The organism is Cellulophaga baltica (assembly GCF_900102165.1).
Taxonomy (GTDB): Bacteria; Bacteroidota; Bacteroidia; order Flavobacteriales; family Flavobacteriaceae; genus Cellulophaga; species Cellulophaga baltica.
Genome location: NZ_FNBD01000001.1, coordinates 236,715 through 294,385, shown reverse-complemented (window position 1 = coordinate 294,385; position 57,671 = coordinate 236,715). Strand labels below are relative to the sequence as shown.

At 35.6% G+C, this 57,671-nt stretch carries 45 protein-coding genes and 2 tRNA genes (2 of these 47 cut by a window edge); 29 read left to right on the top strand and 18 right to left on the bottom strand.

Going from position 1 to position 57,671, the window contains the following annotated elements:
• A protein-coding gene (locus BLQ19_RS01295) for an alpha-ketoglutarate decarboxylase (protein WP_025615961.1) crosses the window boundary here: on the bottom strand, positions 1 to 33 show its start. 495 nt of this gene lie to the left of the window's left edge; 33 of the gene's 528 nt are visible here — the first part of the coding sequence; it begins with the start codon at positions 31 to 33; its stop codon lies beyond the left edge, outside the window.
• Between the two features lie 101 nt (positions 34 to 134).
• Between BLQ19_RS01295 and BLQ19_RS01290 the strand changes: the two genes are divergently transcribed.
• Complete coding sequence (locus BLQ19_RS01290) at positions 135 to 2,924, top strand: 2-oxoglutarate dehydrogenase E1 component (protein WP_025615960.1); 2,790 nt, start codon at positions 135 to 137, stop codon at positions 2,922 to 2,924.
• Between the two features lie 52 nt (positions 2,925 to 2,976).
• Positions 2,977 to 4,197, top strand: coding sequence for a 2-oxoglutarate dehydrogenase complex dihydrolipoyllysine-residue succinyltransferase (gene odhB, locus BLQ19_RS01285; RefSeq protein WP_024481901.1), 1,221 nt, complete (start codon positions 2,977 to 2,979; stop codon positions 4,195 to 4,197).
• Positions 4,198 to 4,274: 77 nt separating this feature from the next.
• On the opposite strand, the gene BLQ19_RS01280 is transcribed toward odhB, so the two are convergent.
• Entirely contained in the window at positions 4,275 to 5,627 is a 1,353-nt protein-coding gene (locus BLQ19_RS01280; RefSeq protein WP_074537360.1) for a cytochrome-c peroxidase, read from the bottom strand.
• A 95-nt stretch (positions 5,628 to 5,722) separates the two neighbouring features.
• Positions 5,723 to 6,166 carry a retropepsin-like aspartic protease family protein gene (locus BLQ19_RS01275; protein ID WP_029447154.1) on the bottom strand — a complete coding sequence of 148 codons (444 nt, stop codon included), beginning with the start codon at positions 6,164 to 6,166 and terminating at the stop codon, positions 5,723 to 5,725.
• A 36-nt stretch (positions 6,167 to 6,202) separates the two neighbouring features.
• Between BLQ19_RS01275 and BLQ19_RS01270 the strand changes: the two genes are divergently transcribed.
• From BLQ19_RS01270 to BLQ19_RS01235, 8 genes are all read left to right on the top strand, one after another.
• Positions 6,203 to 6,970, top strand: coding sequence for a TatD family hydrolase (locus BLQ19_RS01270; RefSeq protein ID WP_074537145.1), 768 nt, complete (start codon positions 6,203 to 6,205; stop codon positions 6,968 to 6,970).
• A gap of 7 nt (positions 6,971 to 6,977) precedes the next feature.
• Positions 6,978 to 8,009 carry an asparaginase gene (locus tag BLQ19_RS01265; RefSeq protein WP_074537359.1) on the top strand — a complete coding sequence of 344 codons (1,032 nt, stop codon included), beginning with the start codon at positions 6,978 to 6,980 and terminating at the stop codon, positions 8,007 to 8,009.
• A 69-nt stretch (positions 8,010 to 8,078) separates the two neighbouring features.
• Positions 8,079 to 8,166, top strand: a tRNA-Ser gene (locus BLQ19_RS01260).
• 78 nt (positions 8,167 to 8,244) lie between these two features.
• Positions 8,245 to 9,036 (top strand): MotA/TolQ/ExbB proton channel family protein, encoded by a 792-nt coding sequence (locus tag BLQ19_RS01255; protein WP_024481896.1) that lies wholly within the window; start codon positions 8,245 to 8,247, stop codon positions 9,034 to 9,036.
• A gap of 23 nt (positions 9,037 to 9,059) precedes the next feature.
• Positions 9,060 to 9,497 carry a hypothetical protein gene (locus tag BLQ19_RS01250; protein ID WP_024481895.1) on the top strand — a complete coding sequence of 146 codons (438 nt, stop codon included), beginning with the start codon at positions 9,060 to 9,062 and terminating at the stop codon, positions 9,495 to 9,497.
• Positions 9,498 to 9,509: 12 nt separating this feature from the next.
• The gene (locus tag BLQ19_RS01245) at positions 9,510 to 10,136 is read left to right on the top strand and encodes an ExbD/TolR family protein (RefSeq protein ID WP_024481894.1); all 627 of its coding nucleotides are present in this window, start codon (positions 9,510 to 9,512) and stop codon (positions 10,134 to 10,136) included.
• A gap of 19 nt (positions 10,137 to 10,155) precedes the next feature.
• On the top strand, positions 10,156 to 10,638 hold the full coding sequence (locus BLQ19_RS01240; protein WP_024481893.1) for an ExbD/TolR family protein: 483 nt from the start codon (positions 10,156 to 10,158) through the stop codon (positions 10,636 to 10,638).
• A 91-nt stretch (positions 10,639 to 10,729) separates the two neighbouring features.
• The gene (locus BLQ19_RS01235; RefSeq protein ID WP_024481892.1) at positions 10,730 to 11,419 is read left to right on the top strand and encodes a porin family protein; all 690 of its coding nucleotides are present in this window, start codon (positions 10,730 to 10,732) and stop codon (positions 11,417 to 11,419) included.
• On the opposite strand, the gene BLQ19_RS01230 is transcribed toward BLQ19_RS01235, so the two are convergent.
• From BLQ19_RS01230 to pyrH, 6 genes are all read right to left on the bottom strand, one after another.
• Positions 11,414 to 12,019 carry a hypothetical protein gene (locus tag BLQ19_RS01230; RefSeq protein ID WP_074537144.1) on the bottom strand — a complete coding sequence of 202 codons (606 nt, stop codon included), beginning with the start codon at positions 12,017 to 12,019 and terminating at the stop codon, positions 11,414 to 11,416. The two genes, BLQ19_RS01235 and BLQ19_RS01230, sit on opposite strands and share 6 nt — an antisense overlap.
• Positions 12,020 to 12,089: 70 nt before the next feature.
• A complete protein-coding gene (gene rpoN / locus BLQ19_RS01225; RefSeq protein WP_024481890.1) occupies positions 12,090 to 13,547 on the bottom strand; it encodes an RNA polymerase factor sigma-54 in 1,458 nt (485 codons plus the stop codon).
• Positions 13,548 to 13,588: 41 nt separating this feature from the next.
• Positions 13,589 to 15,022: an asparagine--tRNA ligase gene (gene asnS / locus BLQ19_RS01220; protein WP_074537143.1), complete on the bottom strand. Its 1,434-nt coding sequence runs from the start codon at positions 15,020 to 15,022 to the stop codon at positions 13,589 to 13,591.
• A gap of 168 nt (positions 15,023 to 15,190) precedes the next feature.
• Positions 15,191 to 17,590 carry an efflux RND transporter permease subunit gene (locus BLQ19_RS01215; RefSeq protein ID WP_025615952.1) on the bottom strand — a complete coding sequence of 800 codons (2,400 nt, stop codon included), beginning with the start codon at positions 17,588 to 17,590 and terminating at the stop codon, positions 15,191 to 15,193.
• A 169-nt stretch (positions 17,591 to 17,759) separates the two neighbouring features.
• The gene (gene frr, locus BLQ19_RS01210; RefSeq protein ID WP_024481887.1) at positions 17,760 to 18,317 is read right to left on the bottom strand and encodes a ribosome recycling factor; all 558 of its coding nucleotides are present in this window, start codon (positions 18,315 to 18,317) and stop codon (positions 17,760 to 17,762) included.
• A 44-nt stretch (positions 18,318 to 18,361) separates the two neighbouring features.
• Positions 18,362 to 19,069 (bottom strand): UMP kinase, encoded by a 708-nt coding sequence (pyrH, locus tag BLQ19_RS01205; RefSeq protein WP_025615951.1) that lies wholly within the window; start codon positions 19,067 to 19,069, stop codon positions 18,362 to 18,364.
• A 182-nt stretch (positions 19,070 to 19,251) separates the two neighbouring features.
• On the opposite strand from pyrH, the gene BLQ19_RS01200 reads away from it, so the two are divergent.
• Positions 19,252 to 21,117 carry a M61 family metallopeptidase gene (locus BLQ19_RS01200; RefSeq protein WP_074537142.1) on the top strand — a complete coding sequence of 622 codons (1,866 nt, stop codon included), beginning with the start codon at positions 19,252 to 19,254 and terminating at the stop codon, positions 21,115 to 21,117.
• Positions 21,118 to 21,839: 722 nt separating this feature from the next.
• Here the strand turns inward: BLQ19_RS01200 and tsf are convergent.
• The 6 genes from tsf to BLQ19_RS01170 form a co-directional block, all read right to left on the bottom strand.
• Positions 21,840 to 22,799: a translation elongation factor Ts gene (tsf, locus tag BLQ19_RS01195; protein ID WP_074537141.1), complete on the bottom strand. Its 960-nt coding sequence runs from the start codon at positions 22,797 to 22,799 to the stop codon at positions 21,840 to 21,842.
• 115 nt (positions 22,800 to 22,914) lie between these two features.
• Complete coding sequence (gene rpsB / locus BLQ19_RS01190; RefSeq protein WP_024481883.1) at positions 22,915 to 23,964, bottom strand: 30S ribosomal protein S2; 1,050 nt, start codon at positions 23,962 to 23,964, stop codon at positions 22,915 to 22,917.
• A gap of 222 nt (positions 23,965 to 24,186) precedes the next feature.
• Positions 24,187 to 24,573 (bottom strand): 30S ribosomal protein S9, encoded by a 387-nt coding sequence (gene rpsI, locus BLQ19_RS01185; RefSeq protein WP_024481882.1) that lies wholly within the window; start codon positions 24,571 to 24,573, stop codon positions 24,187 to 24,189.
• Positions 24,573 to 25,028, bottom strand: coding sequence for a 50S ribosomal protein L13 (gene rplM, locus BLQ19_RS01180; protein ID WP_024481881.1), 456 nt, complete (start codon positions 25,026 to 25,028; stop codon positions 24,573 to 24,575). The genes rpsI and rplM overlap by 1 nt, the downstream gene beginning before the upstream one ends.
• 180 nt (positions 25,029 to 25,208) lie before the next feature.
• On the bottom strand, positions 25,209 to 28,043 hold the full coding sequence (polA, locus tag BLQ19_RS01175) for a DNA polymerase I (protein ID WP_074537140.1): 2,835 nt from the start codon (positions 28,041 to 28,043) through the stop codon (positions 25,209 to 25,211).
• Between the two features lie 59 nt (positions 28,044 to 28,102).
• Positions 28,103 to 29,095 carry an isoaspartyl peptidase/L-asparaginase family protein gene (locus BLQ19_RS01170; protein ID WP_074537139.1) on the bottom strand — a complete coding sequence of 331 codons (993 nt, stop codon included), beginning with the start codon at positions 29,093 to 29,095 and terminating at the stop codon, positions 28,103 to 28,105.
• Positions 29,096 to 29,138: 43 nt separating this feature from the next.
• Here BLQ19_RS01170 and BLQ19_RS01165 point away from each other — a divergent pair, with 43 nt between their 5' ends.
• The 3 genes from BLQ19_RS01165 to BLQ19_RS01155 all read left to right on the top strand — a co-directional run bounded on the left by BLQ19_RS01165 (position 29,139) and on the right by BLQ19_RS01155 (position 31,539).
• Complete coding sequence (locus BLQ19_RS01165; RefSeq protein WP_074537138.1) at positions 29,139 to 29,861, top strand: copper homeostasis protein CutC; 723 nt, start codon at positions 29,139 to 29,141, stop codon at positions 29,859 to 29,861.
• A gap of 58 nt (positions 29,862 to 29,919) precedes the next feature.
• Positions 29,920 to 31,149: a metallophosphoesterase gene (locus BLQ19_RS01160; protein WP_074537137.1), complete on the top strand. Its 1,230-nt coding sequence runs from the start codon at positions 29,920 to 29,922 to the stop codon at positions 31,147 to 31,149.
• A gap of 93 nt (positions 31,150 to 31,242) precedes the next feature.
• Entirely contained in the window at positions 31,243 to 31,539 is a 297-nt protein-coding gene (locus BLQ19_RS01155) for a thioredoxin family protein (RefSeq protein WP_024481876.1), read from the top strand.
• A 59-nt stretch (positions 31,540 to 31,598) separates the two neighbouring features.
• Here BLQ19_RS01155 and BLQ19_RS01150 read toward each other — a convergent pair whose 3' ends face one another.
• Positions 31,599 to 34,973: a glycosyltransferase family 117 protein gene (locus tag BLQ19_RS01150; protein WP_074537136.1), complete on the bottom strand. Its 3,375-nt coding sequence runs from the start codon at positions 34,971 to 34,973 to the stop codon at positions 31,599 to 31,601.
• A 167-nt stretch (positions 34,974 to 35,140) separates the two neighbouring features.
• Between BLQ19_RS01150 and BLQ19_RS01145 the strand changes: the two genes are divergently transcribed.
• From BLQ19_RS01145 to infB, 4 genes are all read left to right on the top strand, one after another.
• Positions 35,141 to 35,212: transfer RNA gene (locus tag BLQ19_RS01145), tRNA-Gln, on the top strand.
• A gap of 189 nt (positions 35,213 to 35,401) precedes the next feature.
• Positions 35,402 to 35,863, top strand: a complete 462-nt coding sequence (rimP, locus tag BLQ19_RS01140) for a ribosome assembly cofactor RimP (protein WP_024481874.1) — start codon at positions 35,402 to 35,404, stop codon at positions 35,861 to 35,863.
• 12 nt (positions 35,864 to 35,875) lie between these two features.
• Complete coding sequence (nusA, locus tag BLQ19_RS01135; RefSeq protein ID WP_024481873.1) at positions 35,876 to 37,108, top strand: transcription termination factor NusA; 1,233 nt, start codon at positions 35,876 to 35,878, stop codon at positions 37,106 to 37,108.
• Positions 37,109 to 37,151: 43 nt separating this feature from the next.
• A complete protein-coding gene (gene infB / locus BLQ19_RS01130; RefSeq protein WP_025615943.1) occupies positions 37,152 to 40,004 on the top strand; it encodes a translation initiation factor IF-2 in 2,853 nt (950 codons plus the stop codon).
• A 79-nt stretch (positions 40,005 to 40,083) separates the two neighbouring features.
• On the opposite strand, the gene BLQ19_RS01125 is transcribed toward infB, so the two are convergent.
• Positions 40,084 to 40,443, bottom strand: a complete 360-nt coding sequence (locus BLQ19_RS01125; RefSeq protein WP_074537135.1) for a hypothetical protein — start codon at positions 40,441 to 40,443, stop codon at positions 40,084 to 40,086.
• A gap of 230 nt (positions 40,444 to 40,673) precedes the next feature.
• On the opposite strand from BLQ19_RS01125, the gene BLQ19_RS01120 reads away from it, so the two are divergent.
• The 9 genes from BLQ19_RS01120 (at position 40,674) to BLQ19_RS01080 (ending at position 53,384) form a co-directional block, all read left to right on the top strand.
• Positions 40,674 to 42,008: a c-type cytochrome gene (locus BLQ19_RS01120; RefSeq protein WP_024481870.1), complete on the top strand. Its 1,335-nt coding sequence runs from the start codon at positions 40,674 to 40,676 to the stop codon at positions 42,006 to 42,008.
• Positions 42,009 to 42,047: 39 nt separating this feature from the next.
• A complete protein-coding gene (locus BLQ19_RS01115) occupies positions 42,048 to 45,194 on the top strand; it encodes a TAT-variant-translocated molybdopterin oxidoreductase (protein ID WP_074537134.1) in 3,147 nt (1,048 codons plus the stop codon).
• 37 nt (positions 45,195 to 45,231) lie between these two features.
• Positions 45,232 to 46,959 (top strand): helix-hairpin-helix domain-containing protein, encoded by a 1,728-nt coding sequence (locus BLQ19_RS01110; protein WP_024481868.1) that lies wholly within the window; start codon positions 45,232 to 45,234, stop codon positions 46,957 to 46,959.
• Between the two features lie 2 nt (positions 46,960 to 46,961).
• Positions 46,962 to 47,483: a DUF3341 domain-containing protein gene (locus tag BLQ19_RS01105; RefSeq protein ID WP_074537133.1), complete on the top strand. Its 522-nt coding sequence runs from the start codon at positions 46,962 to 46,964 to the stop codon at positions 47,481 to 47,483.
• A 10-nt stretch (positions 47,484 to 47,493) separates the two neighbouring features.
• Entirely contained in the window at positions 47,494 to 48,054 is a 561-nt protein-coding gene (locus BLQ19_RS01100) for a c-type cytochrome (protein WP_024481866.1), read from the top strand.
• 16 nt (positions 48,055 to 48,070) lie between these two features.
• Entirely contained in the window at positions 48,071 to 49,408 is a 1,338-nt protein-coding gene (locus BLQ19_RS01095; protein WP_034664794.1) for a hypothetical protein, read from the top strand.
• A gap of 26 nt (positions 49,409 to 49,434) precedes the next feature.
• Positions 49,435 to 50,496, top strand: a complete 1,062-nt coding sequence (locus BLQ19_RS01090) for a cytochrome c oxidase subunit II (protein WP_024481864.1) — start codon at positions 49,435 to 49,437, stop codon at positions 50,494 to 50,496.
• 47 nt (positions 50,497 to 50,543) lie between these two features.
• Positions 50,544 to 52,370: a cytochrome c oxidase subunit I gene (locus BLQ19_RS01085; protein ID WP_074537132.1), complete on the top strand. Its 1,827-nt coding sequence runs from the start codon at positions 50,544 to 50,546 to the stop codon at positions 52,368 to 52,370.
• A gap of 189 nt (positions 52,371 to 52,559) precedes the next feature.
• Entirely contained in the window at positions 52,560 to 53,384 is an 825-nt protein-coding gene (locus BLQ19_RS01080; protein WP_074537131.1) for a GIN domain-containing protein, read from the top strand.
• A 1-nt stretch (position 53,385) separates the two neighbouring features.
• Here the strand turns inward: BLQ19_RS01080 and BLQ19_RS01075 are convergent, their stop codons facing one another.
• The gene (locus BLQ19_RS01075; protein ID WP_074537358.1) at positions 53,386 to 55,650 is read right to left on the bottom strand and encodes an acyl-CoA dehydrogenase family protein; all 2,265 of its coding nucleotides are present in this window, start codon (positions 55,648 to 55,650) and stop codon (positions 53,386 to 53,388) included.
• Positions 55,651 to 55,734: 84 nt separating this feature from the next.
• On the opposite strand from BLQ19_RS01075, the gene ruvB reads away from it, so the two are divergent.
• Together ruvB and BLQ19_RS01065 are read left to right on the top strand one after the other, a co-directional pair.
• A complete protein-coding gene (gene ruvB / locus BLQ19_RS01070) occupies positions 55,735 to 56,757 on the top strand; it encodes a Holliday junction branch migration DNA helicase RuvB (RefSeq protein ID WP_024481860.1) in 1,023 nt (340 codons plus the stop codon).
• Positions 56,757 to 57,671: the 5' portion of a cytochrome P450 gene (locus BLQ19_RS01065; protein ID WP_074537130.1), read on the top strand. Its footprint extends 414 nt past the window's final position; only the first 915 of its 1,329 coding nucleotides appear in the window; the start codon lies at positions 56,757 to 56,759; the stop codon falls past the right edge of the window. The genes ruvB and BLQ19_RS01065 overlap by 1 nt, the downstream gene beginning before the upstream one ends.

Below are 57,671 nucleotides of genomic sequence, written 5' to 3'. Positions count from 1 at the left end.
TTTTTTTAAGCGCAAATCAGTCAAAAAATTCATAATTGTTATTTTTCTTTAATATTACGATCTAATATAGGACTAGATTTTTGAAATGTTGTATTTTTGATTAAATTTTATTCACAGGGAAGAGAAAATTATTTATGGATAAATATTCCTTTTTAAACGCTGCGCATACTTCATTTTTTGCAGAGTTATATGACAAGTATTTGATTAATCCAGATAGTGTTGAGCCTAGTTGGCGCGCATTTTTTCAAGGATTTGATTTTGGCCAAGAGAGTCTTTTAGATGAACTTGACTTGCCAGTAACACCAAATAATGTTGCTGCACCATCTGGCACTTCGGAAATGCCACAATCACTACAAAAAGAATTTCAGGTTATTCGGTTAATCGATGGATATCGATCTCGTGGACATTTGTTTACAAAAACAAATCCGGTTCGAGAAAGAAGAAAATATGAGCCAACGCTTGCTATCGAAAATTTCGGGTTATCATCTGGAGATTTGAATACTGTTTTTACAGCAGGAGAAATTTTAGGAATAGGGCCAAGTACCTTAACTGAAATTATTTCGCACTTAACAAACATTTATTGTGATGCCATAGGTGTTGAATACATGTATATCAGAAATCCGGAACGTATTGAGTGGATTCAGAATTGGCTAAATGTCAATGATAACCACCCAAACTATGATAACGAACGTAAGAAAAATATTCTTAGAAAATTAAATCAAGCCATCTCTTTTGAGAGCTTTTTGCATACCAAATATGTAGGCCAGAAGCGATTTTCATTAGAGGGTAACGAGTCGCTTATTCCTGCATTGGACGCTATTGTTGAGCGTGCAGCAGAAATGGGAGTAGAGCAGTTTGTTATGGGTATGGCGCATAGAGGTAGACTCAATGTGCTTACTAATATTTTTGGTAAAGCTGCTAAAGATATCTTCAGTGAGTTTGATGGTAAAGATTACGAGCAAGTAATTTTTGATGGTGATGTTAAATATCACTTAGGTTGGACTTCAGATAGAATGTCTGATAATGGAAATAAAATAAAAATGAATATTGCTCCTAATCCATCTCACTTAGAGACTGTAGGGGCTGTTGTTGAGGGTATTACAAGAGCAAAACAAGATGCGCACTATAAAGATGATTTTTCTAAAGTGTTGCCTATTGTTGTACATGGAGATGCTGCCATTGCAGGTCAGGGTCTAGTGTATGAAGTAATTCAAATGGCTAGCTTAGACGGGTACAAAACTGGGGGTACTATCCATATGGTAGTAAATAACCAAATTGGTTTTACCACTAATTATCTGGATGCACGTAGTTCTACGTATTGTACAGATGTTGGTAAAGTAACCTTGAGTCCAGTATTGCATGTTAATGCAGATGATGCAGAAGCGGTAGTACATGCTTCTTTATTTGCTTTAGAATATAGAATGCGTTTTCAACGCGATGTGTTTCTTGATTTATTAGGATACCGTAAGTATGGTCATAATGAAGGTGATGAGCCTCGTTTTACACAACCAAAACTTTATAAGGCAATTGCTAAGCATGAAAATCCTAGAGATATTTATGCGGCAAAACTTATCGCAGAAGGTATTATAGATGAAAACTATATTAGTAAATTAGAACAAGAATATAAAGATTCTCTTGAAACAGAATTGGAAGATTCTCGTAAAGAAGATAAAACAGTCATCACACCTTTTATGGCAGATGAGTGGAAAGGTTTTGTAAGTGTTCAAGAAGATGAAATGGTAAAGCCAATTGATACTTCTTATCCAAAAGAAAAACTTACGCAAATAGCAAACTCTCTTACGAGCTTACCAAAGGGTAAAAAGTTTTTACGCAAAGTAGATAAGCTTGTAGAAGATCGTAGAAAAATGTTCTTCGAGAATGACAGCTTAGATTGGGCTATGGGAGAACTTTTAGCCTACGGATCTTTGCTTCAAGAAGGTTTTGGAGTTAGAATGTCTGGGCAGGATGTAGAAAGAGGTACTTTTTCACATCGTCATGCCGTTGTAAAAGTAGAGGATAGTGAAGAAGAGGTTGTTCCTTTAAACCTTGTAGAGGGGAAAAAAGGAGATTTTCATATCTTTAACTCACACCTTTCAGAGTATGGGGTGGTAGGTTTTGATTATGGATACGCTATGGCTAGTCCTAATACGCTTACGATTTGGGAAGCTCAGTTCGGTGATTTTAGCAACGGTGCTCAAATCATGATAGATCAGTATATTTCTGCTGCTGAAGATAAGTGGAAGTTGCAAAACGGATTGGTAATGTTATTGCCGCACGGTTATGAAGGTCAAGGTGCAGAACATTCTTCTGCGCGTATGGAGCGTTTCTTGCAACTTTGTGCTAGTGATAATATGTTTATAGCAGATGTTACTACGCCGGCTAACATGTTTCACTTGTTACGTAGACAAATGAAGGCTAACTTTAGAAAACCTTTGGTGGTGTTTACACCAAAAAGTTTATTACGTCATCCAAAAGCTGTTTCTTCTATAGAAGAATTTGCAACAGGTGGTTTTCAAGAGGTGATAGACGATGCTGCAGCCGATGTTAAAAAGGTAAAAACTTTGGTATTCTGTACTGGTAAATTCTATTATGATTTACTGGCTGCACGTGAAGAACATACTAGAGAAGATGTGGCCTTAGTTCGTGTAGAACAGTTATTTCCTTTGCCAGCACAGAAAATGAAGGCAATTATGAAAAAGTATGCTGAAGCAGATGATGTTGTTTGGGCACAAGAGGAGCCTAGAAACATGGGAGCTTGGAGTCATATTATGATGCACTTTAGTGAAGCAAGTACATTAAGAGTAGCTTCAAGACGTTTTTATGCATCACCAGCAGCCGGTAGTGCAGTGCGTTCTAAACGTCGTCATCAAGAAGTTATAGATTATGTTTTTGATAAGTCAAAAGATAACATGATCCGTAAGTAGGCTATTAAAGAAAGAAAAAAAGATACAGGTTAAAAATTAAAATTATACAATAATGATTTTAGAAATGAAAGTTCCTTCACCAGGGGAATCGATAACGGAAGTTGAAATTGCTGCTTGGTTAGTTCAAGACGGAGATTATGTAGAGAAAGATCAGGCAATAGCAGAAGTAGATTCAGATAAAGCAACCTTAGAATTGCCTGCTGAAGAAAGTGGTATTATCACTTTAAAAGCAGAAGAAGGTGATGCTGTTGCTGTTGGTGAAGTTGTTTGTTTAATTGATACAAGCGCTGAAAAACCTTCTGGAGGTTCAAAAGCAGCTGCTGTAAAAGAGGAAGTGAAAGAAGCTCCAAAAGAAGAGAAGAAAGCACCACAGCCTGTGCAAGCAAAAGAAACCTACGCATCTGGAGCAGCGTCTCCAGCGGCAAAGAAAATATTGGCAGAAAAAGGAATGGAAGCTAGTGCGGTTAAAGGTACTGGTAAAGATGGTAGAATAACCAAAGAAGACGCTGTTCAAGCAGTTCCTTCTATGGGAACACCAACAGGTGGTAAAAGAGGAGAGAGTAGATCTAAATTATCAATGCTACGTAGAAAAGTGGCAGAACGTTTAGTTTCCGTTAAGAATGAAACGGCAATGTTAACTACGTTCAATGAAGTAGATATGTCTCCGATTTTCGAATTGAGAAATCAATATAAAGAAGCTTTCAAAAGCAAGCATGGTGTTGGTTTAGGTTTTATGTCATTCTTTACATTAGCAGTAGTTAGAGCTTTAGATCTTTACCCATCCGTGAATTCTATGATTGATGGTAAAGAAATGATTACCTATGATTTCTGTGATATTAGTATTGCAGTTTCTGGTCCAAAAGGATTAATGGTTCCTGTGATTAGAAATGCAGAAAACTTAACCTTTAGAGGGGTAGAAGCAGAGGTAAAACGCTTAGCTATTCGTGCTAGAGAAGGTGAGATTACTGTTGATGAAATGACAGGGGGTACATTTACGATCACTAATGGTGGTGTATTTGGTTCTATGTTATCAACTCCAATTATTAATCCTCCTCAAAGTGCAATTTTAGGAATGCATAATATTGTAGAGCGTCCTATTGTTCGTAATGGGGAAATAGTTGCGGCACCAATAATGTATGTAGCATTATCTTATGATCACAGAATAATTGACGGTAAGGAATCTGTAGGTTTCTTAGTAGCAATTAAGGAAGCTTTAGAGAATCCAGTAGAATTGCTAATGGATGGTAATACAAATAAAGCTTTAGAATTATAATAGAATACAATTTTAAATTATAAAAAAAAGCCTCAAGATTATTGCAATCTTGAGGCTTTTTTATTGTGCTTGTGCTTTTAATTGCAATGCATGTCTTCTCTAGAGGTAGGGTCTGCATTAGGGAAACAAAGTCCTGTAGGTAATGTGCTTGGTACATACCTGTTAAGGTTTTTGTCAGATAAGCTTATTTCTATAAACACAGTTAAAAAATCTATTTCTTCTTCGGTTAAGTTTAGCGGAGTGAATTTTCCAGATAATTCTGACGCTGCTACTTCAGCATTTTCTTTTGAGGCTTCATTTTTATAGTTAATCACATCTCGCACAGACGTAAAGCTCCCTCCGTGTCCAAAGAAATGAACATCTGTTAGATTGTATAATTGCGGAACTTTAAATTTATAGTTATCAGAAGGGGTATTGGTAAAACCTCCACGCCCTTTTTTAGTAACATCATCTATGATACCATGTACGTTAGGGCCTTCTAAATCTTTCATTCCTAAAGCGTAAAATTCTTCAGAATTTAGTGCGGGTCCGTTATGACATTGGTAGCATTTTGCTTTTCCAAAGAATAGAATAGCTCCTTTTTTTTCATCGGAAGTCATAGCGTCTGCATCTCCTTTAATCCAATTTTGGAAGTTTGTGTCGGTAGATAAAATTGTCCTTTCGTACGCTGCAATTGCCAGACCGGCATATATCAAAGAATATCTTTCTGTGATAGCTACTTCTGGAAAAGCCTTGTCAAATAGGCTGCTATAGTGATTAGAGTCGCAAAAAGTCTTGTCTAAAGTCATTCTGTGAACAGAAAGTCCTGCAATCGCCTGCGTCTCAATTCCTTCAAAACCAAGAAGGTTTACTGCTTTTGGGGTGCCTTCGGTCCAATTGGCTTCAGTGCCTATGTTTTTGCTCGTGGCTCCAAACTGGCCGTTCCAGAGCATAAGTTTTTGGTAAGCAACATTTAAAACCGTTGGAGATTTTATCGGCTGAACATCAATCATGTCTTCTGTGTATAGTGGGTCTATGATTCTAGACTCTCCAAAGGTGCCAAAACCCATACCGCCATCTCCAATACCTTGCTGAATTCCACTTTGGAAGCCTGCTGCACTATGATGGCAGCTGGCACATGAGTAGGTTTCTTTATTGGTTTCTGTTTTTCCATCTAGACCAATTCCCGTTTCATGAAATAATAATTTCCCTAAGGCAACTTTTTCTTCTGTAATCGGGTTCTTAGGGTCGGCCGGTATTTTAGAATAATCTGTGCTATTCGGTAACTCGTAGTAATTTAAACTTCCTGAAAGCTTTATTAGAGTTGATTTTAATTCTTGATCTTCTGCTTCTGTGGTGATCTCCGTATAGTCATTTTCTGTTGCGCAACTTGCGAGAAGGCTAAAGGCTAAAAGAAAGCCGATTTTCTTTACAGGGGACAATATAAGCATAGTCATGGTGAGGTTAAATGTTTGGTATAAAAGTAGATAAGATTTTTTGTTTACAATATTGTTGTGGGGTATTCTGCTTAAAATTTAGGTAATCTTCATTTTTGCTTTAGGTAAAGTACTTTTTTGTCATAATCTATTACCGCTTTTCCTTTTTTTAATAAGTCGGCTCCAATAATTCCGTCAACAGGTTGGGCATTATGATTGGTTAAAGCCTCATTGACATGAACTAAATCAAAAAGTACAATTTTCAATTTTTTTAGTTTCCATTTCCCTACTTCAATACTGTTTTTAGTAGAAATTAAGGTTTCCATGTTCGTTGCGCCCGCACCAGCGGCTTTTATGCTAGATTCTTTAGAAGTTAAATTAAATAATTCTATTTTGTCAAAACCTACGCAGGTATTAGAAGCGCCAGTATCAAGAATAAAACGCCCTTCTATATTATTTATTTTGGCTTTGATCTCAAAATGGTTGGTACTGGTTAAAACTAGGGGTATTTTAAAGTATTTTTTTTCTTTTAAAAATTTTTTGAGACTCTTCACGGTTTTTTTTGTTAAAGATAAGGCTATTTTTGTACCATGATATTTACAGATACGCATACGCACTTATATAGTGAAGCATTTGATGAGGATAGAGATTTGGCTGTTAAAAATGCTATAGCAGCAGGAGTAGAACGTTTTTTTATTCCTGCGATTGATTCTACCTATACGCAATCTATGATTGCATTGGAGCAGGCTTTTCCAGACCATATGTTTTTGATGACGGGATTGCATCCAACGCATGTCAAAGAAAATTATTTAGAAGAAATAGCGCATATTGAGGATATGCTTAAGAAGCATACCTATTATGCAATAGGAGAGATTGGAATTGATTTGTTTTGGGATAAATCCTTTCTCAAGCAACAACAAGAGGCATTTAGGATGCAAATTAAAATAGCTAAAAGAGAAAAACTACCCATCGTAATTCATTGTAGAGATGCGTTTGATGAAGTATTTGAAATCTTGGAAGAAGAAAAGGCGGATGATTTATTCGGAATTTTTCATTGTTTTACGGGCTCTAAAGCGCAAGCGTTAAAAGCTATTGGCTATAATATGAAATTGGGAATTGGCGGTGTGGCTACTTTTAAAAATGGTAAGATTGATCAATTTTTAAAAGAAATAGACCTCAAGCATATTGTTTTAGAAACGGATGCGCCTTATTTGGCGCCAACACCCTATAGAGGAAAAAGAAATGAAAGTGCCTTCCTTGTGAATATAGCGGAAAAAATGGCTACTATATATGATAAGTCAATAGCAGATATTGCGGCAATAACAACAACCAATTCTAAAGAAGTATTTGGAATATAAATACGTTATAATGACTAAGAAAACTAAAATACTTTTAATCTATACGGGTGGTACTATAGGGATGATTAAAGATTACAAAACGGGAGCTTTAAGGGCTTTTGATTTTGGTAAGCTAAAGAAAAATATTCCAGAATTAATGCAATTAGATTGTGAGATCTCAAGTCATTCTTTTGAAACGCCTATAGATTCTTCTAATATTAATACGAGTCATTGGGTATCCATTTCAGAAACTATTGAAGATAATTACGCTCAATATGATGGTTTTGTAGTGCTTCATGGAAGTGATACCATGAGTTATTCTGCTTCTGCATTGAGCTATATGCTAGAAAATTTAACCAAACCTGTGATATTTACAGGCTCACAATTGCCTATTGGAGATTTACGCACGGACGCTAAGGAGAACTTAATCACCTCCGTTCAAATTGCCGCTTTACAAGCAAAAGGGGTGTCTGTAATTCAAGAAGTAGGGCTGTATTTTGAATACAAATTGTATCGAGGAAATAGAACCACTAAGTTTAGTGCAGAACATTTTCAGGCATTTGGTTCCTTAAATTATCCTCCATTAGCAGAATCTGGAGTACATTTAAATGTGTTTAAGGAATATTTATTGAAGCCAAAAAAGAAAAAAACGTTAATTGTTCACAAAAATTTAGATAATAATGTAGCTATTTTAAAATTATTTCCGGGTTTTAATGAACATTTATTGCGTGCTGTTCTAGAAACACCAGATTTGAAAGCGGTTATTATTGAAACTTATGGTTCTGGAAATGCTCCTACGGATAGTTGGTTGACGGAAAATTTAAAAAAAGCAATAAAAAAAGGAATCCATATTATTAACGTTACACAGTGTTCTGGAGGGAGTGTTATTATGGGGCAATATGAAACAAGTGAGCATTTGCAGAAGCTGCAAGTTATTAATGGTAAGGATATTACAACAGAGGCAGCTATTACTAAGTTGATGTATTTGTTGGGTAATGGAATCTCTAATAAGCTCTTTAAAACTGTTTTTGAAACATCTTTGCGAGGAGAGATGGTTTAAAATTAACGTTGGAAATTTTATTTAATACTTTTTTTTTTGTTAATTCGACGCCTTGAAAAATTGAATAATAGAGAGGTGGCCGAGTGGTCGAAGGCGCACGCCTGGAAAGTGTGTATACCTCAAAAGGGTATCGAGGGTTCGAATCCCTTCCTCTCTGCATTTAATTTTTAATTTTTTAATTGTAAAAATTTTTTATCTTTAACCCATTAACTAATCTAATTTAAGTTTGAAAGAAATGAAAAGATTATTCTCTATCCTAGCAGTGGCTGGGTTATTTGTATGTAACACAAATACTGTTAACGCTCAAGTAAATGCAAATGCAATTACTTCTAACCTATCCGCAACTATTGCGACTGCAGCAACAATGATTCAAGATGCAGCAGCGACAGAAGCAGAAAGAGGTTTTGTTCAAGTATTAAAAGAAAAATTTATTGAAGGTGGAGCTGGCTTCATGGGTATCGTACTTTTATGTTTGATACTAGGTTTAGCAGTTGCTATTGAAAGAATTATTTACTTAAACTTGGCAACAACAAACACTACAAAATTAAAGCAAAGAGTTGAAGATGCACTAGCTTCTGGTGGTATCGAGGCTGCTAAAGAAGTTTGTAGAAATACAAAAGGACCTGTTGCTTCTATTTACTACCAAGGTTTAGATAGAGCTGGCGAAAGCATCGATTCTGCTGAAAAAGCGGTTGTAGCTTACGGAGGTGTTCAAATGGGACAACTTGAGAAAAACGTTTCTTGGTTATCTTTATTTATCGCTATTGCACCAATGCTTGGTTTCATGGGTACTGTAATTGGTATGATTCAGGCCTTCGAGAAAATTGCAGCTGTTGGTAACTTAAGTGCTTCACTTATTGCAGGTGATATTCAGGTAGCGTTATTGACAACGGTATTTGGTCTTATTGTGGCTATTATTCTTCAAATTTTTTATAATTACATTATCGCTAAGATCGATAGTATTGTAAACGATATGGAAGATTCGTCAATCTCTTTGATTGATATGTTGGTAGATCACAAAAAATAAGTCGCACTTAATACTTAAGTAAAATGAATAAGATAATTAAAATAATATTAATCGCACTCAGCGTCATAGGACTTGTCTTATGGGTAATGCTTGCAAGAGAATCTGAAGTTACTGTAGGTAATGGATCAATGAATTTTATGTTCATTATTACATTTATCTTACTTGCTATAGCTGTATTTGCTAGTTTGTTCTTCGGATTAAAAAATGTTTTTTCTTCACCAGAAGGCCTTAAGAGAACTCTTATTGGAGTAGGTGGTCTTATAGTAGTAGCAATTTTATCATATGTTTTCGCTAGCGGAACAGATGTTAGTATTGAAGCTATGGAGAAGAAGACTGGAATCCTTACGGATGAAAGTACTATTAAAACTATTGGTACCTTCTTAAATATGTTCTTCATATTGACGATTATTGCTGTAGGTTCAATGGTATTGCCAGGTGTGAAAAAAATGTTTAACAAATAATAAAATATAACTATGCCAAGAAGAGGAGCACCACCAGAGGTTAACGCCGGTTCTATGGCAGACATCGCTTTCTTACTGTTAATCTTTTTCCTAGTAACTACTACTATTGAAACAGATGCAGGTTTAGATCGTATGTTGCCACCTTTAGAGCCGCCTACGGAAGCACCACCAATTATTAAGGAGAAGAATATTTTTACTGTTAACATCAATAAAAATGGTCAACTTTTAGTTGAGGATGAACTGGCAGATATAAAAAGTTTGAAAGAAAAAGCTATGGCTTTTCTTGATAACGGAGGAGCTGCAAAAGGCACCGAAGAGTATTGTAACTATTGTATGGGAAAAAAAGATATTGCATCTTCTGATAACCCTAGCAAAGCTATTATTTCTTTAAAGAATGATAGAGAAACACAATACGGAGTTTATATTACAGTTCAGAATGAAATTGTAGCAGCTTATAATGAATTACGTAACAGAGAGTCTCAAAGACTTTACAAACGTAATTTCACAGATATGGAAGCAGAGTATTTGAATCCAGAAACTTCTGATGAAGCTAAAGCAGTTTTAAAAGAACGAGTAAAGAAAATACAGGAATTATTTCCTCAGAAATTCTCTGAAGCTGAAACTTCAAGTGGTAATTAATCGTAAAAGTTAAAAAGATATGTCAAAATTTAGCAAGAAAAAAGATGGTGATATCCCTGCGGTTTCAACTGCATCATTGCCAGATATCGTTTTTATGCTTCTGTTTTTCTTTATGACCGTTACGGTAATGAAAGATACTTCTGTAAAAGTTCAGAATGATCTTCCTAAAGCAAGTGAAATTAAGAAGTTAGAGAAAAAAGACCGTGTGATCACTATTTATGTTGGAGCACCAACTCAAGAATACCAAAAAGTTTTTGGTAGTGAGGCGAAAATCCAATTGAATGATAAGTTTTCGAGCCCTTCTGAAGTAGGTCCTTACATACTTCAAGAAAGAGCAAAGAAATCTGAAGATTTGCAAAATGTATTAACTACTTCGTTGAAAGTTGATAGAGAAGCAAACATGGGTATTATTTCTGATATTAAAGAAGAATTACGTAAAGTAAATGCTTTAAAGGTTAACTACACTACCTATGAAGGTATTGCTTTTGATAACCTTAGATAGTAAGATTAGTTTCTTTCAAAATTAGTATATAGGCGCTTCAAATTTATTTGAAGCGCTTTTTTTATACTCGCTGTTTATCTATCTTTAATTTATGATGAAAGAATTTTTAGTAGCGCTTTTTCTACTACCAGTTTTAGTATTGAGTCAAGAGAACTCTTTTAAATCTTCTGGAGATACAAATTACCTTGAAGACCAATTCTATCTAGGGGTCAATTATAATTTTATGCTAGAAAAGCCTCAGGACGTTTTTAAGCGTAATTTTTCCTATGGCTTACAGATTGGCCTTATTAAGGATTTGCCTTTAAATAACAGTCGTACAATTGCGTTAGGACTAGGTTTAGGCTATGCGGTCAACTCTTACTATTCTAATTTGATTGTAACGCATGAAAACGATGTAATTAGTTACTATGCAGAAAGTGATGCATCTTTGTATAAGCGTAGTAAGTTTGAGATGCATAGTATAGAAGTGCCGTTTGAATTTCGCTGGCGTAACTCAAGTCCAACAAAATACAAGTTTTTTAGAATTTACTCTGGTGTTAAATTTACCTATAATTTTAGTGCTCGTTCAAAATTAGTGACCGATGCAAGTAGAGATGGTTTTTCAAACCCAGATTTAGAGCGCTTGCAATATGGACTTACACTTAACTTTGGTTATAATACCTTTAACCTTCATTTGTATTATTCCCTTTCTGATTTTCTAAAAAAAGATACACTTCTAGATACGGGTGAGGTTATAACCATTAAGCCTTTTAGAGTAGGGCTTATTTTTTATGTTCTATAGCCAATAACTCAAGGTTATAAATTGTGTAGTTACACCTAACATAAGTCCTCCAAATATCTCTAATTTAGAATGAGTTCTAAAATAAATTCTAGAGGAAGCTATCAGACCGCCAAACAAAATAAGCACACTAATAGATAGTGTGAGGTTAATTTCAAAATGTACACTTAAATTTATGAGGTACATGATTAAGCTTCCAATGCCTACCATGTGGATGCTGTTACTGAATTTGGCAAACAACAGCATTAAAACTGTAAAAAGTGCTATAATCAAGCCTATAAAGTAGTAATAGAGCTCTATGGTGTAGTTGTTAGGTATCACCTTATAGATAATCATGAATAATAAGATAATGCTGATATAGATGGGGTATTTGCGTTCTTTTATGGTCGGCATCGCGATTGAATTGATGACACCTATATTTCTTAAAATTAAAAAACTAATGATTGGGATTACTACAGTTAAGATAAATATAGGTAGCAGGTTTCCAACTTGCATTTCTAAAGAGGTGTATTTCCTTGTTACTTGAAAATAGACCAAACTACCATATATCGGAATAAATACAGGGTGAAATAAGTAAGCAATGAATTTTAAAAAGGCTTTCATTTATTCGGGTGTATTATGAGAAATAGGAAGCATCATAATACTATATATGATGAATATTGAGCTTCAATAATTAGATTTCTTTTCGCATTCTAGCTACGGGAATTCCTAATTGTTCTCTGTATTTTGCTACGGTTCTACGTGCAATAGGGTAGCCTTTCTCTTTTAAAATGTCGGCTAACTTATCATCGGTAAGAGGTTTTCTCTTTTCCTCTTCGGTAATTACATTCTCAAGAATTTTTTTGATCTCTTTGGTAGAAACATCTTCTCCCTGGTCATTTTTCATGGATTCAGAGAAATAGTCTTTTATCAAACGTGTGCCGTAGGGTGTGTCTACATATTTACTATTGGCAACTCTAGAAACTGTAGAAACATCCATTTGGATGGTATCTGCAATATCTTTAAGAATCATAGGTCTTAAATTACGCTCATCACCCGTCAAAAAATATTCTTCTTGGTATTGCATAATCGTATTCATTGTAATGAATAGGGTTTGTTGGCGCTGTTTAATCGCATCTATAAACCATTTTGCGGCATCTAACTTTTGCTTAATAAATAAGACGGTATCTTTCTGTGATTTAGATTTTTCTTTAGAGTTTTTATATCCCTCAAGCATATTATTGTAGCCTCTAGATACGTGTAGCTCAGGTGCATTTCTGCCGTTTAAAGTTAGTTCTAGTTCACCATCAACAATTTTAATAGAAAAATCGGGCACAATATGTTCTATCATTCGGGTGTTTCCAGAATAAGAACCTCCCGGTTTTGGGTTTAATCGTTCTATTTCAGAAATAGCTTGCCTTAACTCCTCTTCCGTGATATTATGTTTTTGAATTAACTTTTGATAGTGTTTCTTAGTAAATTGATCAAAAGATTTTTCCAGAATAGCAATCGCCAGCTCAATACTCGCGGTTATTTCTTTACGCTTTAATTGTATGATTAAGCACTCTTCTAGCGAAGTTGCTCCAACCCCAGGAGGGTCTAGCTCTTGTACAGTTTTTAAAACTTTTTTTATGGTCTCTGCTTCCGTATATACGTTTTGCGTGAAAGCTAAATCATCTAAAATGTCGTTTATGGGCCTACGGATATACCCACTTTCATCTACGCTACCTACTAAAAATTCTGCAATGGCCCATTCATCATCACTAAGGTAAATAGTATTTAATTGATTTAATAAGTACTGGTTAAAAGAAGTTCCTGCGGCATAAGGTACCGTACGTTCTTCGTCATCGGCACTATAATTATTAGCTTGTGTTCTGTATTCCGGAATCTCATCATCACTCAGGTACTCATCAATATTAATGTCTTCGGTATTAATACTTTCGCTGTCTATTTCATCATTAAACTCATCTTCAAATTCATCCTCAAAATTATCCAACTCTTCCTTGCCGGTTTCTAAAGCCGGATTTTCCTCTAATTCTTGTTTTAAACGCTGTTCAAATGCTTGTGTAGGCAATTGAATCAGTTTCATTAACTGAATTTGCTGAGGAGAAAGCTTCTGCGATAATTTAAAAGATAAATGTTGTTTCAGCATATAAATTAATGTTCTGTAGAACTTACGATTTTATAGTAATTTTAGAATTCTGCATTTTGTGGTGTTCTAGGGAAAGGGATGACATCTCTAATGTTGCCCATGCCTGTAGCAAAAAGAACTAATCTTTCAAACCCTAATCCGAAACCACTGTGAACAGCCGTTCCAAATTTTCTAAGGTCTAAGTACCACCATAACTCTTCTTCGTCAATGCCTAGTTCTTTTATTTTGTCTAATAAAACATCTAAGCGTTCTTCACGTTGAGAGCCACCAACAATTTCACCAATGCCAGGAAATAAAATATCCATAGCTCTAACGGTTTTGCCATCATCATTTAAACGCATGTAAAATGCTTTTATTTTGGCAGGGTAGTCAAACAAAATTACAGGACACTTAAAATGCTTCTCTACAAGAAAACGCTCGTGCTCACTTTGTAAGTCTGCTCCCCATTCGTCAATAATATATTTAAACTTCTTTTTCTTATTAGGCGTACAGCTTTTAAGGATGTCTATTGCTTCCGTATAGGATACTCTTTTGAAATTGTTCTCAGAAACAAATTTCAGTTTTTCAATAAGATCCATGTCACTGCGTTCTGCTTGTGGCTTAGATTTTTCTTCGTCCAATAAACGTTGCTCCAAAAACTTTAAATCTTCTGCGCAGTTTTCTAAGATGTAATTAATTACATCTTTAATGAAATCTTCTGCAAGATCCATGTTTGCATCTAAATCATTAAAAGCAACTTCGGGTTCAATCATCCAGAATTCAGCTAAATGCCTAGAAGTGTTAGAATTCTCTGCTCTAAAAGTAGGGCCAAATGTGTATACTTTCCCTAAAGCCATGGCATACGTTTCTGCCTCTAATTGGCCAGAAACTGTTAAGTTAGTTTCTTTGCCGAAAAAGTCTTGTTTAAAATCTATTTCTCCGGCTTCATTTAAAGGTGGTTTCTTTTGGTTTAATGTAGATACTCTAAACATTTCGCCAGCACCTTCTGCATCAGAACCAGTAATTATAGGTGTATGTACATTGTAAAAACCATTATTTTGAAAATATCTATGTACTGCAAATGACAAGACAGAGCGTACTCTCATTACTGCCGCAAATGTATTGGTGCGCACGCGTAAATGTGCTTTTTCTCTTAAAAACTCTAAAGAGTGTTTTTTAGGTTGAATAGGGTAGGTATCTGGATCAGAAACACCCAATACCTCCAGTTTATTAACCTGAATTTCTACACTCTGTCCTCTTCCTTGACTTTCTACAAGTGTACCAGAAATTTCTAAAGCAGCACCAGTAGATACTTTTTTTAATAGGGCTTCATCAAAATTCTCAAAATTAACAACACATTGAATATTGTTAATTGTAGAGCCATCGTTCAAGGCAATAAATCGGTTGCTTCTAAAAGTTTTTACCCATCCTTTGACAGTAACTTCTTGTAGTGAAAGGTTTGAAGAAAGTAATTCTTTAATGCTGTATGATTTCATTTGATAATTTTGTTGCTATTCGTATGCCTTATGGTTTCTATTTTTTTTGTAAAGTAAATTAGATTACTTCAAGCTATTTCAACCAAGATTAATTTTTATTTTTAAATAACAAATATAGCCTTTTTGATAAAAAAGGCTTTATAAGTTGAAACGATAAAACTTGTTTTTTTATTCTGATTCTTTGAAAGTATCTTCTTCTTTAGGTAAGATATCTATCTGTGGTTCTTTCAGTACCGTTTTATTCGCAATATTGCGCTCTAGAGACAATAGTAATGATGGTAGTAAGATTAAGTTAGCAAGCATTGCAAAAAGCAAGGTGGCCGAAACTAATGCTCCTAAGGCAACCGTACCTCCAAAGCTTGAAATGGTAAAGACAGAAAAACCAAAAAACAATACAATGGATGTATAAAACATGCTTACACCTGTTTCTCGTAAAGCAGCATAGACTGATTTTTTGATTCGCCAATTATTAGCGGTTAATTCCTGGCGATACTTGGCGAGAAAGTGTATAGTGTCATCCACAGAAATACCAAAGGCAATACTGAATACTAAAATAGTAGAAGGCTTGATAGGTACTCCTACAAATCCCATTAGTCCGGCAGTAATTACCAGCGGTAATAGGTTTGGTATTAAGGATATGATAATCATTTTGAAAGATCTGAATAAATACGCCATAAATAGGCCTATAAGTCCAATTGCTAATGCAAGAGACATTATTAAATTGTTTACTAGGTATTTTGTTCCTTTTAGGAAAATCAATGCGCTACCGGTCATATAAACATTGTAGCGCTCCGCAGGGAAAATCTTATCTATATTTTCTTTCAATTTACCTTCAATAGCTTCCATTCGGACGGTTTTAACATCTTTCATGTAGGTAGTGATGCGAGCCGTTTGTCCAGTAGAATCGACAAAACTCTTTAATAAATTTCCATTACTAGAAGATTTACGAGCTATATCCATTATAAACGTATTTTCCTGCGATGTTGGGAGCTGGTAGTATTTAGGGATTCCGCTATAAAATGCTTGCTTAGAGTATTTGACTAAATCTACGGCAGAAACAGGCCTTGATAACTCTGGAATTTCATGGATGAGTCCACTTAATTCATCCATCTTTTTTAAGGTAGATGGTTTTAAAACTCCTTTTTTACGTTTGGTGTCTACGACAATTTCAACAGGCATTATTCCGTCGAATTCTTGTTCGAAAAAGCGAATATCTTGAAAGAATTCTGCTTTCTTAGGCATGTCTTCTATAGGACTTCCTGAGATATCAATTTGATAAATACCAATAATGCTGATCACCAAAAGACAAATAGAAACAATGTATACAGAAATTCGTTTTTCGCGAACAATGTTTTCCATCCAATTAACAAAAGTGTCAATCCAACGTTTATTTAAGTGCTTTAAATGCTTTGTTTTAGGAAGCGACATAAAGCTATAGACAATAGGGATAATCAGAAGAGATAGTATGAAAATACCTATGATGTTGATGGATGCTACTATACCAAATTCTTTTAAAAGCTGACTGTCTGTTACAATAAAAGTGGCAAACCCAGAAGCGGTAGTAATATTTGTCATTAACGTTGCATTCCCAATTTTGGAAATTACCCGTTGTAATGATAAAGCTTGGTTTCCGTGCTTTTTTACTTCTTGCTGATACTTGTTAATCAAGAAAATACAATTCGGGATTCCGATGACAATTATTAATGGAGGAATCAATGCGGTAAGTACGGTAATTTCATATTGCAGTAAGCCTAAAACACCAAAAGACCACATAACACCAATAATTACAACGCACATAGAAATTATAGTAGCTCTAAAACTTCTAAAAAAGAAAAAGAAAATTAAAGAGGTAACTCCTAATGCTGCTAGGATAAATTTCCCTATTTCATTAATGATACTCTGGGAATTCATGGTTCTTATGTAAGGCATCCCAGATACGTGTACATCTAAATTGGTTTCATCTTCAAAATTTTTAACCAATTGGTTTAGATCTTCTAGAATAAAATCTTTTCGGGCAGACGTGTTTACAATATCTTTATCTAGATAAACAATGGTTCTAATTGTTTTGGTCTCTTTGTTGTAAATTAAATCTTCATAGAACGGAAGGTTGTTAAACAAATGCGAGGTGAGCGTATCTATTTCTGCCTTGGTGGTAGGTGCTTTTTTGATAAAAGGTTGAAGAACAAATTGCTGCTTTACAGTGTCTTTGATTAATTCTTGGAGATTGTCTGTTGACAATACAAAATCTACCTCCGGAAATGCAGCAAGTTGTTTGCTAAACTTGTTCCACCTATTAAATTTTGAAGGGGTGAAAAGCGAAGAGTCTTTTACAGCTAAGACCATGACATTACCTTCTTCACCAAAAGTTTTTAAAAACGATTGGTATTGTACATTTACAGGATGGTGGTCTGGTAGTAGGTTTGCTTGCGAACTAGAAAATCGCATTTTATCCCATTGCAATGCCAAAAACACAGTGAGCACAGTAATAAGAATTAAAATAAGTATTCTATTTCTTAGAATAATATTTGCGGTTTTTGCCCAGAAACCTTTAGTTAATTTCGCAACCATGTTATTTTTTAAAAATTGGCTCAAAGGTAGAAAATGATTATGGGTAATCACAGAAATCTCTTAAGGGAATAACTGCTTTTCGTGCGATTTTAGGAAAATTTAAGTTTTCAAACAGAAAAAGGACAACTATGTAGTTGCCCTTTTATATTGTTTTACTGAAATACTTAAATTATACTTTCATTATTTCAGCTTCCTTTACGGCTAAAACTTCCTCTATTTTCTTAGAAAATTTATTGGTAAGCTCTTGAATGTCTGCTTCAGCATTTTTCTTTAAATCTTCAGAAGCATCATCAAGTGCTCTGATGTCTTTATTGGCTTCTTGCCTAGCATTACGGATACCAACTTTGGCATCTTCAGCTTCACTCTTTGCTTGCTTTGCTAAATCTCTTCTACGCTCTTCAGTTAATGGTGGTACGCTAATAATAACAAAATCACCATTATTCATAGGGTTGAAGCCAAGATTAGCAATCATAATTGCTTTTTCAATAGGCTGTAGCATATTTTTCTCCCATGGTTGTACCGTAATGGTACGGGCATCTGGAGTTGTTACGTTTGCAACTTGACCTAGTGGCGTTTGTGAGCCATAATAATCTACCATTACGCTAGATAACATTATTGGACTAGCTTTTCCTGCTCTAATTTTTGCAAATGCTTTTACTAAATGGTCTATAGTACCATTCATGCTTTCTTTAGTGCTGTCAAGTATAAAAGTAATTTCTTCGTTCATTTTATTTAGTTTTTTAAAATCTGCTGCATATAATATGCCACTATCTAGTTGTCAACAACAGTTCCAATATTTTCTCCAGAAAGGAGTTTTAATAAATTACCTTTCTTGTTCATGTCAAACACTACAATTGGTAATTCATTTTCTTGACTTAAAGTAAATGCTGTTGTATCCATTACTTTTAGTCCCTTAGTTAATACATCCTTGAATGTAATGGTGTCAAACTTAGTAGCGTTTTTATCCTTTTCCGGATCAGAGGTGTAAATTCCGTCTACTCTAGTTCCTTTTAATATTACATCAGCTTCAATCTCAATAGCTCTTAATACAGCTGCAGAATCGGTAGTAAAATAAGGGTTTCCAGTTCCTCCTCCAAAAATAACAACTCTCCCTTTTTCTAAATGGCGCATTGCTCTTCTACGGATGAATGGTTCTGCTACTTCATTTATTTGAATGGCCGATTGTAATCTAGTTTGTACGCCGCTTTCTTCAAGGGCACTTTGTAATGCTAAACCATTGATGACCGTGGCTAGCATTCCCATATGGTCCCCTTGTACACGATCCATACCATTACTTGCTCCGGCTAATCCTCTAAAAATATTTCCTCCGCCAATAACAATAGCGACTTCAATTCCTTTGTCGATTACCTCTTTTATCTCTTCAGCATATTCTGCTAACCTTTTGGGGTCAATTCCGTATTGTCGTTCACCCATTAAGGCTTCGCCACTTAATTTCAAAAGAATTCTTTTATACTGCATGGTTCGGATTTATTTAAACTAGTGCAAAAATAATCAAAATAATTTACGAGAATACGCCATTAATAATTAATTGCAGTCCTAATTATTTCTCAAAACTCTCTGTACTGTTATTTTATTTTAATAATCTTGTTTAATTAATAACAATTAACCGTTAGATAGTACTTAAAATGAATAGAATAAAAATGAAAAAGACAGGATATATAATAGCATTAGTGCTTTTAATGCAGGCTTGTGGGTCTTCTAAAAGTCTAGTGGCAGCAGATACTAGTGTCGTTAAGGTTAAAATAGATTTAGTTAATGTAGTAGAGGATAAAGTTCTTGTAGAACTTAACCCAGGTGCTTTTAGCGCAGGTGAAGTCTTGTTTTTTATACCTAAAACGGTTCCTGGAACGTATAGCACGGACAATTATGGTAAATATATAGATGAATTTAAGGCGTTTGATTATAAAGGGGCCGAATTGTCTTTTTCTAAAAAAGATGACAATACGTGGGTAATCCCTGATGGGGTCAAATTAGATCGAGTATCTTATTATGTTAATGATACCTATGATACGGAAGCGGAAGTAGAGCATGCTGTTTTTTCTCCTTCGGGAACTAACATCCTTAAGGGAGAAAACTTTATGCTAAACCTTCATGGTTTTGTTGGCTATTTTAATAATTTAAAAGAAATACCTTATGAATTAGCTATAAAGCATCCTTCTGCTTTGGTAGCGGCGACTTCCTTAAAAGAAAATAATGCAAATGCAGACCCTGGTTTAGATGTTTTCTATGCAAGTCGTTATTTTGAAGTGACGGATAATCCTATTTTATATGCTAAGGCAGACTTTGTTTCTTTTGAAGTAAATGGTATTACGGTGAACTTAGGTGTGTACTCCCCTAATGGCTTGTACAGTGCTGCAGATCTAGAGGAAAGAATGTTCAAGATGATGTCTGCCCAAAAAACGTTTTTGGGAGCTATTAATAGTACTAAAGAATATAATATTTTATTATATCTGGCGGGTTCAGAAAACGATGCAAGTGGTTTTGGTGCTTTAGAACATCATACATCAACGGTAGTGGTCTTGCCCGAGCAAATGGACCAAGCGAGATTAGAGCAGGCAATGGTTGATGTAGTGTCTCATGAGTTTTTTCATATAGTAACTCCTCTTAGTGTACATTCTGAAGAGATTCAATATTTTGATTTTAATGATCCCAAAATGTCAATGCACCTTTGGATGTATGAAGGTACAACAGAGTATTTTGCTAATCTATTTCAAATACAGCAAGGCTTAATTAGTGAAGATGAGTTTTATGAGCGTATTATGGACAAAATAAACAACGCTAAACTTTACGATGACTCCATGTCTTTTACTGTAATGAGTCAAAATATACTGGACGACCCTTATAAAGATAATTATGCCAATGTCTATGAGAAAGGTACTTTAATTAACATGGCTCTAGATATTACCTTGAGAGAATTAAGTGGTGGCGAGAAAAGTGTTTTATGGTTATTAAAAGAATTGTCAAAGAAGTATGGGGATGCCATTCCGTTTAAAGATGAGGCGCTTATCACTGAGATTGTGTCGATGACGTATCCAGAAGTTTCAGATTTCTTCGCTACACATGTGGTAGGGGCAACGCCAATTGATTATAGCGTGTATTTGTCTAAAGTAGGTTTAGAGCTTGGTACAGTAGAAGAGCAAAGCGGCTATTTTTTAAAAGAAAATGTTCCTTATATAGATGTGGATCAAACAAAGGAAAATGCGGTGTTTATCAGAGAGGGTATTACTTTAAATAGTTTTTTTACAAGCTTAGGTTTAAAAGGGGGTGATGTGTTTAAGTCTATTGATGGCACTGCAATCACGCTAGAATCAATACGTCCAATTATTGGACAAAGCTTCAGTTGGCCAGCCGATAAGATGGTTACCATTGTTGTTGATCGTGACGGAGAGGAGTTAATCTTATCTGGAGCTGCAGGAAATCCAATGGTGACGGTTGCTAAAATCGTGTCAAAGGAAACTGTAACGGATGTACAATTGAAATTAAGACAAATTTGGATGAAGGGGTAGTTCGTCTCACGTATAATTTAATACAAAAAAAGGAGCGCAATAGCGCTCCTTTTTTTTGTGTTGTCTAAGGTGTAGTTGTTTATGTTGTAGGTATATTTTTCATTTGTAATGATGAGGATAGTTATTTATTTTCTTTATGTGTGGTTACATAGGCTGGGCTATTACGCTTCACATCAATTATAGCATATGGAATAGGTCGTAGTGCGTTTAATTTAATTTTTAAGGATTCGTTTCCTATCGGATTTGAATATATCTCTAATTATTTTCGGTGTCATAATGGGTAATTAAGTTGGTGCTAATTGGAGTAGGCTATGCAGCCCAGCTATTAATATTCAATCCACCTTTTATTATTTCAATTCTGAGAATATGAATTCCTTTTTCTACGGCTATGTTACTTAAGTATAAATTTTAAAATGTTTGATAGCCGCCGGTATTCGGGATATTCGCAGTGCTAAAAATGCTTTTTCTGAGCTATTTTAATAGTTTAGTTGGCTGTTATCCTTATCGAAGCTTTGGGGGTAATAAATCCTAGTGCTGTTGTTGGGAGTCTTTTAGATAGCTGAGTTGTGAGATGATGTTAGTTTTTTATGATCTATTTTGCTTCTGCTGTAGTAGTTGGGTTTCTATTCACTTTCGTAGTCTTTTAGTTTCTTAAAATGAAGACATAAAAAAAGGGTCACAAATTAATTTGTGACCCTTTTTAAGTATGTATGATAAGAATATTACCCTAGAGTAACACGCTTAAATGAAGTTACTGCTAAACCATCTTGTGCGGATGATACATAAGTTGCAACATTTACTTTTTCATCTTTAATGAAGTTTTGATCTAATAGACATTGCTCTTGATCAAGAGTAGTGTTGTCAGAAACAAAACGCTCCATTTTACCAGGAAGAATTTTATCCCATATTTTTTCTGGCTTACCTTCAGCTTTCAATTCCGCTTTAGCAGCTTCTTCAGCATTTGCTAAAACTTCAGGAGTTAACTGACTCATAGAGATGAATTGAGGAACGTTTTTAAGTGTTTTACCTAATCTACCTAATTCTTCATTATCTTTTTCTATAACTGCGATTCTAGCTTCTGTTTCTGCAGCAACAAAAGAAGGATCAAAATCTTTGTAAGATAGCGTAGTTGCACCCATTGAAGCAATTTGCATAGCAACATCTTTACCTACTTCTTCGTTTTTAGAAGTTAAGCCTACTAAGGCAGCAATTTTGTTAATATGTACATAGCTACCTACGTAAGGGGCTTCTAATTTTTCAAAAGCAGTGATATCTAGTTTTTCACCAATTACACCAGTTTGTTCAACTAGTTTCTCAGCTACAGTCATTCCACCAAAATCTGATGCTAAAAATTCTTCTTTAGAATCAAAGTTTATAGCTTTATCTGCAAGTTGATTAGCCAATGCAATAAAGTTTTCGTTTTTACCAACGAAATCGGTTTCACAACCTAATACGATAGCAACACCAGCAGTACTGTCAACGTTAACTTTAGCGATAGCAGCACCTTCAGTATTTTCTCTGTCAGCTCTTTTAGCAGCAACTTTTTGACCTTTCTTACGTAGAACGTCAATAGCTTTGTCAAAATCCCCTTCAGCTTCAACTAAAGCGTTTTTGCAGTCCATCATTCCAGCTCCAGTAGCTTGTCTTAACTTATTTACTTCTGCGGCGGTAATTTTAGCCATTTTATATATGATTTTAAAAACTAGGCTAAAACTAAAACTTTATAAGGATTAGTTCTAGCCGATAGTGTTAATTAAAAATTTTATTTATACTAGGATAACGTTAAGAGGTTTTGATTTACTCAATACCACCTTTAACATTGTCTTGCCATTCTTTTAATTCATCCCATTTACCGTCAGCAGCCATTTGAGCTTGCTTTGGCCATGATGCAGGATTTTTAGAAGCAAATTTAGAACCAGCAGCAGTTAAAACTACATTTAATTCTTCTTCTGTTTTTCCAGCTAAATCACTGAATGAATTGATTCCAGCAGTTTGGAAGATTTCATTAATTTTTGGGCCGATACCTTCAACTTTTGTCAAATCATCAACAGCTTCAGTTTTAGCTTCAGCTTTTACTTCTGTTGCAGGTTCAGCAGCTTTTTTTGCTTTTGGAGCAGCTTTAGCTTCTTCACCTTCTTTTCCAGATTGTTTTTCTGATTTACGCTCAGATAAACCTTCAGCAATTGCCTCAGTTACATGAGTTAAAATAGCTTCAATAGATTTAGAAGCATCATCATTAGAAGGAATGATATAATCCAATAATCTTGGGTCAGAGTTTGTATCTGCCATAGCAAAGATTGGAATGTTTAATTTGATAGCTTCTTTTACAGCGATGTGCTCACGCATTGTATCAACAATAAATAAAGCGCCTGGTAAACGTGTCATTTCAGAGATAGAACCTAAGTTCTTTTCTAATTTTGCACGTAAACGATCAACTTGTAAACGTTCTTTTTTGGATAAAGTTAAAAAAGTACCATCTTTTTTCATTCTATCAATATGAGCCATTTTCTTAACAGCTTTACGGATAGTAACAAAGTTTGTTAACATACCACCTGGCCATCTTTCAGTGATGTAAGGCATGTTTACATTAGAGACTTTTTCAGAAACTATGTCTTTTGCTTGTTTTTTGGTAGCTACGAAAAGTATTTTTCTACCTGATGCTGCTATTTTTTTAAGAGCTTCATTAGCTTCTTCTAATTTTGCAGCAGTTTTGTAAAGATTAATTACGTGGATACCATTACGTTCCATGTAAATGTATGGAGCCATGTTTGGGTTCCATTTTCTTGTTAGGTGACCAAAGTGTACACCTGCTTCTAGTAAGTCTTTTACTACGATTTTTTTTGCCATTTTTTTGTACTTAGTTTACGTTCTGTTGAATTAGCAATACTAAAGTGGCACGATTCTTTGTGGCCTCTAATATTTAGATGCTAAACTAGTTTCCAAAAGCTGTTATACTCTTGGACAACAACAACTTGATTTTAAAATTTAACCCTGAAAAAATATTTTTCAGGGTTTTCAATGAACTTTTGTATAAACTGAATAAACAGTTTAAAATATATCTCTTTACGATTAACGTTTCGAGAATTGGAATTTTTTACGTGCTTTCTTCTGACCGAATTTCTTACGTTCAACCATTCTTGGATCTCTTGTCAATAAACCTTCTGGTTTAAGGATCAATCTGTTTTCAGGATCAATTTCGCACATAGCTCTAGATAAAGCTAAACGAATTGCTTCTGCTTGACCAGTGATACCACCTCCAAATACATTTACAGTTACATCGTAAGTGTCTTCAACATTTGTTAATGAGAAAGCTTGTTTTACTTTGTATTGTAAAGTAGCAGTAGGGAAGTATACCTCTAATTCTTTTTTGTTAACGGTGATTTTACCGCTTCCTTCTGAAAGATAGATACGTGCAACAGCAGTTTTTCTTCTTCCTATTTTGTGAATTACGTCCATTATATAAGGTCGTTTAAATTAATTACGGTTGGTTTCTGAGCTTCTTGACCGTGTTGAGCTCCTTCATAAACCTTAAGGTTACGAAAGATTGCAGCACCTAATTTGTTTTTAGGTAACATTCCTTTTACAGAACGCTCTACAATGCTTACAGGGTTTTTAGCCATTGCCTCTTTCGCTGTCTGAAATCTTTGACCTCCTGGGTATCCAGTGTGGCGTACGTAGGTTTTGCTTTCCCACTTGTTACCAGTCAAATTAATCTTTTCAGCATTTATAACAACAACGTTGTCTCCACAATCTACGTGTGGTGTAAAGCTAGGCTTGTATTTTCCTCTTAGTAATTTTGCAACTTTTGAAGCAAAACGACCTAATGTCTCTCCTTCTGCATCAACTAACACCCATTGCTTATCAACAGTTGCTTTGTTTGCGGAAATTGTTTTGTAACTTAATGTGTCCACAGTACTTTTTTATTTATTAAACACTTAAATCCCGTTTAATGGGGTGCAAATGTACAATTATTAACTTGAATAACAAATGGTTGTTTCTAAATAATTTATTTATTTTTTCAACGACCCTGTTTTTCCCTTTTGTTTTTATCCCGTTTTCTGTCAGAATAAAATATTTTTATAGGCTATTTTTTAATGTGCTTCTAGCCAGTTCTGTCCTACGCCAACTTCAACGTCTAATGGTACTTCTAGCGTATAAGCATTTTCCATTTCAGCTTTTATTAGCGACTTAATCTCCCCTAATTCTGGCTTATAAACATCAAAGACCAATTCATCATGTACTTGTAACAACATTTTTGTCTTATAATTGCCTTCTTTAAGTTTATTGTAGATATTAATCATTGCAATTTTGATTATATCTGCGGCACTTCCTTGAATTGGGGCATTTACGGCATTTCGTTCAGCAGCACCTCTAACTATGGCGTTACTACCATTAATGTCTTTTAAATACCTTCTTCTACCTAATACTGTTTGTACATATCCATGGTCTCTTGCAAAATCTACGAGACCACTCATATAGTTTTTTAATTTAGGATAGGTTTTGTAATAGGTATCTATGAGTTCTTTGGCTTCTGCTCTAGATAAATCTGTTTGATTGCTCAATCCGAAGGCCGAAACGCCGTAGATAATTCCAAAATTAACTGTTTTGGCATTGCTACGTTGTTCTCTTGTTACTTCGTCTAAAGGTACATTAAATACTTTTGAAGCGGTAGAGGCATGAATGTCTTCTCCATTTTTAAATGCTTCAATCATTGTAGTTTCTTCGCTCAGCGCGGCTATGATTCTGAGTTCTATTTGAGAATAATCTGCAGCAACTAGTACATAGTCTTCATTTCTAGGTACAAATGCTTTACGTACTTGTCTCCCACGTTCCGTTCTAATAGGAATATTCTGTAGGTTTGGATTGTTACTACTTAAACGGCCTGTAGCAGCTACTGTTTGCATATAATCTGTATGTACTCTACCTGTGCTTTCCTCTACCTGTGATGGTAATGCGTCTACGTAGGTACTCTTTAATTTAGCTAAACCTCTATAAGATAAAACGTTTTCAATAATCTTATGGTCTTTTGCTAGGTATGATAACACATCTTCTGCGGTAGAATATTGACCTGTTTTTGTTTTTTTAGGCTTCGCAACCAGCTTTAATTTGTCAAAAAGAATATCGCCCAATTGTTTTGGTGATGCAATATTGAATTCTTCTCCAGCTTCTTCAAAAATGGCTGTTTCTAGATTTTTAATATCATTATCTAGGTCTTCAGCTAAGGAGTTCAAGAATTTTGTATCTAAATTAATACCCTCTAATTCCATGGCTGCAAGAACATGTAAAAGTGGAATTTCAATAGTATCAAATAATTCCTGAGTTTTAGCTTCTTCTAGTTCTGGCTTAAATTGTTGGGCTAGTTGGTAGGTAATGTCAGCATCTTCTGCGGCGTATTCTGTTTGGTCCTTTAGAGGAACATCACGCATGCTAAGTTGATTCTTACCTTTTTTTCCAATCAATTCTGTTATGGATACAGGGGTGTAGTTTAGGTATGTTTCTGCTAAAACATCCATATTATGGCGCATATCTGGATTAATCAGGTAATGTGCTAACATGGTGTCAAAACATTTTCCTTTTACTTTAATCTCATATTTGTCTAAAACTTTGATATCATACTTTAGATTCTGGCCTATTTTTTCAATAGACTCATCTTCAAAAAATGGACGCAGTTGTTCTATGAGTTCCTGTGCTTCCGTTCTATCGGTAGGGAAAGGAAGGTAAAAGCCCTTTGAGGCTTCCCAAGAAAAAGCAATACCAACTAATTCTGCAGTCAGTGGGTTTAAGCCCGTTGTCTCTGTATCAAAGCATACTGAAGTTTGCTTGGATAGATTTTGAAGAAAAAGCTTCATAGCCATTCCTGGTGCAACACTTTGGTATACATGAGAAATGTCTTTCATTGTCTTTCTGGAAGAATAATCTTCTACAGTTTCTGAGGCGGTGCTTGGGTCGCCACCAAATAATGAAAATTGGCCAACGCCAGCTTCTTTTGTTTGTGCTTTAGGTTTGCTGTTCTCTTCTTCAGAGCTGGTAGTTTCCCCTTCAGGTGTAAATAGTTTTAAGAATTGGTCTTTTAAACGTCTAAATTCTAATTCTTCAAATAGCACCTGAACTTTTTCGGCATCAGGCATGGTTAATTCGTAATCTGTAGCATTAAAAGTAACGTCACAATCAATACATATGGTAGCAAGCTTTTTTGATAAAAGTCCTAATTCTGCATTCTCTTTTACTTTCTCTTTCATTTTACCTTTTAGCTGATCAGTATTAGCTAAAAGATTTTCCATAGAACCAAATTGTTCTATAAATTTTTTGGCAGTTTTGTCTCCAACGCCAGGCAAACCAGGAATGTTGTCACTGGCATCGCCCATCATACCTAGGTAGTCAATAACTTGCTCTGGGCGTTCCACGCCAAAACGTTTTTGAATTTCAGGAATCCCCCAAATTTCTATACCATTACCCATACGTGCTGGGCGGTACATAAAAATATTCTCAGATACCAGCTGGCCAAAATCCTTATCGGGAGTTACCATGAACACTTTGTAATCTTCTTTTTCTGCTTGCTTGGCAAGGGTACCAATAATATCATCTGCTTCCCAGCCTTCTAAAACAACAACGGGAATATGCATTGCTTTTAAAATATCTTGAATATAAGGAATGGCAATACGTATAGCATCTGGTGTGGCGTCACGATTAGCTTTGTATTCCGGAAATAACTCGGTACGCTCTGCGCTTCCGCCTTTATCAAAGCATACGGCTAAATGATCGGGTTTTTCACGTCTAATAACATCAAGCAGTGAATTCATAAACCCCATTATGGCAGATGTATCCATGCCTTTAGAGTTTATTCTGGGGTTTTTTATTAAAGCATAATAACCACGAAATATCAATGCATATGCATCTAGTAGAAAGAGTCTTTTTTGTTCTGCCATTTTATTTTTCAATTCGAGAATTTCAAAACTACGAAGATTATCCAATTCAATTTATTAATTTATCCTTTAATATAAGATTCGGGGATATTATTTACATGCCCAGCTTCAGAATAGGTTCTGTAGCTAAATCCGGGTTGAATGCAATAGCTTCCTGTTTCTCCTTTTTTATTTATCGCTATAAATCCGATTTGAAAGTTAAGCTTGTCTTTGTTTTTGGCAATAATTCTTCGAACACCCTCTTCGCAGGCTTCCTGGGGAGATTTGCCTTGTCGCATAAGTTCTACGATTAAAAAACTGCCAACAGTGCGTACTACTTCTTCACCAACTCCTGTGGCCGTTGCGCCTCCTACTTCATTATCTATAAAAAGGCCAGCGCCAATAATAGGAGAGTCGCCAACCCGTCCTGCAATTTTGTAAGCCATACCGCTGGTGGTGCACGCGCCAGAAATAGCCCCTTTGCTATCAATAGCAAGCATTCCAATGGTATCATGATTTTCTATATTTACAATGTGTTTATAGTGTGAAGTTTTTTTCCACGTCAACCATTCTTGTTTAGATTTTTCGGTAAGTAAGTGCGTTTTTTTAAAGCCTTTTTCATAAGCGAATTTTTCGGCCCCTTTTCCTGCAAGCATTACATGTGGCGTATCTTCCATTACTTTTCGGGCTACGGAAATAGGGTGCATTATGTTTTCCATGCAAAGTACTGCGCCGCAATTTCCTTCAGAATCCATAATACAGGCATCTAAAGTTACGGTGCCATCACGATCTGGTCTTCCGCCTTTACCAACGGATTGATTGTTTTCATCAGCCTCTTCTATCATAACTCCTTGTTCTACGGCATCTAAAGAGCTGCCTCCGTTTACTAAAACTTCCCAGGCTTTTGCCGTGGCATTTTCTACATTCCAAGTTGCAATAACAATGGGCTTTATGTTTTTATTGGCTGAACTTAATATTGGATCTTCTTCTTCTTCTTTATAGGAGGCAATTAAAGGAGCTGAAATTAATCCAGCGGTGGCAATCGTCGATTTTTTAAGAAATTTTCTTCTTTGCATACTATGGTCTTGTTGGTTACTTTAGAGTTTTAAATATAAGAATATGCTGGTAGAAGTTTGTGCTAATTCTTTAGAATCGGCTATAAATGCAGAAAAAGCGGGGGCAGATAGAATTGAACTTTGTTTGGAATTAGGGGTTGGAGGGTTAACGCCATCTGCGGGATTGCTAAAGGCGGTTAGGGAGAATATTAAAATTCCTGTTCATGTACTCATCAGGCCTAGGAGTGGTGATTTTGTATATTCTGATTTAGAATTTGAAGTGATGCTCAAGGATGTGGAAAATTGCATAGAAATGGGTGTAGACGGAATTGTTTCAGGTGTATTACTGCCAGATTTTTCTATTGATATTGAGCGAACGCAACAATTAATAGCGGCATCAAAAGGAGTGCATTTTACATTTCACCGTGCTTTTGATTGGGTGGAAGATCCTTATGAGGCTTTATTTCAATTGGAGCAAATAGGGGTGAATTGTATTTTAAGCTCTGGACAACAAAAAAAAGCATCAGAGGGAATAGACTTGTTGTGTGCTCTTAATCAAAAAGCAGTAAACTGTGTAATCATGCCAGGGAGTGGAATCAAAATAGATAATGCGCTTCTATTTAAAGAAAATGGCTTTTCTGTTATTCATTTTTCAGGAGTCACATTACGTGCTAAAAATGCCAATAGGAAAAATTTAAGCATGAGCTCTATGTCTTTTTTAGATGAAGATAAAACACCGGTGTCAGATTATAGGACGATACAAGATATTGTGGTAAGGGTTAAATAATGTTTAAATGGGTTACTGCTTCGTCTAAATAAAAATACCTTTGTATAAAAAAGGCATTATGTTACGTTTCGTGGTTTTTGTTATCATTTACCTTGTTTTAGGTTTTTATTCTCTGCAAGCTATTAAAACAGCATCTCGTCATGCTTGGGTGTATTATACATTTATAGTTATATCTCTTATAGTAGTTGGAAATTTTATTTTTCAGTTTACGTTAGGTTCATCGGACGGTAGGGTCTTAAGTAGGCCTAAAAGTTATGCCTTCGGATTCTTTCTGGCGTTATTATCGTTTCAACTGATAACCATACTTTTTCTTTTTTCAGAAGATATATTCCGATTTTTTTCTGGAATGTATCAAAAGATATTTGGCGTAGATCGTGAGTTTACGTTGCCAGCGCGTAGGCGTTTTTTGAGTTTAGTAGCCTTAGGTATTGCGGCATTACCTTTTGGTTCTTTGTTGTATGGGATGTATAAAGGGAAATACAATTTTAAGGTATTGAAGTATAATTTAGAGTTTGATGATCTTCCAGATGATTTTGATGGATATACGCTTACGCAGATTTCGGATGTACATAGTGGTAGTTTTGATGATGAAACTAAAATTTCATATGCTATCGATCTGATTAATAAGCAAAAGAGTGATGTTTTATTTTTTACGGGAGATATGGTGAATAATAAAGCAGAAGAGATGAAACCTTGGATGGCTTTGTTCTCAACGCTAGAGGCTCCAGATGGCAAGTTTTCAGTTTTAGGGAATCACGATTATGGAGATTATGTAGATTGGGATACAGAGGAAGAGAAGGCGGCTAATCTGGATGATTTAAAGAAGATACAGAAAGAAATGGGATTTGATCTTATTTTGAATGACAGTAGATATTTAGAGCGAAATAATTCAAAAATTGCGCTAGTGGGTGTTGAGAATTGGGGGAGAGGCGGTTTTAAAAAATCGGGAGATCTAAAAAAAGCAGCACATAACATTGATAAAAACGATTTTAAAATCTTATTAAGTCATGATCCAAGTCATTGGGAAGATGTGGTTATTCATGATGAGTATCATTATCATTTGACTTTAAGTGGTCATACACATGGTATGCAGTTTGGAATAGAAATACCGGGTTGGATTAAATGGAGTCCTATTAAATGGCGTTATAAATATTGGGCGGGTATATACAAGGAGCTTGGTCAGTTTATAAATGTGAATCGCGGTTTTGGATTTTTAGGGTATCCGGGGAGAGTAGGAATTTGGCCAGAAATAACCGTAATTACGCTAAAAAAGAAAGCAATTGCTTAAAATGTAAATGCTAAGGAAAACACAAAAAATGGTAAGAAATTATTTTTTTAACATTTTTTCTTACATTTGATTTACGAATCCTAACATTTAAGTATGTCTAAATTTGGTGAACTAATTGATTCTAACGCTCCCGTGTTGTTAGATTTTTATGCGGAGTGGAATGAGCAATCGACTTCCATGCATCCTGTGCTACGTGATGTTGCGGCAGCTTTAGGAGATAAAGGAAAAGTAATAAAAATTGATGTAGATAAGAACAAGGAGCTCTCTAGAGCCTTAAGGGTTAAGGGTTTGCCTACTTTGATTATTTACAAAAATGGAGAAATGGTTTGGCGTCAAAGTGGAGAACAAGACGCAAATACTTTAATTGGTATTTTGAACGAGTACTTGTAAAAGAGAATAGCGTAAGCATAAAAAAAACCGAGATGAAAGTCTCGGTTTTTTTATGTGTATTATTCTTGTGTAATGGGGGTGACAACAGGATCTGGGATATAGGTAGTGTCTATTTGACTGCTATCTATTAAATCAGGATCTACAAGGGTAGGAGTTTCTTCTCTTAAGATTGGATCCTCGCTACCGTTGACAAATCGACTAAATTTGTCAATGTATTCATTGAAAATAATAGTCTCCTTCTCTGCAAGCTCACGGTCGCCATTGCGAATTAAAATATCAACATTACGGTTGTAAGCTTCCATGTCAGCAATAATGTTATTTAATCTTTCATATTGCTCATTTAAAGGTAAAGTAGCATAATATTCTAAGTGTTCTTGGTATTTGGTTTTTAGTTGGGTGTATAATTTTCGAGCTTTTTCAGTTTCTCCAACTTTATAGTATCCGTCTACAAAAGGCTCCACAAATGCGTAGTATTCGTAATAATCAACTGGCATGTTTGTTACAGCGATATCAATCATTTCTTTGGCCTTCTCTATTTTGTTCTCATTTAATAGTGTTTCAACCAGACGAGCTATATTTCCTCTAAAAGATAGGCCTTGAATACGTGTTTGTGTATCATGGTAAATGTCTGAGCTTCCTGAGTTACCCCATTCCCATTTCTTAACGATATCATACATTAATTCGCTATCTATTCTGCCCATTTCGTAAGAACGCTTGTCAAATTCAGTTTTGATAGGAACCAGTTTGTATACCAAACCATCTAATTGTAGGTAATCTTTCATCCAAATATATTCGCCATCATCAAAACTACCACCAGAGAAATAGATTGGTCTCTTCCAATCATTATTAGCAATAATGTCTAACATAAGTAAGCGGTTTTTAGGTAATGCGCTTTTAGGAAGCTCAATATCTATATAGTCTACAATTAAAGCAGAATCTTTTTCTTTTACTAAACCGCTTTCTAAAACATTCTTTTTGTTAACAGGTATTCTAATGTGGTTTGTTGGGTAGAAAACAATGTCAAGAGTATTCTCAGGGTAATTGCTGATGTCTTGATCAGAAGAAGCTTCTAAAACACTTCTAAGCTTTGTTCTAGGTTCATCACTTGCTATCCATTCCATGAATGCTTTAATGTCCCATCTAGATTCTGAGATGTTTTTATTGTAAAGATGATCTACGTTTTGGTAGTATACAGCATCTCTTGAACCTACGCGGTATTGTTTGTGCGTTAATTGAGAAGGTATGGCTTCACTTTCGTAAGCTTTACGTTTCATTTGGTCAATATACCAGTCAGTAGCAAATAAACTTGTATTGATGACACGAACATCGGTACGGTAGCCTTCAATTTCTTGTGCATACCATAGTGGGAAGGTGTCGTTATCACCTATCGTAAATAGTATGGCTCCTACGTCTGATTGTGTAGATTCTAAATAGGCTTTTGCGGTAGTTTTAGCAGTAAACCTGTTTGATCTGTCGTGGTCATCCCAGTTTTGGTATGCCATTAAAAATGGAGCCGCCAATAAACAAGCCACAGTTACTGCTGGAGCAAGTATTTTAGGAGTGATGATCTTTTTGAAGGCATCAAATATACCATAGACCCCTATTCCTATCCACAGTGCAAAGATGTAGAAAGAGCCCACGAGAGAATAATCTCTTTCCCTTGGTTGAAAAATATATGGGTTCGTGTAAAATTGAATAGCCAATCCTGTAAACAGGAAGAATATCAGTAGTACCCAAAATTGTTTTGGATTTTTCCCTATTTGAAATAATATTCCGATGATCCCTAAGAGTAAGGGTAGGAAGAAATAGGTATTTCTACCTTTATTGTTCAGAATATCACTAGGTAAATTGTCTTGAGAGCCTATAGATGGGCGTAATTCGTCTAAGAAGTTGATGCCACTAATCCAGTTTCCGTTGTCATCATATCGCCCTTGTTTGTCGTTTTGTTTTCCAGTAAAATTCCACATGAAGTAACGCCAGTACATGTATCCGAATTGGAATTCAAACATATACTCTATGTTGTCCCAAATAGAAGGTGGTTGTACTTCTATATATTCGCTAAACCTGTTTAGGAACTGTGCATATTGGGCTTCATCAATTTCACCTTTAGAGTATCCTTCGCGCAACTGTTTAACGGCTTCTGCAAGTTCAGGGCTATTGGTTTTTGTTTTAAATTCTAGAGGGCCAAAATAACGCATGTAGTTTTCTACATGCTGTTCGCTCCACATTCTAGGTAATAACCCGATGTGTTTTTTATTAGGGCCTTGAGTAGCATTCTTGTATTTATTTACAATTATGTATTTACCTGCCTTCTCATCTTTTTCATATTTAGGCTTGTCATCTTTGTCTTCCCCTGGTCCGGCAAAGGCATTTGAAAAGTATGCGCCATAAAAAGGGCTATCTACTCCAGGATATTGTTCTCTATTGTAGTAAGCAAGTAAAGATCTAGCGTCAGATGGGTCATTTTCGTTGATAACAACTTTTGCATTTGCTCTTATCGGTAACATAATCCAAGAAGAAAATCCTAAGAATAAAAACATTAGACAAAGCACTATGGTGTTTGCTGTTTTAAAGTTGTTTTTACGAGTGTAGTTTAATGCAAGATAGAATACCGTAATGAATACGAGACCCATGATAATAGATCCGGAATTAAAAGGAAGACCAATGGTATTTATGAAAAATACTTCGCTCCATCCAAATGCTACCAAAATGTAGGTTAGTGAAAATTTATAGACGAGCATTAATATGGCAACCACAATAATATTTGCTAATAAAAAATTCTTTACGGTAGTAGTTTTATAGGTTTTAAAGTAATAAAGTAAGCCTATAGAAGGGATTGCTAAGAATCCCATAAACTGAATTCCAAAAGTTAACCCTACGACATAAGCTATAACAACAAGCCATTTATCGCCTCTTGGTTGGTCTAAGTTGTCTACCCATTTTAATCCAAGCCATAATAATACGGCCATAATTAAACTTGCCATAGCGTATACTTCAGTTTCTACGGCATTGAACCAAAAACTATCAGAGAAAGTAAAAGCTAAAGATCCAACAAGTCCGCTTCCTAAAATTGCTATTGCTTTACTATTGGTGATTACTTCGTCTTTAGAAATAATTTTTTTAGTAAGATTGGTAATAGTCCAAAACATGAAAAGGATGGTAAATGCGCTAGAAACTCCAGATACATAATTAACCATCAAGGCTATTTTTTCACTATCGTCCAAAGCAAATAAGGAGAAAAATGCGCCTATCATTTGCAATAATGGTGCTCCTGGGGGGTGTCCTACTTGTAATTTTGCTGCAGTAGTGATGTATTCTCCAGCATCCCAGAAACTTCCAGTGGGTTCAACGGTAATCCAATAAGTTATTAAGGCAATAGAAAAAGCAGTCCATCCTAAAATGGAATCCCATTTCTCAAAATTTTTAGAAAACATGTGTTGTGTATTTTACCAATTACGGCGAATTTAGTAATTAATATAGATATGTAATTCATTTTTTTATAAAGGTTTAACACCTCGAAGTAATATTTTTTTAAATTTATTTTTAAAAATGTTTGCGGATGTCAAACTTTGTTGTAAATTTGCACCGCTTTTAAAGGTAATGGTCCATGGTGTAATTGGCAACACTCCGGTTTTTGGTACCGTCATTCAAGGTTCGAGTCCTTGTGGACCAACAGAAATTTAATAAATTCCCTGCTTTTGAAAAGAGCAGGGAATTTTTTTTTAAAATTGTTTCAATTGTTAAATCTTATATCGTAAGTATATGTGCTTAATGTTTAAAAAAAGTTATATATTTGCAAGACTGTAAGAATCAATAGTATATACGAGGGGACAATTTGTCCCCTCTTTTATTGCTTAAGTTTATGTTTAAAGAGAAAGTTTTAGGGTTGTTAGAGGATGCTTTGAAGGAAAATGAGTCACTTTTTTTGATTGATTTTACGATAGGGCCTGCTAATAAAATAAATATTATTCTAGATGGCGATGCAGGAGTTAATTTAACAGATTGTATAGCAATTAGTAGGGCAATTGATCAAAGTTTAGATCGTGAGGAAGAAGATTTTTCTTTGGAAGTAGCTTCTGTTGGAGCGACTACGCCAATGGTTATGCCGAGGCAATATAAAAAGAATATCGGTAGAGAGTTGGAAGTAAAAACTTTAGATGGTAAATTTGAAGGGATTTTAACAGCAGCGAACGATCAAGGAATTACTTTAGAGTGGAAAGCTAGAGAACCAAAGCCAGTAGGTAAGGGTAAAGTTACAGTTCAGAAAAAGCAAGAATTTAATTTTTCTGATATTCAAGAAGCAAAAGTTATTATAAAATTTTAATTGTAGGTCAACATGGAAAATATAGCGCTGATCGAATCTTTTTCAGAATTTAAAGACGATAAATTCATTGATAGAGTAACGCTAATGGCGATTTTAGAGGATGTTTTTAGAAACGCTCTAAAAAAGAAATTTGGTTCTGATGATAACTTTGATATCATTATTAATCCTGATAAAGGGGATTTAGAGATTTGGAGAAATAGAGTTGTAGTAGAGGATGGTGAGGTAGAAGAGCCTAATGAAGAAATTTCATTAACAGAAGCTCGTAAGATTGAGCCTGATTTTGAGGTTGGTGAAGATGTTTCTGAAGAAGTTAAGTTAATTCAATTAGGAAGAAGAGCAATTTTAGCACTTCGCCAGAATTTAATTTCTAAAATCCATGAACATGATAATACAACCATATACAAACACTTTAAAGATTTAGAGGGTGAGTTATATACGGCAGAAGTACATCATATTAGACATAAAGTTGTTATCTTATTAGATGATGAAGGTAATGAGGTTATTCTTCCAAAGGATAAGCAGATACCTTCAGATTTCTTTAGAAAAGGTGATAATGTGCGTGGTGTTATCGAAAGTGTAGAATTAAAAGGAAATAAACCTGTAATTGTAATGTCTAGAACTGCACCTGCATTTTTAGAGCAATTATTCTTTCAGGAAATCCCAGAGGTTTTTGATGGTTTAATTACTGTTAAGAAAGTAGTTCGTATTCCAGGTGAAAAGGCAAAAGTTGCTGTGGACTCTTATGATGATCGTATTGATCCAGTAGGAGCTTGTGTGGGTATGAAAGGTTCTCGTATACATGGTATCGTTAGAGAATTAGGGAATGAAAATATAGATGTTATCAACTGGACTAGTAATCCACAACTTTTAGTAACAAGAGCATTAAGTCCTGCTCGTGTTTCTTCTGTAAAGTTGGATGACGAGAAAATGACAGCTCAAGTTTATTTAAGACCTGAAGAGGTTTCTAAAGCTATTGGGCGTGGAGGTCATAATATTAGATTAGCGGGTCAATTGACTGGTTATGAGATAGATGTATTCCGTGAAGGAGTAGAGGAAGATGTTGAGTTAACAGAATTTTCTGACGAAATCGAGGGATGGATTATAGAAGAATTTAAGAAGATAGGAATGGACACTGCTCGTAGCGTTTTGGAGCAAGATGTTGATGACTTGGTGAAGCGTACCGATTTAGAAGAAGAGACAATTGTAGAAGTTGTGCGTATCTTAAAAGAGGAATTAGCAGATTAAGCTATATATTAGCAGAAATTTATAAGTATAGTAACAAGTATTTATGGCAGATAATGCAACAATAAGACTTAATAAAGTCCTAAGGGAACTAAACATTTCACTCGACAGGGCGGTAGATTTTTTGGGTTCCAAAGGTCACGATGTGGACGCAAGGCCTACCACTAAAATTTCTAATGAGGTGTATCAAGTTCTTTTGGATGAGTTCCAGACGGACATGAGCAAAAAAGTTGCATCTAAGGAAGTTGGAGAAGAAAAGCGGAAAGAAAAAGAAGCAATTCGTCAACAGCTAGAACAAGAGCAAGAAGATAGAAGAGTCGAAAGAGAAAAGAGAGCCGCTGCTGAGCAGGTAATTAGGGGTAAAGCCGAATTATCTGGTCCTAAAACTGTTGGAAAAATAGATTTAGAAAACAAAAAGCAGGAAGAAGAAAAACCAAAAGAGGTAGAGAAGCCTGTTGAAAAGCCGTTGGAAAAAGCTCCTGAAGTAGAGGTTAAAAAAGAGCCAGAAGTGGTTAAAGCTTCGGCATCTGATAGACCTAAGTTTAAGGTAGTTGATAAAATAGACCTAGCGCCAAAGCATAAGCCTAAGCCGGAAGTTAAAGCGCCTAAGGCGGTTACTCCAGCTCCAACTCCAGTGGTAAAAGCTGAAGTTAAAAAGGAAGAAGCTAAGCCTAAAGAAGTTGTTGCTCCGAAAGAAGAGGAGAAAACAGCGGAGTCTGAAACAATCACGACACAATATAAAAAACTTACTGGTCCTAAAATTACTGGTGCTAAAATTGATCTTTCTAAGTTTGAAAAACCTAAGAAGAAAAAAGAAGCTCCTAAGAATGATGCTGCTGATAAAAAGAAGCGTCGTAGAAGAATTGTAAGTAATAATACTACTGGCCCTGGTCAGTCAAATACAGGTAATCGTCCTAGTAGGCCTCCAGGTAGTGGTCCAGGAAATAGAAGAGGTCCTGTACAGCGTTTTAATCCTGTTGCTAAAGTTGAGCCTACTGAAGAGGATGTTCAAAAGCAGGTTAGAGAAACCCTAGAAAAGCTTCAGGGGAAATCTAAAAAAGGAAAAGGGGCTAAGTATAGAAGAGATAAAAGAGATCAGCACCGTCAGCAGACAGAAAAAGATCTTGAGAAGCAAGAAGCGGAAAGTAAAATCTTAAAAGTTACAGAGTTTGTTACAGCAAACGAAGTAGCAACGATGATGGATGTTTCTACAACTCAAATTATCTCTGCTTGTATGTCATTAGGGATAATGGTTACGATGAATCAGCGTTTAGATGCAGAAACATTGTCTATTGTTGCAGATGAGTTCGGATACGAAGTTGAATTTGTTTCAGCGGAAATTGAAGAGGCGATAGAAGAAAAAATTGATGCTCCTGAAGATTTACAAGAAAGAGCGCCAATTGTAACGGTAATGGGTCATGTGGATCACGGTAAAACATCTTTATTGGATTATATCCGTAAAGAAAATGTTATTGCTGGTGAAAGTGGTGGTATTACGCAGCATATTGGAGCTTACGGAGTAACATTAGAAGGGGGTCAAAAAATGGCTTTCTTAGATACTCCAGGTCACGAAGCCTTTACAGCGATGCGTGCGCGTGGTGCTCAGGTTACGGATATTGCTATTATTGTAGTGGCGGCAGATGATGATATCATGCCTCAAACAAAAGAAGCTATCAGTCATGCTCAGGCGGCTGGTGTGCCAATTGTTTTTGCTATAAATAAAGTAGATAAGCCTACGGCTAATGTAGAGAAAATTAAAGATGGTCTTGCTCAGATGAATCTATTAGTAGAGGATTGGGGTGGTAAGATACAGTCTCATGATATTTCTGCAAAAACAGGTCAAGGGGTTAAAGAGTTATTAGAAAAAGTATTGCTGGAGGCAGAATTATTAGAATTAAAAGCTAATCCAGATAAATTAGCTACAGGTACGGTAGTTGAAGCCTTTTTAGATAAAGGTAGAGGGTATGTTTCTACAGTTCTAGTTCAGGCTGGATCTTTAAAAATTGGAGATTACGTTCTTGCGGGTACTTGTAGTGGTAAGATTAAAGCAATGCATGATGAGCGTGGAAATAGTATTAAAAATGCTGGTCCTTCTACTCCTATATCAATTTTAGGTTTAGACGGTGCTCCTCAAGCAGGTGATAAATTTAATGTATTGGAAGATGAGCGTGAAGCAAAGCAAATTGCAGCTAAGCGTGGTCAGTTATTACGTGAGCAGTCTGTTAGAACACAACGTCACATTACATTGGATGAAATCGGTAGACGTATTGCGCTTGGAGACTTTAAAGAATTGAATATAATTCTTAAGGGTGATGTTGATGGTTCTGTGGAGGCATTAACAGATTCATTCCAGAAATTATCTACGGCTGAGATTCAGGTTAATATTATACATAAAGCTGTGGGTCCTATTACAGAGTCTGATGTATTGTTAGCTTCGGCTTCTGATGCGGTTATTATCGGGTTTAATGTTAGGCCAATGGGTAATGCACGTACAATAGCAGATAACGAAGAAATAGATATCAGAATGTATTCTATTATCTACGATGCTATTAATGACTTGAAAGATGCAATGGAAGGTATGCTTTCTCCAGAAATGAAGGAAGAAATTACGGGTACTGCGGAAATTAGAGAAACATTCAAGATTTCTAAGGTAGGTACTATTGCAGGTTGTATGGTAACTAGTGGTAAGATTCTTAGAAGTGCTGGAATACGCTTAATCCGTGATGGTGTTGTTGTATTCACAGGAGAGTTAACTTCTCTAAAACGATTCAAGGATGATGTGAAGGAAGTTTCAAAAGGATATGATTGTGGTCTGCAGATTAAGAACTACAATGATATTAGAGAGCTAGATATCGTGGAAGGATTCCAAGAAGTAGCTGTGAAGAAAAAACTTAAATAAAAGTTTCTACTATAGTAAATAAAAAAAAAGACCCATTTGGGTCTTTTTTTGTTTGTGTTCAGAAGTAATTAGTGGATGGTTATTTTGGTGTAATAATAATTGCTGCTGGATATTTTTTTCTTACCTCAAGATATTTGCGTTCTGCTTCTAAGGCTGTTTTGATGTCTTTTATGCGTACTCTGTAATCAGTATCTACATGGTCAATTTTAGTTTTCCAATCTGGAAAGTCAGCATCCAAATTAGATTTTTTACTGTTGGCTCCTGATAAGCTTCCATTGTAGATTTGAATCTGAAAATCATCAGAATCTTCTTCGGTGCTTTTGTAGATATCTAATAGTTTTTGAATGTTGCTATCCTGACTAATGTTTATACTGCCTTCTTGAGCTTGTGTATAGGATGCGCATAGAAGGAATATAGCGCTGTAATATATGTTTTTCATTCTTCTATTTTAAATGTTTTGTTGTTGTGTTGCAAAAGTAATTTTTTAATGCGTAGTCTAGGCGCTGTCTTTTTATTTAGAATTAGTATAAATTGTAAATTATAAATAACTTAACATTTCGCAAATAAAGTCTATGTCGTATTTTTGCATTCGATTTTGAGGTGTATATTTGTTACAGTAAATGGTTGCTGTAATAATCATGCCAAAATCTTGAAAGAAATAATTTTAATATGAAAAAGGTTACGTACCGCAATCAATTTTCTAAAGTTTTAGGTGTCAGTTTATTAATTGGGCTTTTGTTTTCAACGAGCCTGTTTTCGCAAGACGAAACTGCGTCTGCTGGTGATGCTGCTAAGGGTAAATCTTTATTTAATCAAAACTGTGCTGCATGTCATGCCTTAAATAAGAAGATGACGGGGCCAGCATTAGCAAATGTTGAAGAGCGTTTGTCTGAAGAAGGTTTGGGTAAAGATTGGATTTATGCTTGGATTAAAAATAGCTCTGGTGTTATAGCTTCGGGTGATGCTTATGCAAATAAGCTTTACAATGAGTATAACAAGGCGGCTATGACAGCTTTTCCTACATTGTCTAATGCGGATATTGATAATATATTAGCGTATACTGCTGCACCGCCTCCTGCTGCTCCTGTGCAAACAGCTGCTGTAGCTGCTGGTGGAGAATCTAATCAGTCGGGTGGTTTGTCTAATGAGATAATTCTTGGGGCTCTTGTTCTTGTTTTTGGTTTATTGGTAATGATGTTGTTCATGGTGAACAAGACGTTGCGAAGAATTGCGGAAGCTAACGGGGTTGTTTTGGAGCAAGATAGTTCTAAAAAGAATACGCCGATTTGGAAGGCATTTGCTCAGAATCAATTTTTAGTACTGGTGTCTGTTATTATGTTGCTGTTAGGCGGGGCTTACTTTGCTTATGGTTGGATGATGCAAGTTGGTGTTGATCAAGGGTATGCTCCTGTTCAGCCTATACATTATTCGCACAAGGTGCATGCGGGTGATAATAAGATAGAGTGTAAATATTGTCATTCTTCTGCTAGAGTATCTAAGCATTCAGGGATTCCTTCTTTGAATGTGTGTATGAATTGTCATAAATCTATTTCAGAATATACAGGGAACCCAGAAGGTCCTTCTCAGGAAGATTTGGCTAATGGGTATACGAATGAGTTTTATACTGGTGAGATTAAGAAGTTGTATAAAGCTGTTGGTTGGGATGAAGAAAATCAAAAATATACTGGAGATAGTAAGCCTGTGGAATGGGTAAGAATTCACAATTTACCTGATTTTGCTTACTTCAATCACTCTCAACACGTTTCTGTTGCTGGTATAGAATGTCAAACATGTCACGGACCAGTAGAGGAAATGGAAATTATGCAACAATTCTCTCCATTAACAATGGGTTGGTGTATTAATTGTCACAGAGAGACAAACGTGAAAGTTGAAGGAAATGAATATTATGATAAGATTCATGCGGAGCTTTCGAAAAAATATGGTGTAGAGTCACTTACAGCTGCTCAAATGGGTGGATTGGAATGTGGTAAATGTCACTATTAATAGGTTTTAACAAGAAGAGATAATTTCAGAGATATACGTATGGCATCAAACAAAAAATATTGGAAAAGCGAAGCGGAGTTAAATCCTAACGATTCCATTGTTGAGACGCTAAGACATAATGAGTTTGTTCAGGATATTCCTGTTGATGAGTTTTTAGGAGATAAAGATAATTTAGCTTCTTCATCAACAAACAGAAGGGATTTCTTGAAATATGTTGGTTTTAGTACCGCAGCTGCTACATTAGCAGCCTGTGAGGGACCAGTTGTTAAGTCTATTCCTTATGTAGTGCAACCGGAAAGTATTATTCCTGGTGTAGCTAATCATTATGCAACAACTATTGCTAATGGTTTTGATTTTGCTAGTGTTTTAGTAAGAACAAGAGAGGGTCGTCCTATTTCAATACATAATAATTCAGATGCGGCTGTTAACGGTAGTGCAAATGCGCGTGTTAATGCATCGGTTTTAAACTTGTATGATAGTACGCGTCTTCAGGGTCCTTTAGCTAATGGTGAAGCTGTTAGTTGGGGAGATTTAGATGCTGCTGTAAAAAGTAAATTGAATTCATTAAAGAATTCAGGAAAGCAAATTGCTTTATTGACGCAGACGTATGCAAGTCCGTCTACCTCAAAATTAGTTGGTGAGTTTAAAGAGGCTTACGGAAATGTAAATCATGTAACCTATGATGCAATTTCTGAAGAGGCTGCTTTAAATGCTTTTCAGGCAAAGTATGGTGAAAGAGCTTTGGCGGATTATGATTTTTCTAAAGCGGAAGTGATTGTTTCTTTCGGTGCTGATATCTTAGGAGATTGGCAGGGTGGTGGCTATGATAGTGGCTATTCAAAAGGAAGAGTTCCTCAAAAAGGTAAAATGTCTAAGCATATTCAGTTTGAGTCTAATATGTCTCTTGCTGGAGCAAATGCAGATAATAGAATAGCGTTAAAGCCTAGTCAGCAAAAAATAGCTTTGGCTAAATTATATGCTAAACTAAATAATTCATCTGTTGGTGGAGAGGTTAGTGATAGTGTAAATAAGGCCTTGGATTTAGCGGTAGCTCAAATTAATAAATCAAGATCTAAAGCGGTTGTGGTAACTGGTTTGGATGATGAAAATGCCCAAGCTGTTGTTTTAGCTATAAATGAAATGCTAGGTAGTGTTGCTTTTGATGCTGCTGCTCCTAGGTATATTCGTCAAGGTAATGTTACGGCTGTAAATGCTCTTATTTCAGAAATGAAAGCAGGTAGAGTAGGTGCTTTGATCATGGATGGTGTGAATCCTGTGTATTCATTGCCAAATTCTTCTGATTTTGTAGAGGGACTTAAGAAGGTAGATTTATCGTTAAGTTTTTCAGTTACAAATAATGAAACAACAGCAAACGTAAATTATGTTGCTGCTGCTCCTCATTATTTAGAATCTTGGGGTGATGTTCAAATGAAAAAAGGACATTACGGTTTGGTTCAACCTGCAATAAAAGAATTATTTGATACGCGCCAATTTCAATCTTCTCTATTAACTTGGATGGGTAGTGATCAAGCGTATTATGATTATATTAAAGAAACGTGGACTTCGTCTGTATTAGGTTCTAGTGATTGGAATCAAGCATTGCACGATGGTTTTTATGTAGGAGCTAAGTCTTCTGTAATTGAAGAATTGGTAGAGAGCGTTGCTGCTCCTGTTCTTGCAATGGAGGCTCCTGTAGCGGAAGAGGAAGTTGTACAGGTAGAGACTGTTCCTTTGGCGTCAGCCTTAAGAAGCTTAGCTTCTGCTGATACTTCGGGAATGGAAATGGTGTTATATCCTAAGACGGGTATGGGTGATGGCCAAATGGCGAACAACCCATGGTTGCAAGAGTTTCCAGATCCAATTACACGTGTATCTTGGGATAACTATGTAACTGTTTCTAAAGCTGATGCGGAAAAATTAGGATTTGTAAATGAGAATGTTGCAAATGGTGGTCTAGACGGTAGTTATGCTAAAATTACGGTAGACGGTGTTGCTGTTAGTAACGTTCCAGTAATTATTCAGCCAGGTCAGGCACTTGGTTCTGTCGGTTTGTCTTTTGGTTACGGTAAAAAAGAAGGTTTAAAAGAGGAGATGCAAACAGGTGTAAATGCCTATGCATTGTATAAAGGTTTTTCTAATATCCAATCTATTAGTATAGAAAAAGTAGCTGGTAATCATGAGTTTGCTTGTGTGCAGTTGCATAAAACACTAATGGGTAGAGGGGATATTATTAAAGAAACTACCTTAGAGATATTTAATACTAAAGATGCTGCTGAGTGGAATGTTCAGCCAGTTGTTTCTTTAGATCACCAAGAGGTTGCTGCAACATCTGTAGATTTATGGGATAGTTTTGATCGTTCAATCGGTCATCATTTTAACTTATCTATTGATTTAAATGCATGTACGGGTTGTGGATCATGTGTAATTGCATGTCACGCAGAAAATAACGTGCCTGTTGTAGGAAAGAATGAAGTTCGTCTATCGAGAGATATGCACTGGTTGCGTATTGATAGGTATTATTCTTCTGAAGATACTTTTGAAGGTGATAATGTAAAGAAAGATGAATTTGATGGCTTAACTGGTGATAAGGGTTCATTAGGAGGTTTTGGGGAGTTAGAAGATCCTTCTTCTAATCCACAAGTTGCTTTTCAACCTGTAATGTGTCAACATTGTAATCATGCTCCTTGTGAGACTGTTTGTCCTGTTGCTGCAACATCGCATGGTCGTCAGGGTCAAAACCATATGGCTTATAACCGCTGTGTAGGTACAAGATATTGTGCAAACAACTGTCCTTATAAAGTGCGTAGATTTAACTGGTTCTTATATAACAATAATGACGAGTTTGATTATCACATGAATAATGATTTAGGTAAAATGGTTATTAATCCAGATGTTACTGTACGTTCCAGAGGTGTTATGGAGAAATGTTCTATGTGTATGCAAAAAACACAAAAGACTATTCTTGATGCTAAAAGAGATGGTAGAGTGGTTAAGGATGGTGAGTTCCAAACAGCTTGTTCTGCTGCATGTAGTAGTGGTGCAATGGTCTTTGGTGATATTAATGACAAGGGAAGTGAGATTGCTGAATTGAAAGAAAGCAATCGTATGTATCACTTGTTAGAGCATATAGGTACTAAACCTAATGTTTTCTATCATGTTAAGGTTAGGAATACAGAAGAAGCATAAAAGTAAATATAAGATCAACGTAACTATAATATAAAATATGGCGTCGCATTACGAAGCACCTATTAGAAAACCACTTGTACTTGGAGATAAAAGCTACCATGACATTTCTGTGGATATCGCAGCTCCTGTCGAAGGTAGAGCCAATAAGCAATGGTGGATTGTATTTTCTATTGCATTAGTAGCTTTCCTTTGGGGTATTGGTTGTATTCTTTACACCGTATCTACAGGTATTGGTACCTGGGGATTAAACAAAACAGTTGGATGGGCATGGGATATTACTAACTTCGTTTGGTGGGTTGGTATTGGTCATGCAGGAACATTAATTTCTGCAGTACTACTCTTATTCCGTCAAAAATGGAGAATGGCAATTAACCGTTCTGCGGAAGCAATGACCATCTTCTCTGTAGTTCAGGCGGGTTTATTTCCAATTATTCACATGGGTCGTCCATGGTTAGCATATTGGGTTTTGCCAATTCCAAACCAATTTGGTTCGTTATGGGTGAACTTTAACTCACCACTACTTTGGGATGTATTTGCAATTTCTACGTACTTATCTGTGTCACTTGTATTCTGGTGGACAGGTTTATTGCCAGATTTTGCGATGATACGTGATAGAGCTGTAAAGCCTTTCCAAGTTAAAATATATAGCTTGTTAAGTTTCGGTTGGACAGGTAGAGCAAAAGATTGGCAACGTTTTGAGGAAGTTTCCTTGGTATTGGCTGGATTAGCTACTCCATTAGTACTTTCTGTACACACAATTGTATCTTTTGATTTTGCTACTTCGGTAATTCCAGGATGGCATACAACAATCTTCCCTCCATATTTCGTTGCAGGAGCTATTTTCTCTGGATTTGCAATGGTAAACACCCTTCTTATTATTATGAGAAAAGTGTGTAATATGGAAGACTATATTACATTACAGCATATTGAGTTAATGAATATCGTTATTATGTTAACGGGTTCTATCGTAGGTTGTGCTTATATTACAGAGTTATTTATGGCGTGGTATTCTGGAGTGGAATACGAACAATATGCTTTCTTGAATAGAGCAACAGGACCTTACGCTTGGGCTTATTGGTCAATGATGACTTGTAATGTGTTTTCTCCACAATTCATGTGGTCTAAAAAATTACGTACGAGTATCTTGTTCTCTTTCTTTATCTCTATTGTAGTAAACATAGGAATGTGGTTTGAGCGTTTCGTAATTATCGTAACTTCATTACACCGTGATTACTTGCCATCTTCTTGGACAATGTTCTCTCCTACGTTTGTAGATATAGGTATTTTTATTGGTACTATCGGGTTTTTCTTTGTGTTATTCTTATTATATGCAAGAACATTCCCTGTAATTGCACAAGCGGAGGTGAAGTCTATTATGAAAGCTTCCGGTGAGAAGTATAAATTACTTCGTGATGCTGGGAAGCCTTTATATGAAGTAAAGCAAATAGTTCCATCTAAAAGACCGGTAGTAGAAGATAAGTCTTTGCCTATAGCGGCAGATAAAGAGCAAGTTTCTTCATTGTTAAGTTCTTTGGGGGTATTTGATCCGGCAACGGAAACTCCGGATGATTTAAAAGAAGTAAAAGGTATTGGACCTCAAATGGAAAAAACGTTAAACCAGATTGGTATATTTAAGTTTTCTCAGGTGAGTAAGATGACAGAAAAAGAATATGATTTGTTAGATTCAATTACAGGTTCTTTCCCAGGAAGAGCACAGAGAGATGATTGGGCAGGTCAGGCTAAGATTTTAAATAACAATAAGTAGATATGGCATCTAAAGTTATACATGCACTTTATACAGATGATGACGTGTTAATGCACGCTGTAAAGAAAGTAAAAGAAGCTAAGCATCATATTGAAGAGGTTTATTGTCCTTTCCCAGTTCACGGGCTAGACAGAGCAATGGGTCTTGCGCCAACTAGAATAGCTATTACAGCGTTTATCTATGGGTGTATTGGTCTTGCAGTAGCAACCACGATGATGAATTTCATCATGATTGAAGATTGGCCACAAGACATTGGTGGTAAGCCAAGTTTTAGCTATTTAGAAAATATGCCAGCTTTTGTTCCTATTATGTTTGAACTTACAGTGTTTTTTGCGGCGCATTTAATGGTAATTACTTTTTATATGAGAAGTAAATTATGGCCTTTCAAAGAAGCTGAAAATCCAGATAAAAGAACAACTGATGATCATTTTTTAATGGAAATTGAAATCCATAATAATGAAGATGAATTATGGCAATTGTTAGCTGAAACGGGAGCAGTTGAGATTAATATTTCAGAAAAGTAGTCTAAGAGATATGAAGAGTTTTATAAAAATTATAGCAATCGGTTTAATTTTGGTTTCTTTCGCCTCTTGTTCAAACAAGAATAGTAGAAATTACCAATACATGCCTAACATGTACGAGTCCATCGGCTACGAGACATATCAGAAAGTAGAATTTCTACCTAATAGTTCTGAAGCGGGTCAGCCTGTAGAAAACACTATACCACGTGGAAAAATGCCTTACAAGTTTGCTAATGGTCTTGAGGGTAAAGAGCTAGCTAGATTAGAAGCAAGTCCTTTAGATTCTTTAAAGACTGTTGAAAATTTAGCAGCAGGTTCAGAATTGTATGCTATTTATTGTGCAATTTGCCATGGTGTTAAAGGAGATGGTAAAGGTACTCTTGTGAGTCGTGAGAAGATATTGGGAGTTCCTAATTACTCAGACGTTGGAAGAAATATTACGGTAGGTAGTACGTACCACACTATTTATTACGGATTGAACTCTATGGGTTCTTATGCTAACCAATTGAACGAAAGGGAACGTTGGGAAGTTGCAGAGTACGTAATGAAATTAAAACAAGATTTAACAAAATAATACATAGATTTTAGATATGTACACTATTTCAAATAGATTAAAAATTGCTTCAATTGTATTAATGGTTCTTGGTGCCATAGGAATCGGTATTGGCTTTATGTCAAGTCCAGGAACGGTTCAAGAGGCTAAGGCTATGGTGGCTAGTCATGATGATGGGCACGGAGGTGGTCATGCAGTGGCTGCAGAACACCATGAAGAAGTAAATGATCATGGCGCTGCTCCAGAAGCACACGGTGAATCTCATGATGCTTCACATGATGAGCATTTATTACATCAATTACAGAATAGACCTTGGGCGGCTTTGTATGTTGCGGCGTTCTTTTTCTTTATGATTTCATTGGGTGTGTTAGCATTTAATGCAATTCAAAGAGCGGCACAGGCAGGTTGGTCTCCCTTACTTTTTAGAGTAATGGAAGGAATTACTTCTTATTTAGTACCAGGAGGTATTATCGTATTTGTAATCTTAGCATTATCAGTAGCACATATGAATCACTTATTTGTGTGGATGGATGCGGAAGTAGTTGCGAATGATAAATTATTACAGGGGAAATCTGGATTCTTAAATGGGCCATTCTTTTTAATTAGAGCGGCAATATTTTTAGCGGGTTGGATTTTCTATCGAGAGTATTCTCGTAAATTATCTTTAGCGCAAGATGCGGCTACAGATGATACAAACTTTGTGAAAAACTTTAGATTGTCTGCGGCATTCTTAGTATTCTATCTAGTAACAGAATCTATGATGTCTTGGGATTGGATCATGAGTGTAGATCCGCACTGGTTCTCTACATTGTTCGGTTGGTATATCTTTGCTAGTATGTTTGTTTCTGGTATTACGGTAATCGCATTGGTTACAATTTACCTTAAATCTAAAGGTCATTTACAAGACGTTAATAATAGCCATATTCATGATTTAGCAAAATTCATGTTTGGTATTAGTATCTTTTGGACATACCTATGGTTCTCGCAATTCATGTTAATTTGGTATTCTAACATTCCAGAAGAAGTGACATATTACATCACTAGAATTGAAGATTTTAAACTTCCATTCTTCGGTATGATCGCAATGAACTTTTTGTTTCCATTATTATTGTTAATGAATAGTGATTTCAAACGTGTAAATTGGTTTGTTGTTATGGCGGGTATCGTTATTTTAGCAGGGCACTATTTAGATATTTTCAATGCAATAATGCCTTCAACAGTTGGTGACCAGTGGTATATTGGTATCCCAGAAATAGGAGCGGTATTGTTTTTTGCTGGATTATTTATCTTTTGGGTATTCAGAGCGCTTTCAAAAGCACCTTTACAGCCAACACGTAATCCATTTATAGAAGAGAGTAAGCATTTTCATTACTAGTATAAAAAATAACATTAAATCATACAATGACTGCATTTTTAATTATAGCTGTTTTAGTATTAGTGGCAATTGCTATTTGGCAAATGACCAAAATTTTTGAACTGTCACAAATCAAGGCTGACAATTCACAAATTGCTAACGATAAAGACAATAAGTATAACGGATATCTATTATTCGCTTTCCTTATATTTATTTACGGAATTACTATTTTCAGTTTCTGGAAGTACACAAAAGTTTTGTTGCCTGAAGCGGCTTCAGAGCATGGTGCAGAATACGATAGTTTAATGCTATGGTCTTTTGTTATCATCTTTATTGTACAAACATTAACGCAAGCCTTATTACATTACTTCGGTTTTAAGTACAGAGGAGAGAAGGGTAAAAAAGCTTTATTCTATGCAGATAATGATCGTTTAGAGTTCATCTGGACTATTATTCCTGTGATTGTTTTGGCAGGTTTAATCCTATGGGGATTATATACTTGGACCACCATAATGGATATCAACGATGATGATGATCCTGTAGTTGTTGAGTTATATGCACAACAATTTAACTGGACGGCTAGATATGCTGGTGGTGATAATGTTCTAGGGGATGCCAATGTGCGTATGATCGATATTGATCGTGCTAATGTATTAGGTTTAGATGAAGCAGATCCAAACGCAGCAGATGATATTATCGTTAAAGAATTACACCTCCCAGTAGGTAGAAAAGTAAACTTTAAAATGCGTTCTCAGGATGTACTGCACTCTGCTTACATGCCACACTTTAGAGCGCAAATGAACTGTGTGCCTGGAATGATAACTGAGTTTTCTTATACTCCAATTTATACCACAGAAGAAATGCGTCAGAATCCTGATGTTGTTGATAAGGTGAAAAGAACAAACGCCATTAGAGCAAAAAGAGCTGCTAAAGGTGAAGATAATTCTGATCCATGGGAGTTTGACTATATCTTACTTTGCAACAAAATTTGTGGGAAATCTCACTACAACATGCAAATGAAAATTATAGTAGAGTCTGAAGAGGATTATAACAAATGGTTAGCAGAACAACAAACGTTCGGTAAAACCATGATGGCTTCGGCAGAATAAATTAGGCTAGTTAAGAAAATTAATATAAAAAAATCAAGAATACGATTATGTCAGCAACAGCACATGCACACGAAGATGATCACGCACATGACGATCATGGACATCATCATAAAGAGACATTTGTAACTAAATATATCTTTAGCCAAGATCATAAAATGATTGCAAAGCAGTACTTAATTACTGGTTTGATCATGGGGGCTATTGGTATTGCAATGTCTATTTTGTTTAGAATGCAATTGGCTTGGCCAGGAGAATCTTTTCCTGTCTTTGAAGCTTTATTAGGCAAATGGGCTCCAGGTGGAGTTATGGATGCTGATATATATTTAGCATTGGTTACAATACACGGTACTATCATGGTATTCTTTGTATTGACAGCAGGTTTGAGTGGTACGTTTAGTAATCTACTTATTCCATTGCAAATTGGAGCTCGTGATATGGCCTCTGGTTTCTTAAACATGGTATCATACTGGTTGTTCTTTTTATCAGCTTTGATTATGATTTGTTCTTTGTTTATTGAAGCGGGTCCTGCAGCAGCTGGATGGACGGTTTATCCTCCATTAAGTGCATTACCTATGGCACAACCTGGTTCTGGTATGGGTATGACTTTATGGTTGGTTTCTATGGCTATATTCATTGCATCTTCATTGTTAGGTTCTTTGAACTATATTGTAACTGTAATTAACTTAAGAACCAAAGGAATGTCTATGACTAGACTTCCATTAACTATTTGGGCATTTTTTGTAACAGCTGTGATTGGGGTTATCTCTTTCCCAGTATTATTATCTGCTGCCTTATTGTTAATCATGGATAGAAGTTTTGGTACGTCATTTTTCTTATCAGATATTTTTATTCAAGGAGAAGTATTACATTATCAAGGTGGATCACCAGTATTATATGAACACTTATTCTGGTTCTTAGGTCACCCTGAAGTATATATCGTTTTATTACCAGCATTAGGAATTACCTCAGAAGTAATGTCAACTAATGCACGTAAACCTATTTTTGGTTACCGTGCGATGATTGCTTCTATTATTGCTATCGCATTTTTATCTACAATTGTATGGGGTCACCATATGTTTATTTCAGGAATGAATCCTTTCTTAGGTTCTGTATTTACATTCACCACCTTATTAATTGCAATTCCTTCAGCAGTAAAAGCTTTTAACTATATCACTACGTTATGGAAAGGTAACCTTCAGTTGAATCCAGCCATGCTATTTTCAATAGGTTTGGTATCTACTTTTATTAGTGGTGGTCTAACTGGGATTATTTTAGGAGATAGTACATTAGATATTAACGTTCATGATACGTATTTCGTTATTGCTCACTTCCACTTAGTAATGGGTATATCTGCTCTTTACGGACTTTTTGCAGGGGTTTACCATTGGTTCCCTAAAATGTTCCAAGGTAGAATGATGAATAAAAATTTAGGATATATTCACTTCTGGATTACTGCGATTTGTGCATACGGTGTGTTCTTTCCAATGCATTTTGTGGGTATGGCAGGGGTTCCTAGAAGATACTATCAGAACACAGCATTCCCAATGTTTGATGAATTGACAGATGTTCAAATATTAATTACAATGTTTGCAATTATTGCTGCATTTGCTCAATTGGTATTCGTTTACAACTTCGTAAGTAGTATTTTTTACGGAAAGAAAGGTCCACAGAATCCATGGAAATCAAATACTTTGGAATGGACTACGCCTATTGAGCATGTTCATGGTAACTGGCCAGGTGAGATTCCTGAAGTTCACCGTTGGGCATATGACTATAGTAAAACTAGAGAAGATGGGGAATATGTAATTCCTGGTCAAGATTTCGTACCTCAAACAGTTCCTTTACAGGACAATGAAGAGGAGATGAATCACTAATAAAATCTTATTGAATAAAAAAAGCCCTTTGTACATTTTACAAAGGGCTTTTTTTATAATTTTAACTTAACTATAATTTGGATTCATTTTTGCTAGATATAAGTTTTAACGCTAAGGGTTTATTGTCCATTTGTTTTAAAGCTTATTTAATTTGATTGTTACTTGAATCCTAACAAAACATAACCATAGATGAAATTTAGATTAATTACACTTGCCATTTTCTTATTTTTTATAAGCCTTACTTACGGTCAGCGTAAGCCTAAAATAAGAGGAAGTAGATTAGTGATTGAAACTACTCAGGAATTAGACCCTTTTACGGCTATAGAATTAAATGATGATCTCGAGATTGTTTTAAGGAAAGCATCAGATTGTGGATATAGCTTAGTGATAGATGATAACTTGGTAGATATATTAAAATTCAGGGTAGAAGACGAAACTTTAAAAATTAGCTCGTTCTATAATATAGTGGCTAAAAAGAAGATGGAGATTATTGTGTATTATAATACGCTAAATGCTCTTACTATGGTTGATGGTAAGATAGAAATGAAAGATCATATTAATACAGATGCTTTAGCAATTAGTACGTATGGTTCCTCTAAACTTCAATTAAATGTAGATGCTCAAACGGTAGAGGTGATGATGTTAGATAATAGTTTTGCAGAATTAAACATCGTTGCAGATACTTTAAATATGTCTTTTAAGGATAGAGTGGATGCCGAAATATTTGCAACAACAAAAGTTCAGAACTTTGATATGTATAAGAATGCCCAATTAAAAATCAATGGAAATACTGAGGGTATGAATGTCCATTTATTTGAGAACGCAAGTTTAAAAGCCAGCGACCTAGATGCAGGTGATGTAACTTTAGCACTAGAAGCATCTTCTAGTGCCTATATTAAAGCGTTTAATAACTTTTTATTAAGTTCTAAGGATTCTGCAAAGACCTATCTATACGGACCCGCAGCAATCACGATAGTCGATTTTTTAAATACCTCACAACTTAATAAGAGATAGCCTATTTTGCTATAGGGGCAGTTATTAAATATTCCGGAATTCCAAAGCCGTCTACCAGCGTATTTATATGAGGGCGTAATTCTGTGCAAATACGTTCTACACGTTGGCGGATGGCTTTTGATTTTGGACCACCAATATATCCCTGTTCTAGGTACCAAGTAGCATCATGTCTTATTTCATGTAAGGCGTGTAACGTACCTAGTTTTTCAAAAAGTGCTTTATTTTTCTCATCTCCAATAGTCTCTGTAAACTTTGTAAAGATTTCGTAAGATAATTGGCAACTATAAGCCTTTCCTAAGGCTAATAAGTGTGTTTGTACTTTTAAAAATGCTTGGTATGAAGGTACACCATCTTTGATATAATCGCGAATACGCATCGCTAAAGTATAGGTTAATCTTCTTGTTCTGTATTCAAAAGCATGCTGATGAAATTTTGGATTGTATAAATGATCAGGATCTGTCTTATTTGTGTAGATAGGATTTATGGTAGTTAGCTTATCATTTAGTTGTGATGTGAGTAGTTTTAATACCGATGCAAAGCCAGCACTATTAAACTCGGCCCTAAAGTCAGATAGTACTCCTTTTGCGGCTAATTGAAGTAAAACGTTATTATCTCCTTCAAATGTGGTAAAGATGTCTACATCGCCTTTTAAATCGGCAATACGATTCTCTATCAGATACCCTTTTCCGCCGCAGGCTTCTCTGCATTCTTGGATGGTATCATTTGCATACCAAGTAATAATAGATTTTAAACCGGCCACTTGCGTTTCAATCTCACGTTTATCCGTTTTGCTATCATCACTATATATTTTCATGATGTGCTGAAGGGTTACATCATAGACATATGCTTTGGCAATAGGTGGCGTTAATCGTAATTGATGGCTAGGGTAGTCCATCAATAAATCTTCTTGTATTTTTTTATTATCGTTAAACTGCCTTCTTTTTAACGCATGTTTTACCGCTATTGTTAGGGCTTTTTTAGCGCCTCCCAAGCCTGCTCTTGCTACACAGATTCTTCCGCCAACTAGAGTGCCAAGCATGGTAAAGAAACGTTTATTTGGATTTTCTATTTCTGAATGATAGGTGCCTTCTGCAGTAATATCTCCATATTTATTTAATAGGTTTTTTCGTGGAACACGTACTTGGTTAAACCATATTTTTCCATTATCCACACCATTTAATCCCAGTTTATATCCGTTGTCTTCAATTTTTACTCCAGGAAGTAGTTCATGATGCTCATTACGCACAGGAACTAAAATAGCATGCACACCTTCATTTTTGCCATTTACAATAAGCTGGGCAAAAACAGAAGCCATAGTAGCATCTAAGGCATTACCTATATATTCTTTATTGTCATTATTGCCAGGAGTATGAATGATAATGCTATCTGTCTCCTTTTCATAAGTTGCAGTAGTTTTTATACCTCGTACATTTGAGCCATGACCTGTTTCTGTCATAGCAAAACAACCTAATAGTTCAGCTTTTCCTGTGGTGTCCAAATACAAATCATGATGGTATTTAGTACCTAATTTTTGTATGCTTCCGCCAAAGAGTCCAAACTGTACCCCAAATTTTATAGCTAAGCTCCCGTCAACATACATGATGTTCTCAAAAATAAAGGCGTATCCAGGCATGTCTTCTGTGCCGCCATAGGCTCTAGGATACGCCATAGCGCCATAGTTATTCTTTGCTAATTCTTTTACTTGTTGTAAAACGGTAGCTCTAAATTTCTCCTTGTTTCGTTGAATCTCCCAATTGAATATTGGATTTTTTAAAACCTCATGAAATGCAGTGACACTAGCGGCAAATTCCCCTTTAAGTATAGCATCTAATTCGTTAGCACTGTAAAATTCTGAGGTAGCTTCTTGCTGTACGTCAACATCAAATAAATGATGGTAATGATTGGGTTGGATGCCTAGATTAAGTTCAATATGTTGTAATTGTTTATTTATGGGAGTCTCGGAAAAATAACGATCTACCAATCGTTTAGCTAAACTAGCTAAAGGGTAAGCATCATGCTCTATCAATTTAATATGAGCATTACTTATTGTGAGCCTCCATGACTTTAATTCTTGAGAAGAAGGTTTTTTGTTTTTATTCAACCACCCTTTTAGTGTTTTTTGATCCTCAGCGGTTAAGGTTTCATCGTCTTTAAATGCTGTAGTAACTATGTTTATTTCTGAAGCAGAGAGCAGGTCATCTGACCAAATCACATAGAAAAATGGAATATATTGTAAAACGCCTAAAGTGTAATGGTTCTTTTTCATAAGATGAAAATACAATATTCTATCCATAAATAATAAGAAATAGTTGCTTTAGAAGTATCTTAATTTTGCGCTATCTTTGTTATCATGAATGAGCATTTAGACCCTACAAATGAAAACTTTACTCCTGAAGAAGTAGATATAGACAAAGCACTTAGGCCCATAAGTTTTTCTGACTTTACAGGTCAAGATCAGATTTTAGAAAATCTAAAGGTTTTTGTAGAGGCGGCAAACTTACGTGGTGAGGCGCTAGATCACACGCTTTTTCATGGTCCTCCAGGACTTGGTAAAACAACTTTAGCACATATACTTGCTAATGAACTGGGTGTAGGGATAAAAATTACCTCAGGACCAGTTTTAGATAAGCCAGGGGATCTAGCTGGTTTATTAACCAACTTAGATGAGCGCGATGTACTTTTTATTGATGAAATTCACAGATTAAGCCCTATTGTAGAAGAATATTTGTATTCTGCTATGGAGGATTACAAAATAGATATTATGATTGAGACAGGGCCGAATGCGCGTTCTGTTCAGATAAATTTAAATCCGTTTACTTTGATTGGAGCAACAACACGCTCTGGCTTGTTAACATCACCAATGCGTGCACGTTTTGGAATACAAAGTAGATTACAGTACTATTCTTCAGAACTCTTAGCGACTATTGTTACGCGAAGTTCAGAGATTTTAAAAATGCCTATAACTGCAGATGCTGCCGCAGAAATTGCAGGAAGAAGTAGGGGAACACCTCGTATCTGTAATGCGTTATTGCGTAGAGTTCGCGATTTTGCACAGATAAAAGGAAATGGTAAAATTGATCTAGAGATTTCTCGTTTTGCTTTAAAAGCCTTAAATGTTGATGCACATGGCTTAGATGAAATGGATAACAAGATCCTTATAACCTTAATAGATAAGTTTAAAGGAGGACCGGTTGGGATTACCACGCTAGCTACCGCCGTTTCTGAAAGTGCAGAAACAATTGAGGAAGTGTATGAGCCCTTTTTAATTCAAGAAGGTTTTATTATGCGTACGCCAAGAGGTCGGGAAGTGACAGAATTAGCGTATAAACATTTAGGACGTATAAAAGGAAATATACAAGGAGGATTATTTTAATGCAGAAAACACCCATAGTTTCACAGTTCGAGGTCTTCAAGAATAGTAAAAGAATTTTAAAAAATCCGTTGCCTTTTCATCGCGAAAATTTTGAAAAATATGGAGATGTATTTAGAGTTAAAATTGGAGTCAAAGAGGAGTTGGCTTTTACACGAAGTCCACAGCTTATAAAGCACATTCTTCAAAAACAGCACAAAAAATATCATAAGTCTTCTTTACAGACCAAAGATTTGGCGAAGTATATTGGTCATGGGATACTAACGTCTAACGGTGAGCATTGGCGTACGCACCGGAGAATGGTGCAGCCTGCATTTCACAAAAAGAAATTGCAGAATTTGATGGCTACCATTCGGGAAGCAATCTTATTGGAAATAAAAAATATACCCGTAACTCATCCTATAGATGTATACCCTATCATGAGTAATTTGGCGTTTCAGGTAGTGGCCAAATCACTGTTTAGTAGGGATGATATTCAAGAAGAAATGTCACAGCTTCAGTATATCACAGAAACCAATCAAAGGATGCTGATTAAAGAAATGCGGCAACCTTATTTAAATTGGTGGTTTCAACTCAGTGGGCAAATAAGAAAGCATCTAAATTTAGCGAAAGATGGGCAAGCTATTTTGCATCAACTAATCGAAGGTCGTAGAAACTCGGCTGTGGAAAAAGATGACCTATTAGATATGTTATTGCAAGCCAGGTATGAGGATGGTACGGCAATGGCAAAAGAACAATTGATAGATGAAGTTTTAATTTTATTTACGGCAGGACACGAAACAACAGCCAATGCTTTAAGTTTTTTAGTGTTCTTACTAGCCAAGCATCCAGAAATTCAGGAGAAAGCATATCAAGAGGTGAAAAATATTACTTTAGAAGGTGATGATGTTTTAATACAACTTCTAGAATTGAAATAT

Coding starts and splice junctions, on each gene's coding strand:
- asnS (WP_074537143.1), bottom strand. CDS start 15,022: ATGAAATCATACAGCATTAAAGAATTACTTTCTTCAAACCTTTCACTA.
- rpoN (WP_024481890.1), bottom strand. CDS start 13,547: ATGCTGAAACAACATTTATCTTTTAAATTATCGCAGAAGCTTTCTCCT.
- BLQ19_RS01240 (WP_024481893.1), top strand. CDS start 10,156: ATGTCAAAATTTAGCAAGAAAAAAGATGGTGATATCCCTGCGGTTTCA.
- rpsB (WP_024481883.1), bottom strand. CDS start 23,964: ATGGCAAAAAAAATCGTAGTAAAAGACTTACTAGAAGCAGGTGTACAC.
- BLQ19_RS01230 (WP_074537144.1), bottom strand. CDS start 12,019: ATGAAAGCCTTTTTAAAATTCATTGCTTACTTATTTCACCCTGTATTT.
- BLQ19_RS01215 (WP_025615952.1), bottom strand. CDS start 17,590: ATGGTTGCGAAATTAACTAAAGGTTTCTGGGCAAAAACCGCAAATATT.
- BLQ19_RS01080 (WP_074537131.1), top strand. CDS start 52,560: ATGAAATTTAGATTAATTACACTTGCCATTTTCTTATTTTTTATAAGC.
- rimP (WP_024481874.1), top strand. CDS start 35,402: ATGTTTAAAGAGAAAGTTTTAGGGTTGTTAGAGGATGCTTTGAAGGAA.
- BLQ19_RS01110 (WP_024481868.1), top strand. CDS start 45,232: ATGGCGTCGCATTACGAAGCACCTATTAGAAAACCACTTGTACTTGGA.
- BLQ19_RS01115 (WP_074537134.1), top strand. CDS start 42,048: ATGGCATCAAACAAAAAATATTGGAAAAGCGAAGCGGAGTTAAATCCT.
- BLQ19_RS01280 (WP_074537360.1), bottom strand. CDS start 5,627: ATGCTTATATTGTCCCCTGTAAAGAAAATCGGCTTTCTTTTAGCCTTT.
- BLQ19_RS01120 (WP_024481870.1), top strand. CDS start 40,674: ATGAAAAAGGTTACGTACCGCAATCAATTTTCTAAAGTTTTAGGTGTC.
- BLQ19_RS01150 (WP_074537136.1), bottom strand. CDS start 34,973: ATGTTTTCTAAAAATTTTGAGAAATGGGATTCCATTTTAGGATGGACT.
- infB (WP_025615943.1), top strand. CDS start 37,152: ATGGCAGATAATGCAACAATAAGACTTAATAAAGTCCTAAGGGAACTA.
- polA (WP_074537140.1), bottom strand. CDS start 28,043: ATGGCAGAACAAAAAAGACTCTTTCTACTAGATGCATATGCATTGATA.
- BLQ19_RS01245 (WP_024481894.1), top strand. CDS start 9,510: ATGCCAAGAAGAGGAGCACCACCAGAGGTTAACGCCGGTTCTATGGCA.
- BLQ19_RS01090 (WP_024481864.1), top strand. CDS start 49,435: ATGACTGCATTTTTAATTATAGCTGTTTTAGTATTAGTGGCAATTGCT.
- BLQ19_RS01125 (WP_074537135.1), bottom strand. CDS start 40,443: ATGAAAAACATATATTACAGCGCTATATTCCTTCTATGCGCATCCTAT.
- BLQ19_RS01075 (WP_074537358.1), bottom strand. CDS start 55,650: ATGAAAAAGAACCATTACACTTTAGGCGTTTTACAATATATTCCATTT.
- BLQ19_RS01085 (WP_074537132.1), top strand. CDS start 50,544: ATGTCAGCAACAGCACATGCACACGAAGATGATCACGCACATGACGAT.
- BLQ19_RS01100 (WP_024481866.1), top strand. CDS start 47,494: ATGAAGAGTTTTATAAAAATTATAGCAATCGGTTTAATTTTGGTTTCT.
- BLQ19_RS01255 (WP_024481896.1), top strand. CDS start 8,245: ATGAAAAGATTATTCTCTATCCTAGCAGTGGCTGGGTTATTTGTATGT.
- tsf (WP_074537141.1), bottom strand. CDS start 22,799: ATGGCTAAAATTACCGCCGCAGAAGTAAATAAGTTAAGACAAGCTACT.
- ruvB (WP_024481860.1), top strand. CDS start 55,735: ATGAATGAGCATTTAGACCCTACAAATGAAAACTTTACTCCTGAAGAA.
- BLQ19_RS01250 (WP_024481895.1), top strand. CDS start 9,060: ATGAATAAGATAATTAAAATAATATTAATCGCACTCAGCGTCATAGGA.
- BLQ19_RS01200 (WP_074537142.1), top strand. CDS start 19,252: ATGAAAAAGACAGGATATATAATAGCATTAGTGCTTTTAATGCAGGCT.
- BLQ19_RS01160 (WP_074537137.1), top strand. CDS start 29,920: ATGTTACGTTTCGTGGTTTTTGTTATCATTTACCTTGTTTTAGGTTTT.
- odhB (WP_024481901.1), top strand. CDS start 2,977: ATGATTTTAGAAATGAAAGTTCCTTCACCAGGGGAATCGATAACGGAA.
- BLQ19_RS01165 (WP_074537138.1), top strand. CDS start 29,139: ATGCTGGTAGAAGTTTGTGCTAATTCTTTAGAATCGGCTATAAATGCA.
- BLQ19_RS01105 (WP_074537133.1), top strand. CDS start 46,962: ATGGCATCTAAAGTTATACATGCACTTTATACAGATGATGACGTGTTA.
- BLQ19_RS01170 (WP_074537139.1), bottom strand. CDS start 29,095: ATGCAAAGAAGAAAATTTCTTAAAAAATCGACGATTGCCACCGCTGGA.
- frr (WP_024481887.1), bottom strand. CDS start 18,317: ATGAACGAAGAAATTACTTTTATACTTGACAGCACTAAAGAAAGCATG.
- BLQ19_RS01095 (WP_034664794.1), top strand. CDS start 48,071: ATGTACACTATTTCAAATAGATTAAAAATTGCTTCAATTGTATTAATG.
- nusA (WP_024481873.1), top strand. CDS start 35,876: ATGGAAAATATAGCGCTGATCGAATCTTTTTCAGAATTTAAAGACGAT.
- pyrH (WP_025615951.1), bottom strand. CDS start 19,069: ATGCAGTATAAAAGAATTCTTTTGAAATTAAGTGGCGAAGCCTTAATG.
- BLQ19_RS01235 (WP_024481892.1), top strand. CDS start 10,730: ATGATGAAAGAATTTTTAGTAGCGCTTTTTCTACTACCAGTTTTAGTA.
- BLQ19_RS01270 (WP_074537145.1), top strand. CDS start 6,203: ATGATATTTACAGATACGCATACGCACTTATATAGTGAAGCATTTGAT.
- rpsI (WP_024481882.1), bottom strand. CDS start 24,573: ATGGACGTAATTCACAAAATAGGAAGAAGAAAAACTGCTGTTGCACGT.
- BLQ19_RS01290 (WP_025615960.1), top strand. CDS start 135: ATGGATAAATATTCCTTTTTAAACGCTGCGCATACTTCATTTTTTGCA.
- BLQ19_RS01155 (WP_024481876.1), top strand. CDS start 31,243: ATGTCTAAATTTGGTGAACTAATTGATTCTAACGCTCCCGTGTTGTTA.